Origin of the sequence: Pseudomonas sp. BF-RE-21 (assembly GCF_019947305.1) — a bacterium.
In the GTDB taxonomy this organism is placed as follows: Bacteria; Pseudomonadota; Gammaproteobacteria; order Pseudomonadales; family Pseudomonadaceae; genus Aquipseudomonas; species Aquipseudomonas migulae.
The window spans coordinates 1-56,181 of the sequence record NZ_JAGYGF010000026.1; the positions used below are offsets into that span (position 1 = coordinate 1).

Annotated in this window: 57 protein-coding genes (1 of these 57 only partly in view); 24 read left to right on the forward strand and 33 right to left on the reverse strand. The window is 58.7% G+C overall.

Features of this window, described 5'->3' with window-relative positions; genetic code table 11:
* The first annotated feature begins 1,042 nt into the window (after positions 1–1,042).
* The 5 genes from KGB25_RS30470 (at position 1,043) to KGB25_RS17585 (ending at position 4,821) form a co-directional block, all read left to right on the forward strand.
* Positions 1,043–2,137, forward strand: a complete 1,095-nt coding sequence (locus KGB25_RS30470) for a nucleoside 2-deoxyribosyltransferase (protein ID WP_223436030.1) — start codon at positions 1,043–1,045, stop codon at positions 2,135–2,137.
* Entirely contained in the window at positions 2,134–2,754 is a 621-nt protein-coding gene (locus tag KGB25_RS17570; protein ID WP_223436032.1) for a 7-cyano-7-deazaguanine synthase, read from the forward strand. The genes KGB25_RS30470 and KGB25_RS17570 overlap by 4 nt, the downstream gene beginning before the upstream one ends.
* A complete protein-coding gene (locus KGB25_RS17575) occupies positions 2,751–3,401 on the forward strand; it encodes a hypothetical protein (protein ID WP_223436034.1) in 651 nt (216 codons plus the stop codon). The genes KGB25_RS17570 and KGB25_RS17575 overlap by 4 nt, the downstream gene beginning before the upstream one ends.
* 559 nt (positions 3,402–3,960) lie before the next feature.
* Entirely contained in the window at positions 3,961–4,266 is a 306-nt protein-coding gene (locus tag KGB25_RS17580) for a DUF3077 domain-containing protein (RefSeq protein ID WP_223436035.1), read from the forward strand.
* A gap of 189 nt (positions 4,267–4,455) precedes the next feature.
* The gene (locus KGB25_RS17585) at positions 4,456–4,821 is read left to right on the forward strand and encodes a hypothetical protein (RefSeq protein WP_192227813.1); all 366 of its coding nucleotides are present in this window, start codon (positions 4,456–4,458) and stop codon (positions 4,819–4,821) included.
* Between the two features lie 106 nt (positions 4,822–4,927).
* Here the strand turns inward: KGB25_RS17585 and KGB25_RS17590 are convergent, their stop codons facing one another.
* Positions 4,928–5,296, reverse strand: a complete 369-nt coding sequence (locus tag KGB25_RS17590; protein WP_008025469.1) for a PH domain-containing protein — start codon at positions 5,294–5,296, stop codon at positions 4,928–4,930.
* 35 nt (positions 5,297–5,331) lie between these two features.
* Positions 5,332–6,081, reverse strand: a complete 750-nt coding sequence (locus KGB25_RS17595) for a hypothetical protein (RefSeq protein WP_207285699.1) — start codon at positions 6,079–6,081, stop codon at positions 5,332–5,334.
* Positions 6,082–6,505: 424 nt separating this feature from the next.
* Here KGB25_RS17595 and KGB25_RS17600 point away from each other — a divergent pair, with 424 nt between their 5' ends.
* Genes KGB25_RS17600 through KGB25_RS17615 form a run of 4 tightly spaced genes read left to right on the forward strand, consistent with a single transcriptional unit; the run spans position 6,506 to position 11,632 of the window.
* Entirely contained in the window at positions 6,506–6,982 is a 477-nt protein-coding gene (locus KGB25_RS17600; protein ID WP_008025466.1) for a formate dehydrogenase subunit gamma, read from the forward strand.
* Positions 6,982–8,541, forward strand: coding sequence for a formate dehydrogenase beta subunit (locus KGB25_RS17605; RefSeq protein WP_223436037.1), 1,560 nt, complete (start codon positions 6,982–6,984; stop codon positions 8,539–8,541). Before KGB25_RS17600 ends, KGB25_RS17605 begins: the two co-directional genes overlap by 1 nt.
* Entirely contained in the window at positions 8,538–11,414 is a 2,877-nt protein-coding gene (fdhF, locus tag KGB25_RS17610; RefSeq protein WP_207285702.1) for a formate dehydrogenase subunit alpha, read from the forward strand. The genes KGB25_RS17605 and fdhF overlap by 4 nt, the downstream gene beginning before the upstream one ends.
* A complete protein-coding gene (locus tag KGB25_RS17615; RefSeq protein ID WP_008025460.1) occupies positions 11,411–11,632 on the forward strand; it encodes a formate dehydrogenase subunit delta in 222 nt (73 codons plus the stop codon). Before fdhF ends, KGB25_RS17615 begins: the two co-directional genes overlap by 4 nt.
* Positions 11,633–11,760: 128 nt before the next feature.
* Here KGB25_RS17615 and KGB25_RS17620 read toward each other — a convergent pair whose 3' ends face one another.
* From KGB25_RS17620 to KGB25_RS17635, 4 genes are all read right to left on the reverse strand, one after another.
* On the reverse strand, positions 11,761–12,102 hold the full coding sequence (locus KGB25_RS17620; RefSeq protein ID WP_008025459.1) for a potassium channel family protein: 342 nt from the start codon (positions 12,100–12,102) through the stop codon (positions 11,761–11,763).
* 91 nt (positions 12,103–12,193) lie between these two features.
* Entirely contained in the window at positions 12,194–12,646 is a 453-nt protein-coding gene (locus KGB25_RS17625) for a hypothetical protein (RefSeq protein WP_223436039.1), read from the reverse strand.
* A gap of 55 nt (positions 12,647–12,701) precedes the next feature.
* Positions 12,702–14,060: an ATP-binding protein gene (locus KGB25_RS17630; RefSeq protein WP_223436041.1), complete on the reverse strand. Its 1,359-nt coding sequence runs from the start codon at positions 14,058–14,060 to the stop codon at positions 12,702–12,704.
* Positions 14,057–14,767 (reverse strand): response regulator, encoded by a 711-nt coding sequence (locus tag KGB25_RS17635; RefSeq protein WP_008025454.1) that lies wholly within the window; start codon positions 14,765–14,767, stop codon positions 14,057–14,059. Before KGB25_RS17635 ends, KGB25_RS17630 begins: the two co-directional genes overlap by 4 nt.
* A gap of 166 nt (positions 14,768–14,933) precedes the next feature.
* On the opposite strand from KGB25_RS17635, the gene KGB25_RS17640 reads away from it, so the two are divergent.
* Positions 14,934–15,725 (forward strand): VacJ family lipoprotein, encoded by a 792-nt coding sequence (locus KGB25_RS17640; RefSeq protein WP_223436043.1) that lies wholly within the window; start codon positions 14,934–14,936, stop codon positions 15,723–15,725.
* A 215-nt stretch (positions 15,726–15,940) separates the two neighbouring features.
* On the opposite strand, the gene KGB25_RS17650 is transcribed toward KGB25_RS17640, so the two are convergent.
* Positions 15,941–16,840, reverse strand: coding sequence for a LysR family transcriptional regulator (locus tag KGB25_RS17650; RefSeq protein ID WP_223436045.1), 900 nt, complete (start codon positions 16,838–16,840; stop codon positions 15,941–15,943).
* Positions 16,841–16,932: 92 nt separating this feature from the next.
* Here KGB25_RS17650 and KGB25_RS17655 point away from each other — a divergent pair, with 92 nt between their 5' ends.
* From KGB25_RS17655 to KGB25_RS17670, 4 genes are all read left to right on the forward strand, one after another.
* Complete coding sequence (locus KGB25_RS17655; RefSeq protein ID WP_223436047.1) at positions 16,933–17,478, forward strand: NAD(P)H-dependent oxidoreductase; 546 nt, start codon at positions 16,933–16,935, stop codon at positions 17,476–17,478.
* A gap of 59 nt (positions 17,479–17,537) precedes the next feature.
* Entirely contained in the window at positions 17,538–17,921 is a 384-nt protein-coding gene (locus KGB25_RS17660; RefSeq protein WP_223436049.1) for a hypothetical protein, read from the forward strand.
* 83 nt (positions 17,922–18,004) lie between these two features.
* On the forward strand, positions 18,005–19,927 hold the full coding sequence (locus tag KGB25_RS17665) for an alkaline phosphatase D family protein (protein ID WP_223436051.1): 1,923 nt from the start codon (positions 18,005–18,007) through the stop codon (positions 19,925–19,927).
* A gap of 135 nt (positions 19,928–20,062) precedes the next feature.
* Positions 20,063–20,578, forward strand: a complete 516-nt coding sequence (locus tag KGB25_RS17670; protein ID WP_223436052.1) for an adenylate kinase — start codon at positions 20,063–20,065, stop codon at positions 20,576–20,578.
* Between the two features lie 87 nt (positions 20,579–20,665).
* On the opposite strand, the gene KGB25_RS17675 is transcribed toward KGB25_RS17670, so the two are convergent.
* A complete protein-coding gene (locus tag KGB25_RS17675; protein WP_223436054.1) occupies positions 20,666–21,841 on the reverse strand; it encodes an aspartate aminotransferase family protein in 1,176 nt (391 codons plus the stop codon).
* A gap of 102 nt (positions 21,842–21,943) precedes the next feature.
* On the opposite strand from KGB25_RS17675, the gene KGB25_RS17680 reads away from it, so the two are divergent.
* The 4 genes from KGB25_RS17680 to KGB25_RS17695 all read left to right on the forward strand — a co-directional run bounded on the left by KGB25_RS17680 (position 21,944) and on the right by KGB25_RS17695 (position 25,415).
* On the forward strand, positions 21,944–22,849 hold the full coding sequence (locus KGB25_RS17680) for a LysR family transcriptional regulator (RefSeq protein ID WP_008025440.1): 906 nt from the start codon (positions 21,944–21,946) through the stop codon (positions 22,847–22,849).
* 65 nt (positions 22,850–22,914) lie between these two features.
* Complete coding sequence (locus tag KGB25_RS17685) at positions 22,915–23,928, forward strand: sensor domain-containing diguanylate cyclase (RefSeq protein WP_008036628.1); 1,014 nt, start codon at positions 22,915–22,917, stop codon at positions 23,926–23,928.
* A 78-nt stretch (positions 23,929–24,006) separates the two neighbouring features.
* Positions 24,007–24,717 carry a phospholipase D family protein gene (locus KGB25_RS17690; RefSeq protein ID WP_223436056.1) on the forward strand — a complete coding sequence of 237 codons (711 nt, stop codon included), beginning with the start codon at positions 24,007–24,009 and terminating at the stop codon, positions 24,715–24,717.
* A 305-nt stretch (positions 24,718–25,022) separates the two neighbouring features.
* Entirely contained in the window at positions 25,023–25,415 is a 393-nt protein-coding gene (locus KGB25_RS17695; RefSeq protein WP_008025435.1) for a GNAT family N-acetyltransferase, read from the forward strand.
* A gap of 12 nt (positions 25,416–25,427) precedes the next feature.
* Here the strand turns inward: KGB25_RS17695 and msrA are convergent, their stop codons facing one another.
* The 3 genes from msrA to msrB are packed head-to-tail and all read right to left on the reverse strand — an operon-like array spanning position 25,428 to position 28,495.
* Entirely contained in the window at positions 25,428–26,135 is a 708-nt protein-coding gene (gene msrA, locus KGB25_RS17700) for a peptide-methionine (S)-S-oxide reductase MsrA (protein WP_223436058.1), read from the reverse strand.
* Between the two features lie 31 nt (positions 26,136–26,166).
* Entirely contained in the window at positions 26,167–27,942 is a 1,776-nt protein-coding gene (locus tag KGB25_RS17705) for a cytochrome c biogenesis protein DipZ (protein WP_223436060.1), read from the reverse strand.
* A gap of 34 nt (positions 27,943–27,976) precedes the next feature.
* On the reverse strand, positions 27,977–28,495 hold the full coding sequence (msrB, locus tag KGB25_RS17710; RefSeq protein WP_207285713.1) for a peptide-methionine (R)-S-oxide reductase MsrB: 519 nt from the start codon (positions 28,493–28,495) through the stop codon (positions 27,977–27,979).
* Positions 28,496–28,645: 150 nt separating this feature from the next.
* Here msrB and KGB25_RS17715 point away from each other — a divergent pair, with 150 nt between their 5' ends.
* The 5 genes from KGB25_RS17715 to KGB25_RS17735 all read left to right on the forward strand — a co-directional run bounded on the left by KGB25_RS17715 (position 28,646) and on the right by KGB25_RS17735 (position 33,946).
* On the forward strand, positions 28,646–29,362 hold the full coding sequence (locus KGB25_RS17715) for a response regulator transcription factor (protein WP_008025429.1): 717 nt from the start codon (positions 28,646–28,648) through the stop codon (positions 29,360–29,362).
* Positions 29,359–30,876, forward strand: coding sequence for a sensor histidine kinase (locus tag KGB25_RS17720; RefSeq protein WP_223436062.1), 1,518 nt, complete (start codon positions 29,359–29,361; stop codon positions 30,874–30,876). Before KGB25_RS17715 ends, KGB25_RS17720 begins: the two co-directional genes overlap by 4 nt.
* A 52-nt stretch (positions 30,877–30,928) precedes the next feature.
* Positions 30,929–31,429 (forward strand): hypothetical protein, encoded by a 501-nt coding sequence (locus tag KGB25_RS17725; RefSeq protein ID WP_223436064.1) that lies wholly within the window; start codon positions 30,929–30,931, stop codon positions 31,427–31,429.
* A 160-nt stretch (positions 31,430–31,589) separates the two neighbouring features.
* Positions 31,590–32,294 (forward strand): hypothetical protein, encoded by a 705-nt coding sequence (locus KGB25_RS17730; protein ID WP_223436066.1) that lies wholly within the window; start codon positions 31,590–31,592, stop codon positions 32,292–32,294.
* 221 nt (positions 32,295–32,515) lie between these two features.
* Complete coding sequence (locus KGB25_RS17735; protein WP_223436068.1) at positions 32,516–33,946, forward strand: PLP-dependent aminotransferase family protein; 1,431 nt, start codon at positions 32,516–32,518, stop codon at positions 33,944–33,946.
* A 95-nt stretch (positions 33,947–34,041) separates the two neighbouring features.
* Here the strand turns inward: KGB25_RS17735 and KGB25_RS17740 are convergent, their stop codons facing one another.
* The 10 genes from KGB25_RS17740 to KGB25_RS17785 form a co-directional block, all read right to left on the reverse strand.
* Positions 34,042–34,842 carry an N-acyl homoserine lactonase family protein gene (locus KGB25_RS17740; RefSeq protein WP_223436070.1) on the reverse strand — a complete coding sequence of 267 codons (801 nt, stop codon included), beginning with the start codon at positions 34,840–34,842 and terminating at the stop codon, positions 34,042–34,044.
* A 13-nt stretch (positions 34,843–34,855) separates the two neighbouring features.
* Positions 34,856–35,815, reverse strand: coding sequence for a diiron oxygenase (locus KGB25_RS17745; protein ID WP_223436072.1), 960 nt, complete (start codon positions 35,813–35,815; stop codon positions 34,856–34,858).
* Between the two features lie 67 nt (positions 35,816–35,882).
* A complete protein-coding gene (locus tag KGB25_RS17750) occupies positions 35,883–36,641 on the reverse strand; it encodes a TauD/TfdA family dioxygenase (protein WP_223436074.1) in 759 nt (252 codons plus the stop codon).
* Between the two features lie 21 nt (positions 36,642–36,662).
* Positions 36,663–37,535, reverse strand: coding sequence for a branched-chain amino acid aminotransferase (locus tag KGB25_RS17755; protein ID WP_008045173.1), 873 nt, complete (start codon positions 37,533–37,535; stop codon positions 36,663–36,665).
* A gap of 24 nt (positions 37,536–37,559) precedes the next feature.
* Positions 37,560–38,900, reverse strand: coding sequence for a KamA family radical SAM protein (locus tag KGB25_RS17760; RefSeq protein WP_008025413.1), 1,341 nt, complete (start codon positions 38,898–38,900; stop codon positions 37,560–37,562).
* Between the two features lie 31 nt (positions 38,901–38,931).
* A complete protein-coding gene (gene yfcF, locus KGB25_RS17765; protein WP_008025411.1) occupies positions 38,932–39,576 on the reverse strand; it encodes a glutathione transferase in 645 nt (214 codons plus the stop codon).
* A gap of 206 nt (positions 39,577–39,782) precedes the next feature.
* Complete coding sequence (locus tag KGB25_RS17770; protein WP_008045169.1) at positions 39,783–40,250, reverse strand: cupin domain-containing protein; 468 nt, start codon at positions 40,248–40,250, stop codon at positions 39,783–39,785.
* 82 nt (positions 40,251–40,332) lie between these two features.
* Positions 40,333–40,830, reverse strand: a complete 498-nt coding sequence (locus KGB25_RS17775; RefSeq protein ID WP_008025407.1) for a RidA family protein — start codon at positions 40,828–40,830, stop codon at positions 40,333–40,335.
* Between the two features lie 49 nt (positions 40,831–40,879).
* Positions 40,880–42,160: a biotin carboxylase gene (locus tag KGB25_RS17780; protein WP_207285721.1), complete on the reverse strand. Its 1,281-nt coding sequence runs from the start codon at positions 42,158–42,160 to the stop codon at positions 40,880–40,882.
* A gap of 42 nt (positions 42,161–42,202) precedes the next feature.
* Positions 42,203–43,303, reverse strand: a complete 1,101-nt coding sequence (locus KGB25_RS17785; RefSeq protein ID WP_008043746.1) for a hypothetical protein — start codon at positions 43,301–43,303, stop codon at positions 42,203–42,205.
* 148 nt (positions 43,304–43,451) lie between these two features.
* Here KGB25_RS17785 and KGB25_RS17790 point away from each other — a divergent pair, with 148 nt between their 5' ends.
* The gene (locus KGB25_RS17790; RefSeq protein ID WP_192420430.1) at positions 43,452–44,870 is read left to right on the forward strand and encodes a PLP-dependent aminotransferase family protein; all 1,419 of its coding nucleotides are present in this window, start codon (positions 43,452–43,454) and stop codon (positions 44,868–44,870) included.
* 266 nt (positions 44,871–45,136) lie between these two features.
* On the opposite strand, the gene cyoE is transcribed toward KGB25_RS17790, so the two are convergent.
* The 12 genes from cyoE to KGB25_RS17850 form a co-directional block, all read right to left on the reverse strand.
* On the reverse strand, positions 45,137–46,024 hold the full coding sequence (cyoE, locus tag KGB25_RS17795; protein WP_008025400.1) for a heme o synthase: 888 nt from the start codon (positions 46,022–46,024) through the stop codon (positions 45,137–45,139).
* An 11-nt stretch (positions 46,025–46,035) separates the two neighbouring features.
* Positions 46,036–46,371, reverse strand: coding sequence for a cytochrome o ubiquinol oxidase subunit IV (gene cyoD, locus KGB25_RS17800; RefSeq protein WP_008025399.1), 336 nt, complete (start codon positions 46,369–46,371; stop codon positions 46,036–46,038).
* Positions 46,372–46,998 carry a cytochrome o ubiquinol oxidase subunit III gene (locus tag KGB25_RS17805; protein ID WP_008044529.1) on the reverse strand — a complete coding sequence of 209 codons (627 nt, stop codon included), beginning with the start codon at positions 46,996–46,998 and terminating at the stop codon, positions 46,372–46,374.
* Positions 46,999–47,001: 3 nt separating this feature from the next.
* Positions 47,002–49,032 (reverse strand): cytochrome o ubiquinol oxidase subunit I, encoded by a 2,031-nt coding sequence (gene cyoB, locus KGB25_RS17810; protein ID WP_008025397.1) that lies wholly within the window; start codon positions 49,030–49,032, stop codon positions 47,002–47,004.
* A 3-nt stretch (positions 49,033–49,035) separates the two neighbouring features.
* Entirely contained in the window at positions 49,036–49,980 is a 945-nt protein-coding gene (cyoA, locus tag KGB25_RS17815; protein WP_008025394.1) for a ubiquinol oxidase subunit II, read from the reverse strand.
* An 828-nt stretch (positions 49,981–50,808) separates the two neighbouring features.
* The gene (locus KGB25_RS17820) at positions 50,809–51,318 is read right to left on the reverse strand and encodes a disulfide bond formation protein B (RefSeq protein ID WP_223436076.1); all 510 of its coding nucleotides are present in this window, start codon (positions 51,316–51,318) and stop codon (positions 50,809–50,811) included.
* A 235-nt stretch (positions 51,319–51,553) separates the two neighbouring features.
* The gene (locus tag KGB25_RS17825; RefSeq protein ID WP_008044528.1) at positions 51,554–52,330 is read right to left on the reverse strand and encodes an ABC transporter substrate-binding protein; all 777 of its coding nucleotides are present in this window, start codon (positions 52,328–52,330) and stop codon (positions 51,554–51,556) included.
* Positions 52,331–52,638: 308 nt separating this feature from the next.
* Positions 52,639–53,091: a molybdopterin synthase catalytic subunit MoaE gene (gene moaE, locus KGB25_RS17830; RefSeq protein WP_008044526.1), complete on the reverse strand. Its 453-nt coding sequence runs from the start codon at positions 53,089–53,091 to the stop codon at positions 52,639–52,641.
* Positions 53,092–53,094: 3 nt separating this feature from the next.
* Positions 53,095–53,337: a molybdopterin converting factor subunit 1 gene (gene moaD / locus KGB25_RS17835; protein WP_008025385.1), complete on the reverse strand. Its 243-nt coding sequence runs from the start codon at positions 53,335–53,337 to the stop codon at positions 53,095–53,097.
* Positions 53,334–53,807, reverse strand: a complete 474-nt coding sequence (gene moaC, locus KGB25_RS17840; protein WP_008044525.1) for a cyclic pyranopterin monophosphate synthase MoaC — start codon at positions 53,805–53,807, stop codon at positions 53,334–53,336. The genes moaD and moaC overlap by 4 nt, the downstream gene beginning before the upstream one ends.
* Before the next feature lie 269 nt (positions 53,808–54,076).
* Positions 54,077–55,471, reverse strand: coding sequence for a PhoH family protein (locus KGB25_RS17845; protein WP_008025381.1), 1,395 nt, complete (start codon positions 55,469–55,471; stop codon positions 54,077–54,079).
* 336 nt (positions 55,472–55,807) lie between these two features.
* Positions 55,808–56,181 carry the 3' portion of a polysaccharide deacetylase family protein gene (locus tag KGB25_RS17850; protein WP_223436078.1) on the reverse strand. It continues 751 nt past the right edge of the window, so 374 of the gene's 1,125 nt are visible here — the last part of the coding sequence; the start codon falls outside the window, past its right edge; its stop codon occupies positions 55,808–55,810.

Below are 56,181 nucleotides of genomic sequence, written 5' to 3' on the forward strand. Positions count from 1 at the left end.
GAGTTGGGGAGGTTGGCAGGTGAGTTTGCGAGTATTCAGACGCTGGAGCAGCTCGATGTGCCGCTCGTTGCGCTTAAGGATTATCTGAAAGATATTCAATAAAGGAGGCCAACCGAAAAAGACTAGAGCATCCATTAGCCTTACCGACACTGGGCTGCCACCCTTGCCAACAATAAATGCGCCACCCTTTCCGTCGAAGGTCAAAGTTGGCAATAGGTAGAATTGATTGGAAAGAGTCTGGGTATCCCCCCTTTTTGGTCGACTTCTGCGTGTCGAAAAAATGAAACTGAACCAAAGCGAAAACGAAGAGCGGCCAATCCTCATCGCAAATTTCAAACGGTCGGATTGCATCGGCTAATGGATAGGGATACAAATGCTTCCCACAAGGCAAATCGCTATCACATGGAGGGTGTGTTATGGGGAGTTCTGGATCTGGGCGCTTTTCGGATTATCCTGGCACGAAGGCCAAGAAAGTCGAAGGTGATGGCACAGGAATATCGGGCGGCACAAGCGGCGTAGATAAGTGTAGCCAAGCTTTTCACGTGCTATTGGAAGATGTTGGGAACAGCCAGTTCTACTCACAACTTGGGACAGTTCCACCCGCAAGCACTCAATTAGGGATCAGCTTCGACGGGCGACGCGTTTTTGCCGTCGACACTAACGGTGTGAAGGTCGGAGCGCTTCCTACTACATACAATTATCTTGTTGCGTGCATGGAGGACGGTGTTACGTACGTTGGCTTAGTGAGTTCGTCCGCCACATCGCCAGTCCCGACTGTCGAAGCTGATTTTGTGCCGCAATAATGATAACTATCACAGATAGAGTATTGGTGGTCGGGGAGCTCGTCGTCGATTACACGCTGGGTCGGCAAGGCGCAATGTGTAAGCTCCGTTTGGGAGGCGTGGCGCATGCAGCGAGAGGGCTGTGGGCAGCAGGAGTCGAGTACGCTGTTGCCGTTTTCTGCCCGCAGTATCTAGTGGACGAAGCGACACAGTATCTAGCGGAGTTGGGGTGTCACGAGTTCATCTGGCTCGGAGACGTGGTGGGTGCCCCTAATGTCATCGTTATCGGTGACGTCACAGAGGTTGCGCACCAAGGCTACGAAGATCTTATGCGAGAGACGAAGAGCCTGAATCTTCGCGATCCACTACCGTCCTTAGACGCTTACCAAAAGGTTATCGTCTTCCCTGGCAAGTTCAACATAAATGCACTTGCTCAGTCATTCTCCAAAGATGCATGGTTCTCGTTCGATGTTGCCTATGATGTTGAGGATCTCTCATCGCTCGAAGCGTTTCGAGGTCGACTGCAAGCAGTCATTATCTCGACTTCATCATCTCTGTTTATGAAGCTAGGACATGAAGATGTAAACGGGCTACTTGCCGCAGTGCGAACACTTTCACCAGAAGTGCTCTTGCTCAAAGAGAATCGTGGTGGGAGCCGGCTTTTCGAACTGTCCAGAGATGAAGTACTGGAGATCCCGGCTACATTGGGGCGCACAGTTAACTCAGTAGGCGTTGGGGATGTTTACTCCAGTGTGATGGTGGCTCATTCACAGATGGGGTGGGTCGAGGCGGCTTGGCGTGGTTGTCAGGCTGCCACAATCTACTCACAGTCTACATTTCCAGACGATATCAAGAGGGATCTGCAGCGTGAGCTTCGACTTTCTTTAGATACCCTGCAAGCACTTGGCGGTACATCTCTTTCATGGCACGACCGGCAGAAATTCTCTATCTATCTTGCAGGTCCGGATTTTTCGTATGTCGAAAAGCGAGAGCTTGATGAGGCGGTGGATAGCCTTACGTATCACAACTTCAGAGTGCGACGACCCATTCTGGAGAATGGCGAACTAGAACGACCGGCCACAGAAAGCGCCTTGCGTCGAACCTATCATCTGGATTGTCAGCTAATTAGAGACTGCGACATTGTGTTCGCGATCCCCCTCGGTCGTGATCCCGGAACACTCGTAGAAATTGGGATGGCTATTGAGATGGGCAAAAAGGTCGTTACTTATGACCCTCGCCGCGAGAACGAGAACACGATGGTTATGGTCGGTAGCTCTGTATTCTCCTGCGATCTCGACACGTGCCTCAATGGCACCTTCAACGTTATTGCGGAATTAGGGCGCGAAAATTCATGAAACAAGCACTGTTATTGGCATCGGGGGGCTTGGACTCTACCACCGTCGGATACCAGCTCGTCGCCCAAAACGTCGAAGTGATACCAATTTTTTTCGACTACGGGCAACATTGCGTCGACGTAGAGTGGGGGCGGGTAAATGAGGTCCTTCCTTCGGAGATGCGGCCGCCTGAGCGCTTCGATATATCGGATATCTTCCGGGGGTCGCAATCCCGATTGATCCGAGAGGCCGACCTCTGGACGGAGGAGGTGAGGGACGATGACCTATACATCCCTTACCGGACAATGCTCTTCTTCGCTGCTGCTGCAGCGCGCGCCCAGACCATGGGTATTCTTGATGTTTTTACTGGATTCATTAACAGCAACCACGCAAAAGAAATCGATTGCACTGCGGCATTTATGAACAGCCTCGACGGACTCACCTCGACAATCGGCCCTGTTCGCTTCCATTCACCGTTCAGATACTCCTCTAAAAGCTATGTAGCTAAGACTGCAGCTAAATTAGGTGTGCCAATTGGACGGACGTACTCCTGTCAGGCGTCGGCCCATTTTCCATGCGGCGCTTGCCCAAACTGTGTTGAGCGCTTGAACGCGCTGATAGAGGCTAACTTGGTATGAGTAATCCACTCGTTGAGGTGCTGCTAGTCGCACGTCTTATTGCCAACCGGGCTAAGGACGAAGGCGCCCTCTTCGACGAAAAATATCCCCGTGCCACTTGCGAGCATCTAGGAGCAGTACTTGCAGATTCGATACTCCAGGCGGGCCTCAACTACTCGACGGTCGTGCGACCTCGTGTCCTTGCAATCCTGCAGGCGCATCCGAATCGAGACACGATCTCTTCATTGGTCTCCCTGATTCAAGCTTGTGAAGTCGGGGCTTTTTTGAATTGGCGTCATTTCGAAAAAATAAGCAGGTTTGAGGCGCTCGTGTTTTTCTTGCAGGCTAGAGACATCGAAGATGTGCAAGATCTGCGTTTAGCTTTGGCTTCTGCTGAATTTTGCAAAGCAATTCAAACAGTTAGTGGAATCGGACCTAAAACTGTTGACTACATGGCATGTTTGATTGGCATCGACTCAATCGCAGTTGACCGCCACGTTCGAGCCTTCGCACGAGCAGTTGGTGTTAAAAATGACGATTACCATTTTCTTCGTAAGTCGTTTTGCTGCGCTGCCGATCTTCTATCACTTCCGCGTCGAGAATTCGACGCTTGGCTTTGGCGCCGCGCGGCGGTACCGCCCCAAATACAGTTGACCTTGGCTGTCTGAATGCACTCTTCCTGACCGGGCTCACCTCCTTCAAACTCAGAGTTCGCTTTCACCGTACGATAGGGAATCGGGTAATCGTCTAGCCCTGATTAACCCCCTACTTGGCCACCAGCATTTGCCTGCCCATTCCATTCCTTCAAGTATTGACCTACACCTGCAGGCCTAGACGCATCCTTCTACGGTTGCAGGAACTGGGTCTGCACGATACCCTCCCACCGTCGCTGCCAATTCAGCGACCGGGTGTGGAAACCCGTGTAATTCAAGGCGCAACAGCGCCCCCATCACGTCTGCCGGCGCTTTTTTTGTGTCTGCGGCGTGAGTTATGGCGGCTGTGCGTGGGACGTCTTCGGGCGTGCCGGTTTCCTTGATTCCCGGTTTTCCACCCTGCGCACAGCTGTCACCCATTCGTGTGGAAACGAACGTGGCAGCTCCTCATATCAAGGAGTTGGATAATGCGCAGTATCAATCCGTACAAATTTTGGCTTTCCCCTCTACGCAATTCCCAATCGCGTAACGCTTCACCCCTCCCCCATCGCCTCTCCGCTACTGGAGGTGCCCAATGACCAACCAACCCGAACTAAAAACCATCGGCCTAACCCCCGCTATCTACTGCGGCGATCAACCACTCTTCCACGTCACTCGCGACGTCCCCCTCGGCGATGCGTTATCTATGGCTTCCGATTTCCTGTTCCTCGCCAAAACGCTCGCCGAAGATGCTGCCTACGCCACAGACACCGACCGCCACGCCTGGGCTGCGCATTATTTGACGTCGATGAGTAAGGCGTTGGTGGATGATGCGGTGAAGGTGTTGACGCGGGATCGGGATTCTTTGTCGGGGTCCAAGCGGGCGGGGGCGAAGGCTTAAGGGTTGTAGCCGTCAGTCGATAAGGTAGGAAGTCTGTGGGGGCGGGTTGCTTGTGATGGTGGCAGTCGTTCGGTGGTGATGTTGGCTGGTTTGATGCTATCGCCAGCAAGCTGGCTCCTACAGGGGGTTGGGGTTGTTTGTAGGGTGATGTTGGCCCTGAATTTTTTTAACCAAGGAGTGGAGTGAGTAATGTTGTTTGATTCGCTGGTTATTTACGGTGCTTGGATTGGGGTGTGGGTTTGGATCGTGCGCTGTCGTGGCACGCTGAATCTGTGGCTGGCTAATCTGGCGGGGTTTGTGTGTGGCTGTATTGTCGGGATGGTGGTGGAGCAATTGACTCGTGCCGCCAGCGGGATTCTGTCGCCGGATGCGCCGTTTATGTTGTATTCGATCATGGCTGGGTTTGGCACGTTGGTTGGGACTTGGATGTGGCTTATTGCGAGGCTTGAGCAGCCGGAGGATCTGTTTCTGCGCCATTTGTTTGCCGGGGCGGTGAGTGTTTTTGTTGGCGCGGTTGTGCTTGGGCAGGCTTGGTCGTATTTGGTTTCTGGGTGAGTGCTTTTGCGGTTGGTGGTGGCTGGTTTGGCGCTATCGCCGGCAAGCCGGCTCCTACAGGGGTTGTGGGTTAGCCCCGGGTTATCGGGGCTTTTTAGCATTCAGGTTAGAGGAGGTGTTGGGAGATCAGTTTGGAGATTTCTACCATCGATGTTCTGCCGGTGAATTCGAATTTCACTTTTCCCAGCGACGAGAAGTAGATCTCCAGTTCCGAATCCAGGTCGAACGTGCCGGAGGTTTCTACCGAGTAGGCGACGATGTTTTTGTAGGGCAGTGAGGTGAAGTCTTTTTTGCTGCCGGTGATGCCCTGTACGTTGACGGCGATGATGCGTTTGTTGGTGAAGACGACGCCGTCGCGCATGGATTTGTACGAGTCGATGACGTGCTCGCCTTCCAGCAGCAGTGCACTGACCCGTTCTGCGTATTCTTCGTTTTGCTTGAGTTTGAAGAAGCCTTTGTTGTTGAAGTCGATCATCTGCCCATCCTCCGTTCGAAGAAAAATCCTGCGGATTACTTCACCACTTTCACGACTCGAATGTTGACGGGGAATCCATCCTGTCCGGGCAGTTTCTTCCATCCCACATACTGAAAAATCGCTTCTTCATCAATGTACTCGCCCCACTCCGCGACTTTGCCGCCCAACACTGCGACGTTCCGGTTAATGGCGCAGGTGCCATCGTCAGGACCGACGGTGTAGATCACATAAGGTTTGACGTATTTCGCGGCGCGGAAATGTTCGCCGCAACCAGAATCGACTCTGATCATCAAGGTCTTCAGATTTGCTTCACCATCCAGCTCGGCGTGCTGGTCGAGTTCCCCGATTTCGCCGACGTCGGTGAAGCCCAGAGAGCGAGCGCGCTTGTATGCCGGGGAGGCCAGGTGTTTGATCTGGGCTTGCGCGAGATACTCGTCCACGTCTTTGCTGAGTTCAATTTCGCCCTTGTGCGCGATCTCTTCCGCTATGGGAACGCCGCTCTCACAACGAGCGTATTCGGGGGAGCCAAGGCTTGACGGGGATAGGTAGTAGCGATGGAACTCAAGGGTACTCAGATGCATCTTGATAGCGGGATTAGCTTCTTTGGGCGTCTGGCGCCCGGCCTGCACCTCGGCCACCACCTGCAGAAATTTCTGGCAATCGGAGAGGTAGCCGTCCCAGGCGTATGTCGGGGTTTCACTCGACAGGCCGGCGAGCGCCGGGGTCATCACGACGGCGAAAGTGATTGCGCAGAACAGGCGCGAGACTCGAGTGACAGTGGCCATGTGTAGTCCGTTACAAAGTTGATGAAAGTGGCGCAACGCTACTGTTTTGCCGCCTTGCCGTCCACTGGCAGCAAAGGGGACAGACTCTATTTACTGCTAGCCCCTGTTTATTGAATTGAATCCCGAGTGCCAGGTGCATCTGACGCCTTCGGCTGCCTCTCGTCTAGACTTAATGGGTGGTCGTAGACAGAACCGAGCACGTCGCTTTGGTGCGGATTAATAAAGGGCCGCGTGGCAATCTGACTTTTATGCCCTTATTGAGGTGCGGCGAAGACCGTGCCGGGCACAACAAGATGCCCATTCAGGGTGCCCTGGCCACCGGCCTGAAATTGCCACGATACCGTGACGTGGTGTGAGTGCCGCAGCCGACACTTTCGGACGACCGACAACCTTCTGGTTTGTCCGTGACCGTGAGGATTGCTGAATGCCTGATGAGAGTTTGCACCTGCCTTTGGTCAACAGCCTGCTGGAGCGCCACAAAGGCTCCCCCGGCGCTCTGTTGCCCATTCTTCATGATATTCAGGAACGCATCGGTTACATCCCCGATGTGGCCGTCCCCGAGATTGCTCATGCCCTCAACCTGAGTCAGGCCGAGGTTCGCGGGGTGATCAGTTTTTACCATGACTTCCGTACCTCGCCGCCGGCCCGCCATATTCTGCGTCTGTGCCGCGCCGAGTCCTGCAAGAGCCGTGGCGCCGAGGAGCTGGCCGCGCAGTTGCGCGACCGCCTGCAACTGGACGATCACGGCAGCAGCGCCGACGGCAACATCAGTTTGCGCCCCGTTTATTGCCTCGGCGCCTGCGCCTGTTCGCCGGCCCTGGAGCTGGATGGCCGGGTGCATGCGCGGCTCAGTGCTGAGCGTCTCGATGCCTTGCTCGACGCTTGCCGGGAGGACGCGTGATGCCGACTCTTTATTTGCCCTGTGATTCCCTTGCCCGTGCTGTGGGTGCCGATGAGGTCTCCACAGCGCTGATCACTCAGGCCAAGGAACGCAATCTGCCGCTGGAGTTGCAACGCACCAGTTCGCGCGGTTTGTATTGGCTGGAGCCGCTGCTGGAAGTGGACAGCCCGCAAGGCCGGATCGGCTTCGGTCCGCTGACCGCAGACGATGTGCCGTCCGTGCTCGATGCCTTGAAAGGCGATCCATCCGCTCACCCACTGGCCCTGGGCCTGGTGGAAGAGCTGCCTTATCTCAAATCTCAACAACGCCTGCTGTTCGCCCGCGCCGGTATTACCCGGCCACTGTCGCTTGACGATTACCGGGCCCACGGTGGTTTTGAGGGCTTAACAAGGGCCGTCGCCATTGGCGGCGAAGAGACCGCAACCGCAGTGTTCGATTCAGGCCTGCGTGGCCGTGGCGGCGCGGCCTTCCCCGCCGGGATCAAATGGCGCACGGTGCGCGCCACTCAGGCGGCGCAGAAGTACATTGTGTGCAACGCCGACGAAGGTGACTCCGGCACCTTCGCCGACCGCATGCTGATGGAAGGCGACCCCTTCCTGCTGATCGAAGGCATGGCCATTGCCGGCATTACCGTCGGCGCCACCTTCGGCTACATCTATGTCCGTTCGGAATATCCGGATGCCGTGGCCACTCTGCGTGCAGCGTTGAACATTGCTCGTGAAGCGGGTTACCTCGGCGCCAATGTCGGCGGCAGCGGTCTGGCCTTCGATATGGAAGTGCGCGTCGGTGCCGGCGCTTACATCTGCGGTGAAGAAACCGCGCTGCTGGACTCGCTTGAAGGCAAGCGCGGGATCGTCCGCGCCAAGCCGCCGATCCCTGCGTTGCAGGGCCTGTTCGGCCAACCGACGCTGGTGCACAACGTGCTGACCCTGGCCTCGGTGCCGCTGATTCTGGCGAAAGGTGCGCAGTTTTATCGCGACTACGGGGTTGGCCGTTCAATGGGCACGATGCCTTTCCAACTGGCGGGCAATATTCGTCACGGCGGCCTGGTGGAACGGGCGTTTGGCCTGACCCTGCGGGAACTGGTGGAAGACTACGGCGGCGGAACCGCCAGTGGTCGACCGCTGAAAGCCGCGCAGGTGGGCGGCCCGCTCGGCACCTGGGTACCGCCGTCGCAATTCGATACACCGCTGGATTACGAGGCCTTCGCCGGCATCGGCGCGATGGTCGGTCACGGCGGTGTGGTCGTGGCTGACGACACCTTGGACATGGCGCAAATGGCCCGTTTCGCCATGCAGTTCTGCGCCGAGGAATCCTGTGGCAAATGCACGCCTTGCCGCATCGGCTCGACCCGGGGCGTTGAGGTTATCGACCGGATGCTGGCCGCGCCGGACCAGAGCGAACGCGATGCGCAGGTGATCATCCTCAAGGACCTGTGCGACACGATGCAATACGGTTCGCTGTGCGCCTTGGGCGGCATGGCCCCCTTCCCGGTCACCAGCGCCCTCAAGTATTTCCCCGCTGACTTCGGTCTGCAGCCTTCGGAGGCCGAGCAATGATTACTCTCTTCGACCCGAAAACCGATATCGACCTTGGCACTCCCGCTCGCGAAAGCCAGGTGCAAGTCACCCTGAACATCGACGGTCGCAGCATCAGCGTGCCTGAAGGCACTTCCGTGATGCGCGCCGCTGCGCTGATGGGCACCACCATTCCGAAACTGTGTGCCACCGACAGCCTGGAAGCCTTCGGCTCCTGCCGCATGTGCCTGGTGGAGATCGACGGTATGCGCGGTTATCCCGCGTCCTGCACTACGCCAGTCACGGAAGGCATGACCGTGCACACGCAGACACCAAAGCTCGCAACGCTGCGCCGCAATGTCATGGAGTTGTACATCTCCGATCACCCGCTGGATTGCCTGACCTGCTCGGCCAACGGCAACTGCGAGCTGCAAACCGTCGCCGGTCAGGTCGGCCTGCGGGAAGTGCGCTACGGCTATGAAGGCGAAAACCATCTGGAGGACGTGAAAGACACCTCCAACCCTTATTTCGACTACGACCCCAGCAAGTGCATCGTCTGCAACCGCTGCGTGCGCGCCTGTGAAGAAACCCAGGGCACCTTTGCCCTGACCATTACCGGTCGCGGTTTCGAATCCCGCGTGGCCGCTGCTGGCGGTGATAACTTCCTCGATTCGGAATGCGTGTCCTGCGGCGCCTGTGTGCAGGCCTGTCCTACCGCGACGCTGATGGAAAAAAGCGTGGTCGAACTCGGCCAGCCGGAACGCAGCGTGATCACCACCTGCGCTTATTGCGGCGTAGGCTGCTCGTTCCGCGCCGAGATGAAAGGCGACCAACTGGTGCGCATGGTTCCGGACAAGAACGGTCAGGCCAACCACGGCCACTCTTGCGTCAAAGGGCGCTTTGCCTGGGGCTACGCGACCCACCCGGATCGCATCACCAAACCGATGATTCGCAAGAACATCAGCGACCCATGGCAGGAAGTCAGCTGGGATGAAGCGGTGACCTACGCCGCCAGCGAATTCCGTCGCTTGCAGCAAAAATATGGCCGCGATTCCATTGGTGGCATCACCTCCAGCCGTTGCACCAACGAAGAAACCTATCTCGTACAAAAACTGGTGCGCGCCGCGTTCGGCAACAACAACGTCGACACTTGTGCGCGGGTTTGCCACTCGCCGACCGGTTATGGCTTGAAACAAACCTTGGGCGAGTCCGCCGGCACCCAGAGTTTCGACTCGGTAATGCAGGCCGACGTGATCCTGGTGATGGGCGCCAACCCGAGCGACGCTCACCCGGTGTTCGCTTCGCAACTCAAACGCCGTCTGCGTGAAGGTGCACGGCTGATCGTTATCGATCCGCGTCGCATCGATCTGGTGGACTCGGTGCACGCCCGCGCCGAATATCACTTGGCCCTGCGTCCCGGCACCAACGTCGCCATGCTTAACGCGTTGGCCCACACGATCATCACCGAAGGCTTGCAAGACCAACCCTTTATCGACGCTCGTTGCGAGGGCAATGACTTCGCCCGCTGGAGCGAATTCGTCAGCCGTGCGGAAAACTCGCCGGAAGCCCTTGCCCCTGTCTGCGGGGTCGACGCTGCCGACATCCGCGCCGCCGCTCGCCTGTATGCCACTGGCGGCAATGCCGCGATCTATTACGGCCTGGGCGTCACCGAGCACAGTCAGGGCAGCACCGCCGTCATGGGCATCGCCAACCTGGCCATGGCCACCGGCAACATCGGCCGCGAAGGCGTGGGTGTGAACCCGCTGCGTGGGCAGAACAACGTTCAAGGTTCCTGCGACATGGGTTCCTTCCCCCACGAGTTGCCCGGCTACCGGCACATCTCCAACGAGACAGTACGGACACAGTTCGAACAGGCGTGGAACGTCACCCTGCAACCCGATCCGGGCCTGCGGATTCCGAACATGTTCGAGTCTGCGCTGGCCGGCAGTTTCAAGGGCCTGTATTGCCAGGGCGAAGACATCGCTCAAAGCGATCCGAATACCCAGCACGTCACCGCAGCCCTGTCGGCCATGGAATGCGTGGTGGTGCAGGACATCTTCCTCAACGAAACCGCCAAGTTCGCCCATGTGTTCTTGCCGGGCGCTTCGTTCCTGGAAAAAGACGGCACCTTCACCAACGCCGAGCGCCGTATCTCGCGGGTGCGCAAGGTCATGGACCCGTTGGGCGGCAAGGCCGACTGGGAAGGCACCGTGGCGCTGGCCAACGCCTTGGGCTACCCGATGAACTACAAACACCCATCGGAAATCATGGATGAAATCGCCAGCCTGACGCCGACGTTCACCAACGTCAGCTACGCCGAACTGGACCGCCACGGCAGCCTGCAATGGCCGTGCAACGCCGCCGCACCGGACGGCACGCCGACCATGCACATCGATCAATTCGTGCGTGGCAAAGGGCGGTTCATGCTCACCGGTTATGTGCCTACCGAGGAGAAGGTCAACAACCGCTATCCGCTGCTGCTGACCACCGGGCGCATCCTCAGCCAGTACAACGTCGGCGCTCAAACCCGGCGTACCGAGAACGTCGCCTGGCACGACGAAGACCGTCTGGAAATCCACCCGACCGATGCTGAAAGCCGTGGTATCAACGAAGGCGACTGGGTGGGCATTGGCAGCCGCGCCGGGCAAACCGTGCTGCGTGCGCGAGTCACCGAACGGGTTGCGCCGGGCGTGGTGTACACCACGTTCCACTTCCCTGAATCGGGGGCCAACGTGATCACCACCGATAACTCCGACTGGGCCACCAACTGTCCGGAGTACAAGGTCACCGCCGTGGAAGTCAGCCGCGTCTACCACCCGTCCGAGTGGCAAAAACGCTTCCAGGAATTCACTGACGAACAGCACCGTTTGCTCAAGGAACGCCGTCAAGGCGCTAAAGCGGAGGTGCGCCGATGAGCACTGCCAACCTGATCAAGATGGTCAACCAGATCGCCCAGTACTTCGCCACCGAACCGGACCGGAAACAGGCCGTGCTCGGTGTGCGTAATCATCTGCAGATGTACTGGACGCCGGGCATGCGCAAGGAGTTGCTGGCCTGGCAGACAGAACATCAGGGAGCGGATTTGCATCCGTTGGCGCAAGAGGCGGTCAGCGGGGCGGGTTGGGAGGCCTGAAAACCTGTGGGAGCGAGCCTGCTCGCGATGGTCGTCAACGATAACGCGCATATCCTGGATAAGCGCGGCGTCCATGAGTCCATCGCGAGCAGGCTCGCTCCTACAGGGGTTGTGTGTAGTGTTCCGCCTTATTTATCGCCATCGGTCACCCGCACCGCGATCTCGATCGCCCGCACGCTGATCGCCGCAAAGATCGCCGTGAGCAGTACGCCGTTGAACCCGAGCAATATTGCCAATATCCGCGAAACCGGCAACTTCGGCACGAGCTCGCCATAGCCGATGGTCAAGCCGGTCACGAAGCCGAAATAGATGCCGTCGAAAGGATCCCAACCTTCCAGGTAGCTGATGATCAGGCCGCACGTGACGATGACGATCAGCATGGTGGAAAGGATAGGCCAGACAACTCGAAGGTAATAGCCGACAGCTTTGTAGAACTCTCGACGGATGTTCGACGTATTTGCAGGCTTCATGTCGTGGGTTTCCTGAGGGCGGCAGGCGGATTGACACTCATCAGCTTGGCACAAGTATTGGAAATCGATGCCGCGTCCCAGGATGTAATAACTACTCGATCTGAATCGGCCCCTTGGTCCCGGCATCGCTGTCGGTCCAGTAATCCTCATTCTGCAACCGCCGATCGCCCTGAATCGTGAAGGTGAGTTTGCCCTGGCGAAACTGCAGCGTGCCATCGGTGCGCTTGGCGTTTACCCGCTTGCCGTTGACCCAGACCTGCTCCTTGGCATCGATACGAATCGTCGCAACGGTCGCGCCGGCATCGCTCTTGGCGACCCATTGCCCGGCGTAAGGCGTCTGGGTATTTGTGCTGTCCGCCGCGGGGTTGGTGAAACCGGCCTTGGCGTTTTCCGCTTTGCTCTTGTGGATATCGCAGCCCTGAGTCTCGCTGACCTGGGTGCAACCGGATTGCTCAAGTTGTTTGCGGTACTTGTCGTTGATGGCATAGGCCGGGAGTTGCACCAACATCATGGTGGCCAATGCCGGCAGGATGATCCGTTTCATAGGTCCTCTCTTCTGAACAGCGCCTTCCCCAGCGCCCGCGAACTGCATGGATCTTTCACTGTAGTCCGAATCCTGTCCCCGGATGCACCGGTAAAACCACCAACGCCGCCAACCCGCCCTTCGACCGATTGCGCAGCTTCAGCTCGCCGCCGTGCTCCAACACAATCGCCCGTGCAGCCGATAACCCCAACCCTACCCCGCCCGTGCTTTTATTCCGCGAGCCTTCCAGGCGAAAGAACGGCACAAACACCTGTTCAAGACTGGCCTGCGGAATTCCCGGGCCACGATCCAGCACGTTGATCCGCACTTCCCCCGCATCAGGCATCAGCTCAATCGCGGGCTCGCTACCGTACTTGATCGCGTTATCCAGCAGATTGGTCATCACCCGCTTAAGCCCCAACGGCCGCCCGAAATACACCAGCCGTTGCGGCCCGCTGAAGGCAATCTCGACACCCTGATCCCGGTAGTCATCCCGCAAGGTTTGCAGCAGTTCCGCCAGATCAAACTGGGTCGCCGGTTCAAGCCGCGCGTCATCCCGAAAGAACTCCAGCGCCGAATTGATCATCGCCTGCATTTCATCCACGTCACGAAACAACCGCTGCTGCTGCTCGGCATCCTCGATGAATTCGCCGCGCAAACGCATGCGCGTCAACGGTGCGCGCAGGTCGTGGGAGATGGCCGCGAGCATTTGCGTGCGGTCGCGGATGAAGTGTTGCAGCTGGGCCTGCATGGCGTTGAAGGCGAGGATCGCCTGGCGGATTTCCTGGGGGCCGAGGGGTTCGATGGGTGGGGCGCGGAAATCGATGCCGAAGCGTCGGGCGCCTTCGGCGAAGCGCTGCAAGGGCGTGGCGAGGCGGCGGGTGGCGATCAGGGCGACCAGCGCGGTGGAGATCAGCACCAGCAGGATGACGATCAGGTAACGCGGCGTTTCGTCGAGGCCCCAGCTGCGTGAGGGCGCGGAGAACATCAGCCAGGACGAGTCGGGCAGCTCGATCAGCAACGCGTAATGCGCGTCCGCCGAGGGTTCCGTCCAGTCAGCCGGCTCGTAGGTCTGGATTCGACCTGCGAATTTAAGCAACGGCTGCAAGAGGGTCGAGCCGATTTCGGAATCCAGATCCTCCACCGGCGGCAGGTTGAGCTCACGTCGATCAAGGTGCCAACTGACGGTAAAGCCTTCATCACTGACAGCTTGTGCCAACTGGCTGCGCAGAGGCACCGGGGCAGCCTTGATGACGCGGGTGATGGCGGCCATTTTTTCCAGCAGCCCGGTTTCAGTCAGCGGCGGCCGCGCCCAGACGCCGGCGAGCTGGATGAACAGCCCATTGAGCGCCAGGGAAATGAGCATGGCGAGGATGATGGTCAGGGCGATCCAGCGCGCCACCGTGTCCCGGCGAATCCGCTTCAGCCAGCTCATCGCCGCGTCACACTTGGAGTGAACAGGTAACCGCCATTGCGCACGGTGCGAATCATCGCCGGGCGCTTGGTGTCGGATTCGAGTTTGCGTCGCAGGCGGCTGACTTGCACGTCGATGCTGCGATCGAACGCGTCGTGACAATGCCCGCGCGCCAGGTCCAGCAATTGCTCGCGGGTGAGGATGCGTTGCGGGTGTTCGACGAAGACCAGCAGCAAATCAAACTCACCGGCCGACAGCGGAATCATCACGTTGTCCGGCGAGCGCAGTTCCCGGCGGGTGACGTCGAGGTGCCAATCGGCAAAGTCGATCAGCGGCCGTGGACGTTCCTGCGCCAGCGGTCGACGGTCCTCCACACGGCGCAGCACGGCACGCACTCGGGCCAACAGTTCGCGGGCGTCGAAGGGTTTGGTCAGGTAATCGTCGGCGCCGAGTTCGAGGCCGACCACCCGATCACTGAGTTCGCCCATGGCGGTGAGCATGATCACCGGTATCGCGTGGCGGATGCGCAGTTGCTGGCACAGGATCAGCCCGCTGTCGCCGGGCAACATCACGTCGAGAATGATCAGGTCTGGCGCCTGGCGTTCGATGGCCGCCCACAGCGACGCGCCGTCGGTGGCGACCTCGACGCTGTAGCCGTGCTGGACGAAGAATTTTTTCAGCAGGTCGAGGACTTCAAGGTCGTCGTCGACAATTAAAAGGCTGTTCACCGAAGGTCACTTACGGGGCGAATGGAACCGTCATCTAAAACCATTCACGGCAGCGCGTCATATATTTCAATCCTGCAATAAAACGACAGCGGCGCAATAAACCGGACATCTTTGCGCAAGGCTCGGGGCCCAGCATCGCCGCCAATTCCTCCCGAGACTCGCGTCCATGTTGCCTTTCAAATGTGCTCCCTGGCTGGCCCGCAACACCTCGATTGCCGTGCTGGCCGCCGGGTTGGCGGGCTGCAGCAGCCAGCCGTCGTCCAGCGCCGAAGTGAGCTGCGCCGACTTCGCCTATTCGGTGTACGACCCGGCGGAACCGCTCAATCGCGGGGTCTTCGCGTTTAACCGGGTGGTGGATGACTACGCCCTGGCGCCGGTGGCTCGCGGCTATCGCCACACGCCGGACTTTTTCCAGACGGGTGTGCATAACTTCGTGGCGAACTTCGGCGAGCCCAAGGTGTTTATCAATGACCTGCTGCAAGGCAACCCGATGCGTTCGGTCAATACGCTGGGGCGGTTTGCGCTGAATACCACGGTGGGCGTGGTGGGGTTGATCGACGTCTCCGGCATGGCCGGCATTCCACGTCATAAAGCCGACTTCGGCCAGACCTTCGGCGTGTGGGGCATCGGCGACGGGCCAATCGTCGAACTGCCGTTGCTCGGCACGTCCAACAGCCGCGATGCGGCCGGGCGTGTGCTGAGTTTCGTGGTCGATCCGTTCGGCGACAACAGCGATACCGTGGACACGCTCTCAACGATCAACACCGTCGGCGACATCGTCGATGGCCGAGCCGAAGTCTTGCCGCTGACCGACAGCCTGCAAAAACTGCCGGACTATTACAGCGCGTTGCGCAACGTGGTGGCCGAGCATCGCGCCGCTTTCGTGGTCGAGGGCAAACAAGGCTCGCCGAAGAACACTCAACCACAATGCACAGGAGCACCGGCCGATGGTTTCTGAAGGCCTGATTCTTCAACACCGCGTGACCCGCGACGATGAGGCGAATCTGCATTGCCGGGAAATCACCCTGCGCCTGTCCGCAGACTGTCGCCAACTGGTGCTCACCCGCTACACCGAACACTACGGCCCGGCGCTGGTGCGCTGGATCGAGCGCAGTCACACGGTGTCGGTGAGCGAGCTATTTCGCTGGCTGGTCGCCAACGGTGAGGCGGATGTCAGCGAGCAGCGATCACTTCCTCCAACACCCGCGCTACGCACTGCACCGCCGCGTCCTCATCGCGGCGTTTATGCCAGGCCAGATGCACCGCAAATCCCTCAACCTCAATCGGCGGTTGCACGGTGTGCAGCGTCTTGGCCATCGGCATCGACAGGCACTGGCTGGGCAACATCGCAATCAGGTCCGAGCCCAGCAGCAGATCCGGAACCATGACAAAGCTCGGCACGACGATCCCGACCCGTCGCGCCAGCCCCCTCCCTTTCAACAACTCGTCGAGCGGGCCCCAGGTTGCGCCTCGGCCAGACACCAGCACGTGTGGATAACTCAGCCAGCGCTCGAGATCGAAGTCTGCAATTGCAGGATGCCCGGCGCGCATCGCCACCACGAAATGCTCGTGCAACAGCAGGCGTCGGGTGTAGTCCGGTCCGAGGGGCGGGAAGACCGACATGGCCAGATCGCTTTGGCCGCGACTCAAACTTTCCTGAGCCGCTTCGCCGCCCTGCCAGGGTTGAATCACCAGGTCGATGCCCGGTGCCAACTCGGCCAGTCGCTGGTGCAACTGTTGCGCGACGATGATCGCCGGGAAGTCGGCCATGACGATGCGCACGGTTTGGCACAGGGTGCTCAGGTCGGCACTGGCAGCGCCGACCAGCGTGCTGACCGAGCCCAGAATCTGCTTCAACGGACCGCGCAAGGCCTGCGCCTTGGGGGTCAGTTGCATGCCGCCCGGCACGCGTTCGAGCAGGCGATCCTGGAACAGATGCCGACAACGCTCCAGCGCATTGGAGGCCGCCGGTTGCGACAGGCCGACACGCTCGGCCGCGCGGGAGACGTGGGCTTCGTCGAGCAACGCATCGAGCACGGTCAACAGATTGAGGTCCACCGAACGTAGATTCATTGAATCAATACCTAATTAGATAAACCATCCATTGGAGCAATTTATAGCACGCTGGCACGCTGTGGCTCCCTTCACTTGAACCGGGTAATCCCATGAACGACACCACGCTGATTATGAGTTTTCACCCGGATCTGGGACGTTCACACGCCAATCGCGCCTTGCTTGATGCCGTGAAGGATCTGCCGGGCGTCTCCATCGTCGATCTGTATGGGCTTTACCCGACCGATGAAGTCGACACCGCCGTGGAGGTTCAGCGCCTGTTGTCGGCAAAACGGCTGGTGCTGCAATTTCCGGTGCAGTGGTACTCGACGCCAGCGCTGCTGAAAAACTGGCAGGACCGCGTGCTGACGCAGATGTACTACATCGCTTATGAAGCGCAGGGCTCCAGGCTTGAAGGGTTGCCGATCATGATTGTGGCGACGGCGGGCAATACGCCCGAGGCCTACAGTGAAACCGGCGTTAACCTGTTTCCCCTTGAGCAATTGCTGCAACCGTTGCGCGCAACTGCGCATCGCTGCCAATGGGCGTGGAGCGAGCCGTTTCTGGTGTATCGGGCCAACAAGCTGCCGGGGTCGGAATTGAATGTCATCGCCACTGAATACCGGGGCAGGATTGAGCAGTTTCAACGCAACCCATGACACTCTTCAGCTCAAAGCCACTGATTTGATATCGTGCACGCCATCGTCTCTCCCGACCCATGAACAAGGAAGAATCAATGGTACCCCTCGGCATTTTGGTGTTCCTCGCTGCATCAGCGGGGATATGGCATTGGATCGTGAGGAATCGTGGCAGCGTCAAACTGTGGCTGGCCAACCTGGCAGGTGTCCTGGCCAGTTTCCTTGTGGGTGTGGTCGTGCTGATCTTTATGGCCCCCGAACAGGCTGGAACACGGGGCCCGACGTATTTTCTTTATTCGTTGATGGCGTTCATCGGGGTGTTCATCGGGACGTGGCTCTTCGTCATCGCCCGATTCAAGGAAGGCGAACATCCGGTCGGCCGTCATTTTATCGCCGGGGCCTGCAGTGTGGTGGCGGCATTTTTCACGCTGTTGCTGTGGGTAACGACCTTCCCCCCCAAGTAAACGTTACCCCAGGCAATTGATGAAGTTCAGGCAGAGGTCTGCGTTATCATCGCCGGCCTGTGCGCCAAGAGTCTTGAACCCGGATGTCCGAATCACTGCCACTGCCTGACAACTGCACCCCACTGCCACCGGTTCTGGTCGGGCCGCTGTTGCGGCGCCTGGAGCCTTCACGGCTGGTGCTGTGGCTCGTGGGCACCCGGCCGTTATCGCTGACGTTGCGCCTGCAAGATGTTGGCGACATCCGCCTCGACGCCGGGCAATGCACGATCATTCCCGTCGGAACGCACGCCTTTATTCATTTGATCGATGTGCCGCTCGACAACGCCCTGCCCTGCGACACGTTGATCGAGTACGACCTGTTGATTGATGGCGCAATGACGGGCATCGCCGAATGGGCGCCGCATCTGTTGTATGGCGAAGCACGCTGCCCGAATTTTGTTTTGCGCTCGCGGATCGACCAACTGCTGCATGGCTCTTGCCGCAAACCTCATCATCCCGCCGCCGACGGCTTGCTCTGTGTCGATCATTTGCTGGCCTCGGAACACGAGGCCACTGAGCGCCCGGCGTTGCTGATGATGAGTGGCGACCAGGTGTACGCCGACGATGTCGCCGGGCCGATGCTGCGGGCCATTCATGCCTTGATCGCACGGTTGGGATTGTTCGGCGAACACCTCGAAGGCGCCGTGGTCAGTGACAGCGCCAAGCTCTATGAGCATGCGGCCAGCTACTACCACCGTGCGGATTTGTTACCGGCGCTGCAAAGCAATGAAACCCTGCGCGAGCGATTTTTCGGCGGGGCGCGCAAGCCGATTTTCACCAGCAGCAGTGCCGACAATCACCTGGTGACCTTCGCTGAGGTCATGGCCATGTACCTGCTGGTGTGGTCGCCGACACCCTGGACGCTGATCACGCCCAAACCGCCGAAGTTGATTCCCGAACGGCGCGCGCGTTATGCGCTGGAGCAGACGCGCATCGATACCTTCAAGGCAGGCCTGGGCGGTGTCGCACGGGCCTTCGCGCATCTGCCGTGCCTGATGATCTTCGACGACCACGATATTACCGATGACTGGAATCTTTCCGCGCAATGGGAGGAAACGGCCTACGGCCACCCGTTCTCCAAGCGCATCATCGGCAACGCGCTGATTGCTTACATGCTGTGCCAAGGCTGGGGCAACAACCCGGATGCGTTCGGCGCCGTGCTGGCGAAGACCGATGGTTTCAGCGCGACCGGGGAAGACGGCTATCTCGACAGCCCGGTGCAGGACGCCTTGATCGATGAGCTGCTGAAGTTTCAGCACTGGCATTACGTGCTGCCCACCAGCCCCGCGATGGTGGTGCTCGACACCCGCACCCGGCGCTGGCGCAGCGAGATGACACTCAAGCAACCCTCGGGTCTATTGGACTGGGAAGCCCTCTGCGAACTGCAACAGGAACTGCTGGATCACCCGTCGGCGATCATCGTTTCGCCCGCGCCGGTGTTCGGTGTGAAGCTGATCGAAACCGTGCAACGGGTGTTCAGCTGGTTCGGTTATCCCCTGCTGGTGGACGCCGAAAACTGGATGGCCCATCGCGGCGCAGCGCAGGTGATCCTGAACATTTTCCGACACTCGCGTACACCGGGTAACTACGTGGTGCTGTCAGGCGATGTGCATTATTCCTTCGTCTACGAAGTGCTGATCCGACACCGCAAGGCGGGCCCAAGGATCTGGCAGATCACCAGCAGCGGCATCAAGAACGAATTTCCGCCGACGCTGCTGGAATGGTTCGACCGCCTCAACCGCTGGCTCTATTCGCCGCGCTCACCACTGAACTGGCTGACCAAGCGCCGACGGATGCGCATCGTGCCGCATGTTCCGGAGCATGCCGAGGCGGGTGAACGGTTGTGGAATTCGGCGGGGATCGGGCAGGTGTTCTTTAATGAAAAAGGACAGCCGCAGGCGATTTACCAGCACAATTCGGATGGCTCGCCGAAGACGCGGATGGTGGCGCCTGAGGCTGAGGATTGACGGTAAACGCTCAACCCTGTGGGAGCGAGCCTGCTCGCGATGGCGGTGTGTCAGTCGGCATAACTTTGACTGACACACCGCTTTCGCCGGCAAGCCGGTCTCGCTCCCACAATGGTTTAACGCAGACCATTTACTATGGACCTCACTCGAACGCTGATCATCGGCAACTCCGGTTCCGGCAAAAGCTGGCTGGCCGAGCAATTGGCCAGCCAACTGCAAATACCCTGGGTTGATCTGGACGCCCTTCACTGGCTGTCCGACGAACACAGCATCGCCCGCCCCCGCGCCGAAGCCCTGGGCATGGCACGGATCGCAGCAGATGAAGAGCGCTGGGTGATCGAAGGTGTCTACGGCTGGATCGTCAGCGAACTTATCCACAGGGCCACGGCGTTGATCTGGCTGTGTGTTGGCGATGAGGAATGCGTCGCCAATGTTCGTCTGCGTGAGGCTAATCGGGATGAGCAGGACGAGAGGCTGATCGCCTTGCTCGACTGGGCCGGCAGTTATCGTGCTCGCGAGGGTTCCAGTGGGTATGCCGAGCATCGGCAGTTGTTCGAAGGGTTCGCCGGTTCAAAACTGCGACTCATGAACCGCTTGGACATCACCGACTTCGCTGATTCCCGGCCTTATAAGAGCGAACCGCACCTGTAGGAGCCAGGCTTGCCGGCGAAAGCGTCCTCAAGAGCGCCTTCGCCGGCAAGCCTGGCTCCTACAAAAAGCGGTCAGCATTAAAGTAGCTCAGACCGTTTTCACCGCCCGACCAACCCCTCTGACAATCATCTCCACCTCGCGCTCATCAATCGTCAGCGGTGGCAGCAGGCGGATGGTCTTGCCCCGTGTCACGTTGATCAGCAAGGCGTGATCCCGGGCGGCGATCAGGGTCAGGTCGCGGATCGGTTGCTTGAGTTCGATGCCGATCATCAAACCCTGGCCGCGAATCGCCAGCACGTTCGGGTCATCGGCCAACTCGGTGCGCAATCTGGCGAGCAAGCGTTCGCCCTGTATTTTGGCGTTTGCCAGCAGGCCCTGTTCTTCGATGATGTCCAGCACGGTGCAACCCACGCGGCAGGCCAAAGGATTACCGCCGAACGTGCTGCCGTGGCTGCCGGGGGTGAAGAGGTCGGCGGCTTTGCCCCGGGCCAGGCAGGCGCCGATGGGGACGCCGTTACCGAGGCCTTTGGCCAACGTCATGACGTCCGGAACGATGCCTTCGTGCTGGAACGCAAACCACTGGCCGGTGCGACCGATGCCGGTCTGGATTTCATCGAGCATCATCAGCCAGCCACGCCGATTGCACAGGTCGCGCACGGCCTTGAGGTAACCGGGCGGGGCCAGTTGCACACCGCTTTCACCCTGGATCGGCTCCATCAGGATTGCCACGATTCTTGCGCCGTGGGCCTGCTGGACCTTGTCCAGCGCCTTGAGGTCGCCGAACGGCACTTTGACGAAATCACCCGGCAGTTCATTGAACCCCAGGCGCACGGCCGGGCCATCGCTGGCGGACAGGGTGCCGAGCGTCCGGCCATGGAACGCGTTTTCCATGACGACCACCAAGGGCTGTTCGATGCCTTTGTGCCAGCCATGCAGCCGCGCCAGTTTCAGCGCAGTCTCGTTGGCTTCGGCACCGGAGTTATTGAAGAACGCCCGCTCCATGTCCCCCAGCCGCGTCAGTTTCTGCGCCAGCCGCTGTTGCCAGTCGATGCTGTAGAGGTTGGAGGTGTGCAGCAGCAGGCCGGCCTGTTCGCTGATCGCCGAGACGATTCTGGGATGCGAATGCCCAACATTGGTCACCGCCACGCCCGCCACCGCGTCCAGGTATTCACGACCGGCCTGATCCCACAGGCGCGTGCCCAGGCCTTTACTGAAACTCAGTGCCAGCGGTTGGTAAGTACTCATCAGGCAGGCGGCGGTCATGACATCAAACTCCATCAATGGTCGGTGTTTTTGCAGTATGGTTAGCCACCTGAGCTGGATAAACGCTGCAATACTTCAATCATTTTAAAGTCGGGCTTGATAATGGATTTGTTCCAGGCAATGACCGTGTACGTAAGGGTGGTGGAATCCGGCAGCATGACCGCCGCCGCTTTTCAGTGCGAAATGTCCACCACCATGGTGGGCAATCACCTGCGGGCACTGGAGCAGCGTCTGGGTGTGCGTTTGCTCAACCGTACGACCCGGCGCCAGCGGTTGACGGAATTTGGCACCGCGTACTATCAACGCTGCCTGGAAGTGCTGGGACTGGTGGCCGAATCCGAACGCCTCGCCGAGCAGGCCCTCGACGAGCCGAGCGGCACCCTGCGCATTACCGCACCGTTAACCTTCGGCACGGAAAAACTGGCACCGGCGCTCAGCGAATTCGCCCTGCTGTGCCCGCGCGTCAAACTGGACGTTGTCCTCACCAACCGCCGCCCGGACCTGCTTGAAAACGGCATCGACGTAGCGTTTCGCCTGGGCAACATGGAACAGACCAACCTGATTGCCCGTCCACTGGTGGACTACACCCTGACCATGTGCGCATCGCCGATCTACCTGGCGCGTCGCGGCAACCCGGAAAAACCTGATGACCTGCGACACCACGACTGCCTGTCCTTCGCCTACCCGGCCGGTGATGACTGGCAATCGGTGGAAAAGGAATGGCGTCTGAGCGGGGCCGAAGGCGAGGTAGCGGTGGCGGTCAGTGGACCGATGCTGATCAACAGCTCCGCCGGTTTGCATCAGGCGGCACGCACCGGCATGGGCATCGTGCTGTTACCCGACGCCTTGGTAGAACAAGACCTCAAAGACGGAACACTGGTGGCCTTGATGCCGAATTACCCGCCGCCGAGCCGGCCAATGAGCCTGATGTACGCTCAGGATCGCTACCGCTTGCCGAAATTACGCCGTTTCGTCGACTTCGCCATGGCGATGTGGGGCAAGCACTAGGCGGTTGAATGCACCATCGACTAATCTCCTCGACTGGCGGGTCGCTTTGGTCAGGGAGAGCAGTGATGGATGGGGCCTCGGATATTGAAGCGTTGAAGTTCAATCTGTCGGATTTGAACGAAGACATGCTGCACACCATCCTGGAACTGGTCAGTGATGGCATCTGGGACTGGAACGCCAATACCGGGTTCGTTTACCGCAACCGCGGCTGGTACGAAATGCTCGGCTATGCGCCTCATTCCCTCAACAACACGGTATTCACCTGGGAATCGGTGATGCATCCCGAGGATTACCCACGGGTCATGGCCCTGTTTGACGCCTACCTGAGCCAACAGGCTCCCGGCTATCAGGCCGAGTATCGCTGCCGCATGCAGGATGGTAGCTATACTTGGGTCGAAGACCGCGGCTACGTGCTCGCCCGCAACGCCGACGGTTCGGTGGCGCGCATGGTCGGTGCGCACCGCAGCATCGAAGACAAGAAGCGCTTGTTCGAAGAACTTGAACGAAAGAACAAATCCCTCGAAGCCATCGTCGAAGAACGCACCCGCGAGTTATCCCGGGTCAACCAGCAACTGCAGATTCAGCTCGAAGAAAACCGCAAACTGGCGGAAACCGACGCACTGACCACAATCGCCAATCGCCATCGCCTGAGCAAGGACCTTCCTCAGGCATGTGATCGCGCCCAGCGCTTCCGACAGCCGCTGTCGCTGATTGCCATGGACATCGACGACTTCAAGAACATCAACGATCACTACGGTCATGCCTTGGGGGATGCCGCGCTGGTGCAGGTTGTCCAGAGCGTGAAACATTGCGTACGCGACGGCGACTTGCTGGCGCGCTGGGGCGGTGACGAGTTCATCATCATTCTTCCCGATACCCCGTTGGCCGACGCCAGAAACCTCGCGGAGACAATCCGCCATAGCGTCGCCAGTTTGCTGCCAGTGGGAGACTTTCAAGTCACCATGAGTTTTGGCGTCGTACAACGCTTTGAAGAAGAACAACAGACCGGGCTGCTGGCCAGGGCTGATCAAGCGTTGTATCGGTCGAAAGTGGCGGGCAAGAATGTGATTTCAGGGTGAAGGTATTGGTTAATCCATGATCACCTCAAGATGTAGTGACAACCTCAGCAAGTCAAAAAATGGAGCAATAGCATTGTTATGGAAATTCTGAACAACGAAAACAATCTAAATGCTTATTTAGAAAAAATTCACAACAAACAAATAACAATAGTTAGTGCCTTTGCAAGCAAAACAGAAAACCTGATTGACACAATGCTAAAAAATGAAAACTCCATTGAGCTTATTATCGGAACAATCAACTCATTCTCCTCCCCCGATTTCATTGAACACTGCAGAGACATCAAAAATAACAAGCTTAACTTTTCTGTAGACTTTGGTTATCAGGCAAGCACCCATTGGAAGGTGTACTTGATAGCCCCGAAGACCGTCATTATTGGAAGTGCCAATTTTACAAGCACCGGAATCAGTCTATTTCGCGACACTTGTGTAGTTATTACCAGCAAGGAGCTTCACAACAACTACAAAAAAGAAATTGCAACAATCAAAAAATCACCCGCCGTTATTTATTCTCGTACGGACACCTTCAACAGGCATTTAAACCTTTACAGAGCGAATCACGACAAGATGCAAAAGGCCTTAGCCAGAGGCATGCAATACGCCGACGGTCCTGATTGGCTAAAGGATGAGTCTAACCAGTCACTGCCAATTTTTATATGGGACACCTATCACACCGAGAAGACAAAAGAGCGCGCACAGAAAGTACTAAAGGAAAACACTTCAACCATTGAGCATAAGGGCATTCGTGACTTTTTCTGTTATGACGCTTCAAGCGGATGCCCCTACAATTAGGGCGACATCGTTATCTGCACCAGCAACAAAGGTCACTACCTTGACTTTTACAGTTTTGACCGAATCATAAAAAGCGGCAAGACATATTACATCTACTCATTAAAACAAGGAAAACGCTTTCGCCCCTTCCCGATAAAACATAGAAAAAGCCAAATTAAAATCCACCTTTCAGACTGGTACGAGCAAGGTATTACTAAGCTGAACAGAGACAACATATCCAGCTTTATGTGTGACGACTAGACTTTAGTTATTTCCATCGTCATGTGCGCCAGACAAGGCATCACCCAACGACCATGAGAGACACCATGTACATCTGTGACTTGAAACCCGCAGCGGTTGAATCTGTTCGCCTTTTTCTCGCAAAGAACGGATGGGCCCATCGCACAGGTTCGTCTGATCATTTTGCTCTGCTGATCGCTAACTCCCAACGCACAGCCATTGCGGTGAAGGATTCCAGGATCATTGGGTTCGCCCGAGGCATTACCGATGGACTGTCCAACGGTTATCTGTCGATGGTTGTCGTATGTGAGCACCATCGACTCAAAGGTGTCGGGCGTGCTCTGGTTGAGCATGTCATGGGTGACAACAACGAGATCACCTGGGTTTTACGAGCGGGTCGCGAAGGTGCTTCGGATTTCTTTTCGGGCCTGGGGTTTGAAACGTCGACCATCGCGATGGAGCGTCCGCGTCGTAAGTAACCAAGCCGCCAGTTACATCCCCGCCTTCACCAACACTGGTTTCTCTTGATACCGCTCCGGAAACAACTTCTTCAACTGCGCCACTTTCGGTAGATCGTTGATAACGATGTACGGATAGGTGGGGTGTTCTGTCAGAAAGTCCTGATGTTCCTCTTCTGCCGGGTAGAAACCGTTATAGGTTTCGAGCTTGGTGACGATCGGTTTGTTGAACGATTTCGCAGCGTCGAGCTGGGCAATGTAGGCCTGGGCAACACGTTGCTGCTCGCTGTTTTCCGGAAAAATCGCCGAGCGATACTGCGTGCCGTGGTCAGGTCCCTGACGATTGAGTTCGGTCGGGTTGTGAGCCACCGAGAAGTAGATCTGCAACAAGGTGCCGTAGCTGACCTGAGTGGGGTCGAAGGTCACCTCGACCGATTCCGCGTGACCGGTATTTCCGCCGCTGACCCGCTCGTATTGAGCGGTGTCGGCCGCCCCGCCCGCGTAACCGGAGACGGCTTTCTTCACGCCTTTGACATGCTGAAACACACCTTGGACACCCCAGAAACAACCGCCGGCGAACACGGCGGTTTCGCTGTGGGCCTGGGTGATTTCGTCGAGGGTGGGTGCGGGGATGATGACCGCGTCTTCGGCGGAACCGAAAGCGAACGCAGAGCATTGGCCGATGACGCCAGCGGCGGCCAGTCCCAACAGGGTGCGACGCAAGTTGAACAGGGTTTTCATGAGGCGGACTCCTGAATCAGTGAGGTGGCGATCAACCGAACGTAAAGGCATATGCCGAGACACCCGGATCGAGAAATTCGATGCTGAACGTCCGATCCGTTACTGCGCCGGACTGGCGCACCAGTTGATACAAACGTTGTTCGGTGACGCTACCGCTGCCATCGGGCGCCACGTCCGTACCGTGGGCATCGCCGGGGGCTTTTCCGTCAATCAGCACTTTGAAACGCACCGGCCTGCCGTCTGCACCGGGGCCCAGTACCAGATGCAAATCACGTGCGTGGAAGCGGTAGACAATGCGACTGTCGGGCGCGCTTGAAGTGGCCCGCTCCGGACCGACAGTCCACTGACCACCCAGGCTCCAGTCATTCAGGGCCAGTTGCGGCGGAGGGTTGTAGGTCGTCAACTTGTCGGGAACCAGACTGGTTTCGGGGACGAAATGCTCCGAGCGCTGGTAGCCGACATAGGTTTCCGGCGACTGCACTTCGTTCATGTCCGGCGCGAGTTGAACACCCTCGGCATTGGCATTGATCAACCCGTCATCCACCTTGGCGGCACCCGCTTCACGCAGCAATTGCTGGATCACCCGCTCCGACTCGGCGTACTCGCCTTCGCCAAAGTGGTGATAACGAATGCGCCCCTGGGCGTCGGCAAAATAGTGGGCCGGCCAATACTCATTGTTGAAAGCTCGCCAGATCTTGAATTCGTTGTCGATGGCCACCGGGTAGTTGATACCCAGGTCCTTCATGGCTTTGGTGACGTTGCCTACGTTGCGCTCGAAGGCGAATTCGGGTGCATGGACGCCGATCACCACCAACCCCTGATCGCGGTATTTTTCAGCCCAGGCTTTTACATAGGGCAAGCTGCGCAGGCAGTTGATGCAGGAATAAGTCCAGAAATCCACCAGCACTACCTTGCCCTTCAACGCCTGGGCATCGAGTGGTGGCGAGTTGAGCCATTGCACGGCGCCATCCAGCGATGGAAGCTTGCCTTCGATGGGCAGTGTGCCCGGCGCTTTGTCAGCCACGCTCATCGCACCATCAGCAGCCGGGGTTCTCGCCATCATCGCCCCGCTGCCGTTCGGTGTCTTACCGGCCAAACGGCCCACCAGCGCCTGCTCGATACCACCGGTAGATGCCGTGGAAAACCGCGCCAGAATCCCGGTATCAAGCCCCAACGCAATCGCCGCCACACCGGCCAGCATGGCCGCGCCCAAACCTCGACGGACCCACTCGCCAGCACCGATGGAACGCTTCATTGCGGCGAAAACCTTACCGCCCAGCAGCAGCGCAACCGCGAGGGAAGTGGCGGCACCAGCGGCGTAGGCCAGCAGCAACAGGGTGGTGGCGATGCTTGCCCCTTGCAGCGCGGCGCCGGTTAACAACAGGCCCAGAATTGGCCCGGCACACGGCGCCCAGAGCAGCCCCGTGGCAACACCGATCAAAAACGAAGCACCGGGACGCGGCCGGGCATCGGCGCCCGCCGCCTCCGACAACCGACTGCCAGCCGCCACCAACGGGCGCGTCAGACGTTCGGCCAACTGCGGCAGCAACAGCGTCAGCCCGAACAGGGCGACAAACACCAGCGCGAGCCAGCGTCCATACTGATTGAGTTGCACCACCCAACCGCCGCCCACTGCCGCCAATGAAGCGACCAGCGCGAAGGTCAGCGCCATGCCCGCCAGCAGCGGCAGGCTGCTCTTCATGAACGGCTGCCCGGTGCGAGCGAAGACAAACGGCAACACCGGCAGAATGCACGGGCTGACGATCGTCAGCACACCACCGAGATAAGCGAGGATCAGAAGCCACATAGCGTCGACCTGCAGGAAATGAGAGAAAAAGGAATCAAGCCGCCTGTGGCTTGAAGGTCATCGCCAGACCGTTCATGCAGTAGCGCAGACCGGTAGGTTTGGGCCCATCGTCGAAGACATGGCCCAGATGACCGCCGCAACGCCGGCAGTGAACCTCTTCGCGCACCACACCAAAGGACCGGTCCTGACGGGTCGCCACTGCCTTGTCCAGCGGTGCCCAGAAACTCGGCCAGCCGGTGTGGCTGTCGAACTTGGTGGCAGAGGAAAACAGCGGCAGATCGCAACCGGCACAGGCAAAGGTTCCATCACGATGCTCATTGTTCAGCGCACTGCTGTAAGCCCGTTCAGTGCCCTCTTCCCGCAGGATTTCGTACTGCTCGTCACTGAGCAGGGCACGCCATTCGCTGTCAGTGTGCGTCACCTCGAAAACCTCCGCCGCGCTGGCCTCGCTGACCAGCGCAGAGCTGGCAGCAAATTTTGGCAATACACCGATCGCCAGGGCTGCAACCCCCAGCCCGCCGCTCGCTACAAGAAATTGTCGCCGTGAAAACATGGCCGTCTCCAAAATCCAAAGTGCCTTTCATGGAACACAGCCTAGGCTTGGGTTGATCGCCAAATCCTCACGGGAAGTTAAACAATTCGTGATAACTCTGGCCCCGGAAAACCCGCACAATGCGCTCATTGCGCCGAAGGATTGAGCTTGATGGAACCGACCAAACGCGTCCTCGTGGTCGAGGACGACCTGCATATCGCCGACCTTATCTGCCTGCATCTTCGTGATGAGCAGTTCGAGGTGGTGCACTGCGCCGATGGCGATGAAGGCATGCGAATGCTGCAGCAAGGAAGCTGGGATGCACTGATCCTCGACCTGATGCTGCCGGGCGTCGATGGCCTGGAAATCTGCCGGCGCGCCCGCGCCATGGCACGCTACACACCGATCATCATCACCAGCGCGCGCTCAAGTGAAGTGCACCGGATTCTGGGGCTGGAACTCGGTGCCGACGATTACCTGGCCAAACCCTTTTCCATGCTTGAGCTGGTCGCTCGGGTCAAAGCGCTGTTGCGGCGGGTCGACGCCATGGCCCGCAACCTGAAAATGGACGCCGGCAGCCTGATCACGGACGGGCTCGCCATCGATCCGATCACCCGCGACGTGTCCCTTGACGGTCGCCGCCTCGATCTCACGCCACGGGAGTTCGACCTGTTGTATTTCTTCGCCCGCCAGCCCGGCAAGGTGTTCTCGCGCATGGACCTGCTCAATGCGGTGTGGGGTTACAGCCATGAAGGCTACGAGCACACGGTCAATACCCACATCAACCGCCTGCGCGCGAAAATCGAGGCCGACCCGGCACAACCGGTGCGCATCCTCACGGTGTGGGGCCGTGGCTACAAATTCGCGGCCAGGGAGGAACAGCCATGAGGCTGACCCTCACCCAGCGGCTGTCGCTGGTGTTCGCCGTGCTGTTGTTGGTGTGCTGCGGCACCTCGGCATGGATGCAGGTGCGTTCCAACCAGATGCATGAACAGGAAGTGGTGCAAGGGCTGTCGCGGGATCTGGCCCAGCACATCGCTCGTGACACCGTGCTGATGGACACCCAGGGCCTGATGCCCAATGCCGTGCGTGACCTGTTCAGCAAACTGATGCTGGTCAATCCCAGTGTCGAGGTCTATCTGCTCGACACCGAAGGCAAGATTGTCGGCAGCGCCGCGCCCGAGGGCCGGATTCATCGGGAGCGGATCGACCTCGCGCCGATCCAGCGCATGCTCAAAGGCGAAGCCCTGCCGATTCTCGGTGACGACCCGCGCAGTGCCGATGCGCGCAAGGTGTTCAGCGCCGCGCCGCTGAAAGTTGACGGCAAGCCGGCCGGTTATCTCTACGTGGTGCTGCTCGGTGAGGACCACGATCGCCTGGCTGAACGCGGCGCCACCAGTGCGGCACTCAATACCGCCTTGTTATCGATAGGGTTAGTCGCGCTGCTGTGCCTGATTGCCGGTCTCACCGCGTTTGCACTGATTACCCGACCTTTGCGCCGACTGACCGAAACCGTCAGCCAGTTCGACATCGATGGCGTCCCGGCCACGCCTCCTGAATCAGCACCGGTGGAAAAAACCGCCAGCCACGATGAAATTGCCATTCTCGACGCCACCTTCCGACAAATGCAGGCGCGCCTCAGTGAACAATGGCGTTCGTTGACCCGCCAGGATCAGGAACGCCGCGAACTGGTGGCGAACATTTCCCACGACTTGCGCACGCCGCTGGCCTCCCTGCACGGTTATCTGGAAACCCTGTCGCTCAAGGACGCCACGTTGTCCCCCGCGGACCGCCGCCGCTACCTCGGCATCGCCCTGGATCAAAGCCGCAAAGTCGGCGGTCTGGCGCAATCGCTGCTGGAGCTGGTGCGCCTGGAACATGGTTTTGTGCAACCGGTGCTGGAGCGCTTCTCCCTGACCGACCTGGTGCAGGACATCTTCCAGAAATTCGAACTGACCGCCGAGGCGCGTCAGGTCGAACTGAAAGCCAACTTTGCCCCCAACGTTGCAGCCGCCTGCGCCGATCTGGGGCTGATTGAACGGGTGCTCACCAATCTGTTCGACAACGCTCTGCGCCACACCGCCCAAGGTGGGGAAGTCGAACTGAGCCTGCGCCCTCAAGGGTCTTTCGTCGAAGTCACCGTCAGCGACACTGGGCCCGGCATCGCGCCAGAACTGCGCGAAGGGTTGTTCCTGCGCCCGTTCAACATTGGCGGGGCACGGCGCGATGGCGGACTCGGGCTGCGAATCGTGCATCGGATCCTGCAACTGCACGGTCGCGATATCCAGCTGATCGATGTGCCCGGCCGCGGTGCAACGTTCCGCTTCACATTGCCGGTTGATCAGCAAACCGCAGAGCAATGGGCGGTGCGGTCGATGAATCTGAATTCACCGGGGAAATAGTCGCCGCAACCGCTATGATCCCGACTTCACTTTTCGGCAAGGACGCTGCTCGATGCTCAACACCCTGGAAAATACCCCGCTGTGGGTTTATGCAGTATTTCTGCTGCTCTGTTACTACGGCATCAAAGCCCTGTCCCCGACCCGTGAAAGCAAATTTTCGCTGCTGATCACACCGCCGATTTTGTTGGGCTGGTCGCTGTATTCGTTGAATCTGACACCCGACTTCTCACTCTCAATCAGTTGCTGGCTGGCTGCGGTGATCGTGGGCAGCGTCGTCGCACTGGTGATTTTTTCGCGCAAGGGTGTCGAGCTGGATCAAGCGCAAACCGGATTGATCGTGCCGGGCACAGCAAAAACCCTGGTGCTTTACCTGCTGTTTTTCGCTGTTAACTATTACTTTGGCTACCAGGCCGAGGTTGATCCGCAGCACTCGGCCACGCTGCCGATGGTGTTGCTCAAGGCCTGTGCATCGGGCTTTTCGAGCGGTTTGTTCTGCGGACGCTCATTCCGGTTTTATCAAACGTTCCGCTCCCTGAAGCCCGTCATCCTGTAGGAGCCGGCTTGCTGGCTCCTACAAGGTGGTGTTATCCAGTTCTTTTGCCCGCTCGCCTGTTCACCCGTGACAACGCCGCGCAGGTCCAATAGATTAGGCGGCCTGAAAAAGCCCTGTGCTTTTTCGCCCCAATTCAAGTTAAAGAAGTAGTGAAATTTCAATGTCCGATTCCAATACCGCTGAATCCGTAGTCACCTTGTCGTCCAAAGCGGAATACGAAAACTCCATCAATCTTTCACAGCACGTGCCCCAGGCCAAGACCATCGCCGAGATGGTGCTGGACGCTTTCCAGTCCACCCGGGAAAGCGACCAGATCCGCGAGCTGCGCGCCGCGATTCGCCAGGCCCACGACCGCTTCGACGACGATAAAGCCTATGAATTGATGGGCGAACTCAAGCAACTCAAGGACGCCGAGGCAGCCGATATCGCGGCCCTTGAAGACCTGAGCAGCAAGTTCTCGATCAGCCGGATCCTTTCCAGCTTCAAGGACGATCCTGCGTTTCAGGAGATCGTCTACGGTCTGGCCCTGAAAGTACTGAACCAGACGCATCAGGCCATCAGCAACCCAACCAGTAGCAAGAGCAAAACGGCCCGCGCCAAGAAAGATGTCGAAGTGTTCACCATCAGCAAGGACGGCATCAGCGTCACGCTGCCGCTGCGCACTCCGCGTTCGCGACTCAACGTTGACCGTGAGGCCCTGGAGTTCCTCGGCTTTACCTTTGTCGGCGAAGGCGATGAAGCAGAGCTGGAAAGCGAATCGTTCCTGGACAGTAGCGGAACCGAACACGCCGTTAACCGCAAAAACATCATCACCGCGCTTCAGCAGCAAACCGCGTTCGATGGCTACAGCATCGCCGCGCAGTAACACTTCCCGCTCAGCAGCGCCTCACGCGCCACTGACCTAAAAGCCCCGCCCTAGAGCGGGGCTTTTTATTGCCCGCGATTCCGGCAAAAGCGCGATTACTCTCTGTGTATCGACGCCAGAAAAAAACTTCCCTTAACCCTTGAGCACCACGGGTCCGCCTGCGGGGAACGTCAACTTTCTTTCCAGCCCAAGACCTCAGTGGTGCGATTGCTGAGGTCATCATGCACCCGACCCCCTTGTACCGTCAGTTAGCCAACCACTACCTCGACGCGATCCGCAGCGGCACCTTGAAAACCGGGGAACGCTTCCCCTCCATTCGGCTGATGATGGAAAAACACGCCGTCAGCCTGTCGACCGCGGTGCAGGTGTGCCGGGAGCTTGAGGACTATGGCGTCCTGGAAGCCCGTCCGCGTTCCGGCAACTACATTCGCCAGCCGGACACCTTGCCCAAACCGGCCGTGACCACAACGCCTGCGCCCCTTGATACCGAGGTCTATCTCGGCATTCACGAGCAAGTGTCATCGGTGCTAAAGGCCAGCCAACGCGCGACGGTCAAGGTCAATTTCGCCAGCGCCTACTGCGCGCCGGAACTCTATCCGTTGAAGATTCTGCAAGACCATATGAGCAAGGCATTGCGTCAGGATCAGAAACTGCTGGGTGCGACAGGCCCGACCTGCGGCAACATCGAGTTGCGCAACATCCTTGCCCGACGAGCGTTGACGGCAAAGGCCAACCTGAGCGCCGAGAAAATGGTGATCACCAACGGCGCGACCGAAGCGATCAACCTGGCCTTGCGTGCGGTGACCCACCCCGGCGACACCGTGGCCGTGGAATCCCCGACCTTTTACGGCCTGCTGCAAATTCTCGAAAGTTTGAACTTGCGAGTGCTCGAAGTCCCGGCAACGGCCCATTCGGGCATCAATCTGTTTGCGCTCGAACAGCTGTTGCAAGGCCCCGACCGGATTCGGGCGCTGATCGTCATTCCCAATCTGCAGAATCCGCTCGGCAGTATCATGCCCGACACCCACAAGGCGCGGCTGGTGCAATTGTGTGCCGAGCACGGCACCGTGCTGATCGAAGACGATACCTACGGCGACCTGGTGGACACCGAGCAGCCGTTATCCACGCTCAAACACTGGGACCGCACCGACAACGTCATCTACTGCGCGTCGCTGAACAAAACGCTGGCGCCGGGCATACGCCTGGGCTGGATCAGCGCCGGGCAGTGGCACGACCGCGTGGAAATGCTCAAGCACACGCAGTCCCGAGGTTGTGAGGCGTTGTCGCAACTGGCGGTCAGTGCGTTCATGAAGACGCCGTCCTACGAACGTTACCTGCGCCGCTTGAGGAAAACGCTGACACAGCAGCGCCAGCAGATGAGTGCGGCGATCACTCGCTATTTTCCACCGGGCACCCGCATCACCCATCCACGGGGCGGTACGTTGTTGTGGGTGGAACTGCCGGCTGAACAGGCGTCCATGGCGTTTTTTCATGCGGCGTTGAAGGTGGGCATCCAGATTTTGCCTGGGGATATCTTTTCCAATGCCCAGCGCTTCAGTCACTTCGTGCGGATCGGTTGTGGGGCGCCGTATTCGCCGAAGATTGATGAGGCGCTGGCGACCCTCGGCCAGCTCCTCAAAAACCAAAGCTGACACATAACTTGTAGGAGCGAGGCTTGCCCGCGAAGAACGATAATGCGGTCATTCAGGAGAACCGCGTTATCGTTCTTCGCGGGCAAGCCTCGCTCCTACAAGGGATTGGCGTGCAGGCAGATGATGTGCGGGTCATCGTTCCAATGCGGGAAGCGCTCGGCGATCAGCGGGTCATGGCCGGGAATGACGTGGTCTTCGCCGTCGGCCAAACGGTCGATTTCGATAAACGCTTCCAGCGTCTGCGCCAGATCATCAATGATCGGAAACGGACTGCGCTGGCGAATGTTCGCCCACAAATGCGCCGCATCCGACGCCAGAACAATCCACCCGCGTGCGGTGTTCACCCGCACCACCTGGCTACCCGGCGTATGGCCGCCCACCGGGTGCAGCGTCACGCCGGGAACCACCTCGACCGTGCCGGTATGCAAGCGCAACCGGCCTTCGAACAGCGGTGGCAGAGCCGACATCACATCCTCGACCTCGTAGGTTTTGTTCACCGTGCGATGGGCCATTTTCGGACCGGTGCAGAAGCGCAGCTCCGCTTCCTGCAAATGCACCGTGGCTTTCGGAAACAACCCCAGGTTGCCGGCGTGGTCCCAGTGCAAATGGGTGAGGATCAGGTTCTCGACCTGCGCCGGATCGATGTCCAGTTGACGTAGGGATTCTTCCGGCAGGCGGTACATCTGACGGTTGCGCCGATCCGCTGTCGCGGGTTGAAAGCACGTGTCGACCACAATCACCTGCTGCTCATTACGAATGACCCAGAAGTAGTAATCCAGCGGCATCGAGGCATTCGGATCACCGCAGCAGGCGTCGTAAAGAAAGTTCTCCCGGGCAGTGCGCTGGGCATTGGCGCCGACTCGGATGGCGAACACTTCGTACACAGGAACGGACATATTCACCTCCCGATCAGGCCACTGCAGCGGTTTTTAGGGTCGGACGGAAGTCGAAATCGATCTCGTCGCTAATCCCCAGATCCTGCGCCAGACGATGCAGGCCGCTGTAGTCGCGCATGATCGTGGCGTTCTTGTTGCTCTCCCGGGTGTCGGCAATGATCAGTGCCGCGTCCTCGACGCCGAGTTGCGTCAGAATCGCCTCCCACATCGAGTAGTCCTGAGCGACAAAGGCACTCAGCGCCACCGACAACGTCTGTGCGAAAAATGCCCGTTGAGGCGGCTGCATGTTGGCGTACATGACCTTCGCCACTTCCGCGAGAATCTTGCTGTGGGCATATTCGTCGCGGTTGTGCAGTTCTGCCACGCGGCGGTTTTGCGGCTGAATGGTTTGATCGTCGGCCAGCAGATCCAGGTAAGCGTTGACGCTGATCTCGGCCACTACCGCGAAGGTGATCGCTGCCAGATCGCGCTGCCACTGCTCGGGCAATTCCTCACGCAGCGCGGCAAGACGCAGATAGGTCACCGACGGCGGCAGGTCCAGATCCTGATCGAGCGCTCGATCCTCTTTGGTCCGTTCGATGGCCCGCAGGTGCATGAGCGTGTGGTAGTGCTCGTCGATCAACGTCTGCTGCATCGCTTCGCGAAAATGCCAGTCGTTTTTGCCCAGGTACTGATTGGCGATGACGCTCAGCGCAGGGTTCACCACGTGTTCTTCGGCCGTGACCGTGCGCAGGTTGTAGCCGATCCAGCCCCAGGTCACCACGGTGCTTTTGAGCTCGTCGCTCAAGACCTGGAATTTCGGGTGATGGAAAAACGGCACCATGCACTCCGGGTAATCCGGACGCGCCGGGTCGAACGTTTCGCTGCCCGAGGTCTTGTCCGGTGCGCACACCGTGGCCCTTTTGGTCCAGGCCTGATTGAGCCGCACGACCAGTTGATGATCGACCTTGGCGATCTCGATTGCTGTTTGCATGACGCGATACCTGTAAGACGCGTACCCGCCGAGGGGTACGCCGATGGAATTGTGGGCGACGGATGAATCAGGCCAGCCAGTAGCGGGTCAGGTTTCGCGCGGGGTCAGTGTATCGACTGCGGGCGTGGATCATTCGCCAATTGTCCCAAATCAGCATGCAGCCGTCGGGAATCAGCACCGGTGTGTTGTGCTGGATGAAATAGTCCTCGCCGAGCATCGCGAACCTGGCCAGTGGCGATGAGCTGTTCGTCACCTTCGATTGCTGCAGATCCTCCTCGGAAGGGTTCACATCGCCGTAGTGAAACTGGTTGTAGCTGAAGCGGAAAATGTCCCCGTCCTCTGTAGGCGTCAGGATGTATTCCTTGACCCGCGTTTGCGCCACTTCACCCGGTTTGGCGGTGGCCACGAACTCCACGGGTGTGTCGTCGATCCATTCGCGCAACTCGGGCTCCGTGCGTTCGAGGAATGCCAGAAACGCGATCCCGTCGACCAACCCGGTGTGTCCGCCACCGCACGTGGCCTGATGATGACAATGCAGCGCCAGATAACGCGGCGGTGGGCCGTAGACCGGCGCTTCGGTGTGCGGTCCGATGCCGTTCATGCTCTGGGAGTACGGCAACGCTTCGTACCCCGGTTTGCGGGTAATGGCGAAGGCCGTCTGCCCGTTGAATTGCGGAATGATCTGACCGAACGCCTGCAATGTGCCGACGACATCGTAGGCAAATTCGGCCGGGGTCAGTACCGTCCAGCCGCGGGACGACAATTCGTCATGGCGGTGGCCGAGTGAAACGTAAGGTGTAGACGCAACAATCCCTTGATCTGACATGGTGGTGTTCCTGGCGGTTTATCAGGCGTTAACGGTTGAGGTGTAAGCGGCAATGAATTCGCGGCAGGCGTTGCCCGGTCGGTAGCGCTGCTCGTCGATGCTCTGCACGGGGGTGATTTCGGCGGCGGTGCCCGTCAGAAAACACTCATCGAAATCGCCAAGCTCCGTAGGAAGAATGGTGCGCTCGACCACCTGGTAATCCAGCGCCCCGGCCAATTCGATAACGGTCTGGCGGGTGATGCCATTGAGGAAGCAATCGGGTAGCGGCGTATGCAGCGTCCGGTCCTTGACGAAGAACACGTTGGCGCTGGTGGCTTCGGCGACGTGACCGCGCCAGTCGAGCATCAACGCGTCGTGAAAACCGTTGTTTTCCGCATCGTGCTTGCTGAGCGTGGCGATCTGGTAATGCCCGGACGCCTTGGCTTCGAACGGGCTGCTGCTGGGTGGCGGACGCCGCCACTGCGCGGTCTTCAAGCGAATGCCGCCCATGTGCCCCGCCGGGTCGAAGTAACTCGGCCATTGCCAGCAGGCGATCGCCACGTGCACGCGGTTGAAACGAGCCGAGGTCGAGATCATTTCACTGCCGCGCCACGCCACTGGCCGCAGATAACCGTCCACGACGTTGTTGCGTTGCAGCAGTTCATGACTGGCCGCTTCCAGTTCGGCCAGCTCATAGGGAATCGCGAAATCCATCAACTGTGCCGAGCGATACAGCCGCTCGCTGTGTTCGCGCAGTTTGAAGATCTTGCCGTTGTAGACGCGCTCCCCTTCGTACACCGTACTCGCGTAATGCAGGCCGTGACTCAGCACATGCAGTCGCGCCTGGGACCACTCGACGAACTCGCCGTCGAGCCAGATAAAACCTTCTCGCTGATCAAACGGAATACTGCTCATATCCTTATCTCCTGATGAATCGTCCTACGCCGTTTCGAGCAGGACCGGTATCAATTCGGGCGCTGCCACAGGCTCCGGCTGAAAGAAGAACGCACGTTCGCCAAACGCTGGCCGCAACTCATCGAACCAGGTCGCGTTCGGATCAAAGCGCGCATAGAACGTGCGCAATACCCATTGCGGGTCCCGAGCCTGGAGAAACTGCAGCACGAAGACTTTTTCCCCGGCCACGGTCTCGATGCCGTTGATCAACACCTTGCCGTAGAAGGTGCTCATGGACGGCCCGCGCACGGTGCGCGCCAGCCCGGACACCGTGCGGTAGGCCGCCTGGAAGATCTCGAACGCGCGCGCCAGCGGCATCGCGAAGTAGTGGCTGGGCCCGGTATCGCGCTCGACGAACATGTAATAAGGCACCGCTCCCAGCCGCACGCCTTCAGTCCATAGTTCGGCCCAATCGCCGGGGTTCTCGTTGATGTGGCGGATCACCGGCGCCTGCATGCGCAACGTCGCGCCGGTGGAACGAATGCGTTCGACAGCCTGCCGGGCAATGTCCTGGCGAATCTCGACCGGGTGGTTGTAGTGCCCCATGACCGACAGGTTTTTCCCGGCCGCAACGATGCGCTTGAACAGATCCAGCAGCTGCGGCGCATCTTTGTCGCTGACAAACCTCTGTGGCCAATACGCCACGGACTTGGTGCCGATGCGGATGCTTTTGAGGTGCGGCAGCGCCAGCAGCGGCTCGATGTAACCGGCCAGCGAACGGGTGTTCATGATCATCGGATCGCCACCGGTGATCAGCACATCCGTCACCTCAGTGTGCACCCGCAGGTAATTCACCAGCTCCTGGGACTCACGTGCGTTGAACTTGAGCTCTTCTTCGCCGATGAACTGCGCCCAGCGAAAACAGAACGTGCAGTAGGCGTGACACGTCTGACCGGCACCGGGGAAAAACAGCACGGTCTCGCGGTACTTGTGCTGAATGCCCGGCAGGACTTTTCCGTCGAGGGTCGCGCCGTTGTGCGTCAGCTGCCCGGCCGGATGCGGATTCATGCGCAACCAGATCGCCTCGATCCGTCGCTTGATGGCGACGGCGTCATCCCGTTCGATCAGTTGCTTGAGCGACGCGTATTCGTCCGGTAGCAGCATGTCCTTGTGGGGAAAGGTCATACGAAAAATCGGATCGTCCGGGATGTTGTTCCAGTCGATCAACGTGCCCAGCACATATTCATTGGTGCGAAACGGCATGACCCTGGCCACCACGGTCATGGCTTCCTGCAACGCTGGCGTCAGCTTCTGCCAGTACGGCGTGTCGCGAATGGTGCGTGAGTTGTAGGGTTTGTATCTTTCCAGCTCCGACGGTCCCTGCATGGCAGCGCTCCTGGTGATTGCCTGGCGTTAGTTACTGGATGGCCGGCGCTGCGCGCTCTATGTCCATCCATGCCCGAACGCTGTCGCGATCCCACTGCCGACGCACATAGGCCGCGAGCCGCTGAGGAACGCGGTCGCCATTGGCGAGCAGTCGATTGAGCATGATTGCCAGGTCGGTGTCGGCAATGCTCCAGTCACCGAACAGGTGATCGGCCCCCTCCTCCAGCAACCGATCCGCGACGAAGAACAGCCTAGCGACAGCGGCCTGGGCTTCGTCCGACAACGGGGTTTCTTTCTTGCCGAAGTAGATGAGGTCCGCCGGGCGCTCTTTGCGAATCACCAACAAATCACTGCGCAGCCAGGCCTGGAGTTGACGAGCGCGAGCGCGCTGTTTGATGTCGAGCGGGAACAGTTTTTTATGCCCCGGCGCTATCTCTTCCAGGTATTCAGCAATGGCCGAAGATTCCGACAGTGCAAAACCATCATGAACCAGCGTGGGAATCTTGCACGTCAGCGATACATCACGATAACTCGCCAGGTAGTTATCACGCGCCTTTAAATCAACCTTAACAAGTTCAAATGAAAGTTGCTTTTCTTTCAGCGCGACAAATGCCGACATTGCAAAAGCACTGACAAAATCTGCGCCAACATACAGTTTCAGCTTCGTACTATCCATAGAACGCTCCCTTGCACTAACCACAATAATCCGTTGCATTGGAATCGATCGTAGTTAGTTGGCCAGGTGCTGAACAGATACAGAAATTATCTGTTTCTACGGATACAGAAAGTCAAAACAGCCATGGCCTGCCTAGGTAGCAGAAATGAAAAAGGGAGCCTGCGCATGCGGACTCCCTGATGGGCAAAACGGGAAGATTGAGCGTGTCAGACCGTGGCGTCTGCAGCATTGGAGAGCAACGCCATCTGGGGCATGTTGCTCATGTTCAGCATGGCCAGCGGCTCAGTGGCGCTGGTGTTGACGAAGCCGTGCCGGGTCCAGGCCGGTACCAGCAACACGTCGCCGGGGCTGATGTTCACTGCATCGGCATCGCCAAGGGTCAAGGTGCCGCTGCCGGACTGAATGATGAACAGGTGCCACCACGAATGGGCATGACCGTTCAGTTCGGTGCCGGGGTTCAACCATTGCATCGACACCGCCATCCCTGGCGTCAGCTTGCAACCTTCGCTGCTGTCATGGTGAGCCAGCGCGACAATATCGACCTCGCTGGCCGCAAGGCTCTGACGCATATCGGTAAGTTCATCGCCCTTCCACACCCGTGCACTCACCGGTGGACGGGTTAAACTCTGGCGAAAGTCCTTATATGAAAAAAAACCACCTTGAATGTTATTCATCCGTAAACACCGAGTTATGAGCGACTTAAGTGACCAGACACTAGGCGAACAATTGATCACTGTAAAGTCGGCACACTAACACTCACAAAACCGAAGGCCGAAGCGCCACAATCATGTCAACTTCTACGGCGGCATTTTTCGGTAACTGATAAACGCCGACAGTGGTTCTAGTATGTTTGCCCGCATCGCCCAGCACATGGCTGAAGACATCCGATGCACCGTTGGCAACTTCGCTGAGGTCAACAAAGTCCGCCGTGGACTTCACGTAAACCGTGATACGTATCAGCGACTTTATTTTGTCCAGCGAGCCGATGGCATCAACGATCAAGGCCAGCCCGCGCATGGCGCTGATACTGGCGGCCGCTTGTGCATCGGCCAGGCTGAGCTCCAGCCCTACCCTGCCGGGGTAGCGGATTTCGCCGGTCATGCGCGGCACCAGGCCGCTGAGATAGAGCTCATCGTGATGCCGAATCAGCGGCGCGTAATGACCACCCGCGGTGTTTTCGCCGTAGATGTCATAGTCCAGCTCTTTCGCCAGGGCTATAAAGCGCTCATCACAGGTCATTTTTTGCTCGATCATTGAAACAATCCTCTCAACTCAAAAATACCAAAACGCAGGTCCAGGAGACTCAACCCGCGGCTCTCGCCGGGGCCGCCAGGCTAGTGACCTCGACACGTGATTCGATCGCGTCAGCCAGGCGCAGCAGGTTGTCGCTGAGCTGTGCGTAGTCTTCGCTGAACAACACGATGTGGCCGATAAACGAAGTGTTGTCCTTCACCAGTGCGGTGACCGAATCACTGAGGCGTTTGGTGTAAACGGCTTCTACCAGCTCGATGTTCAGGTCCCGGGCCAGGGACTCGATGTCCGGCACGTAGCGCAGCAGGCCGCCGGCCGGCGCCCGGACTAGACGGATGCCGCAATAGCCCCGAGCGACGGGATCGCGCGGGTCGGTCTTGCCTTCCACCGCCCACCTGACCCAGCGCTCCCATGGATCGAAATCGACGAATGCCAGGCGGGCCAGGTCCCAGATGTGCATGCCGCCGGGGCGCATGTTGGTTTCCACCGCCGACGTCAGGCCGTCGCTGCGCAGGAACACCTCGTTGTGGTACGCGCCGTTAGCCTGCGAGACCAACCCGGACATGTGCCGACCGGCAGCCGCCAGTCTGGCTTGCACGTCTGCCGCCAGCGGTGCCGGCACCACTTGCTGGATTTCTGCGCGATAGGCGCCTTCGGTGGTGGTTTTCTCCGTGACCCACGTGCTGCCCGCAACATAATCCCAGCTGTATTCCCGGGCGTTCTGAATCAGTTCTTCAAGGACGATGCCGCCCTCGCGATACGGCTTGAGTGCCTGCCACGCCTCGTCGCATTCGGACGGATGATGGATGACCCGGCAGCCCCTGCTCGCGCCTTCGCAGGCCGGTTTGATGAAAGCTTTGCCGCCCAGCTCGACGACCCGCTGACGCAGCTCGGCGAGGCTTTCGATGCGCACGGAAAACACCGGACGATAATCTTCCGGCGACTGCTCGGCCGCCGCTTCCAGCTTGCGAAAGATTTGTTTATCCAACCCCGCACGCGCCTCGGCCGGGGTGATGCCGGGCAAGCCGTAATGACTCGCCAGCGCCGCGCCGAGCAGCACGCCACGGTCGGAAAACGGCAGCACGCCGATCAGTTTCCAGTGATCGGCACTCAAGCAACCCGCCACCAGTTCCAGGGATTCGGTGACGTCTTCCGGCGCCAGGGACGTGCTGCAGACGTGATCGGCCACCTGGTCGTCATCGGGCTGAATCTTCTCGACCAGCAGGATCAACCGGGCGTTGTAGAGCGTTTTGCAGAGTTCGCGCAGTTTCTGGATGTCGTGAACCCGATTGCCGTTGTACCCGACCACCACTACGCATGACGTCGTATTCATGAAGCCTCCGACCTGTGGAGTAAAAAACGCAAACGCGGTGACTCAGTCGTGCAGCGACGCGTTGGATCTACGGTTGAGCCAGTACCAGGCGAGGATGCCTCCCGCGCCGATGGCAGCCAGTACCAGGGCGCTATAGGGCGGCGGCATGACCCGCATGATCAGCACCGTCAGGCCGGCACCGACACCCAGGGACACTTCCTTGACGAACATGTTGTTTTGTTTGACGGAGAAGTAATCGAGGTAGCTGAACGCACACTCGGCGATGGACAGCAGCGCGACCCAGATCAACGCGCCCACGAGGGTTTCGACGTGGAATGCACCCGGCGACGAGAGCACCGCGAAGCCGCCGATGATGATCCCGATGACAGCGACCACTTTGAAGCGGCCGGTGCGCTCGATCAGCTTCATCACCGGCACCTGGGCAAAGACCACCACGGCGCTGTTGAGGATCAGCATCAGGCCATACCAGGCCGGCAGTTCGCCGGTTTCGAGCAGGATTGCCTGGGGCAGGATCGAAAACACGCCAAACAGCTTGATGCCCATGATGATGCCGGCGATCACCCATGGCAGTTTGTTGCGCCAGCCGCTGCCGTCATGAGTGACCGGACTGGCAACCACCGGTTGGGAGGTGAAGGTCGCGCCCATGGCGATGGGCAGGCACAGCAGGACGAAACCTGCCGCGCCGAGGAAAAACAGGGTCGGGGTCAGCAGCGGCGAGAGCAGGATCAGCCCCGCTACCAGACTGCCCATGTTCATGGCGACGCGGTTGTAGGCCGCGCCCTCCTTGGTCTGGGCGGCTTCGCTCTTGATCAGGTAACCGGCAATCGCAATGCCGTAGGCGAACAACGCGGCGGCGAACATCACCATGCCCTGGTTGCTGGTGACCGCCAGCAACACCAGCCCGAGGGCGGCGCACAACAACGTGACGCTCAGGGAGCGACGGCCCAGCACCAATAACGTCAGCGGCAGCAGCAACAGCAACGCCCGATAACCGAGGGCGAGGATGCTGTTGGTGGCGGTGTCGAGCCAGACGTTGGCCTTGCCCAGCACGGCAAACAGCGACACGGCGGTGATGATCCGGATCGTGAACAGGCGAATATTGATCACCGGTTTAGCGACGGCGACCGTTGTTTGAACACTCATGCAACACCTCTGGAACCAGCGATTGTTCAGGCGTTCAGCGCGAACAATCAGGAAAGTCTGTAAGGTGATGGTAGAGAGAGTCGCTTGTTTTCATCAGAGCAAGTTCGTATAGAATCAAACGAACTTTACTGCCGGAGAGACCAGTAAAATGCAGGTTCAGCGTGCAGTGATCGCCGCCATCGAGTTCCAGCCGGGTGTGCCGCTGGTCCAGCAGATTGTCGATCAATTGTCGGTAGCGATCAGCCAGGGCGGGCTGCCTCACGGCTCGCGGCTGCCGCCGATTCGCGAACTTTCCGAGTTGATGAACGTGGGCAAGTCCACCGTGGTGGATGCGCTGGACCGCTTGCGCGCCAAGGGTCTGGTGGTTTCACGCCAGGGGTCGGGGCATTACGTGCACCGCTCCAGCGCCACGCTCAAGACCGATGCCGGCCCGGACCTGCAACCTCAAGACACCCTCAGCGTGGTCCGCCGCGCGGTGCTGCAGGACAACGGCTCGCTGCGCCCCGGTGCGGGTTTTCTGCCTTCCTCGTGGCTACCGGCGGACGAACTGCTCAAAGCCGTGCGCGGCACGCTGCGCGCAACTTCCTTGCGCATGGGCGAATACGGCGTCGCCGCCGGTTACCTGCCGCTGCGCGAAGCGTTGCGGGTCAAACTGGCGACCCTGGGTATCGAAGTACCGGTGGACCAGATCATCACCACGGCCAACACCGTGCAGGCCATCGACATGCTGATGCGCCTGCTGGTCAAACCCGGCGATACGGTGCTGCTCGACGATCCGTGTTACTTCACCATGCACACCAACCTGGCCCTGCATGGCGCCCGGGTCATCACCATCCCCCGTGGCGCTGACGGCATGGACCTGGACGCCTTCGAGCAATTGCTGATTGTCCATCGGCCCGTGCTCTACATGACCAATAACACCCTGCACAATCCGACCGGACACTCGTTCTCCCCGGCGCAGGTCTATCGCTTGCTGGAGCTGAGCCACCGTTACGGTTTCCACATCCTCGAAGACGATTTGTATTGCGACATGCAGCAACGAACGACCCCGCGCCTGGCAGCGGGCGGGCTGGACAATGTCAGTTACGTGTCCGGTTTCTCCAAGACCCTGACGGCGAACAGTCGGGTCAGCTATGCCGTACTTTCGCCGCAACTGGCGGCACGGATGGTCACCCTGAAAATGGCCTGCGGTGGCATGACCTCGGAACTGGCGGAGCAGATTATCTGCACGATGCTCAGTGACGGCAGCTACGCCAAACACACCCGGCGCACGGTGGATCGGCTTTACGAGGCGAGCAGTCGGGTAAGCAGTTGGCTGATGGAAGCCGGTTGCTCGGTGTCATCGCTGCCCCATGAAGGGTTGTTTATCTGGACGCGATTGCCCGAAGGGCATCATGCCGAAACGCTGGCGAGGAAAGGCCTGGACATCGACCTGGTGCTCGCGCCCGGCACGCTGCTCAGCAAAGCACCGGATGCCAGTCACTTCCTGCGTTTCAACGTGGCGCACAGCGACAACGTTCAGGTGCGGGAGCGGTTCTTTCGGTTGCTCGAGACCCCAAGTAAATAACTGACCACCACCGTCCTGTAGGAGCGAGCGGTGCGGCGACCCGACTTGCCCGCGAAGAACGATAACGCGGTGTATCAGCCAGACCGCGTTATCGTTCTTCGCGGGCAAGCCTCGCTCCTACAAGGGTCTGTATTTGGAGCAACGCCGATCCATTGTAGGAGCAAGCTTGCTCGCGATAGGGGCAACACGGTCTACGGGAATACCGGCAACAAAAAACCCCGCACCTTCTCTCAAAGGGCGGGGTTTTTCTTTACAGCATCCGACGCTTAAGGCGCGTACGTCAGCAACAGCTCGGTCGGCACTTTGAAGTCCAGGGACATCATCACGCTCAACGCGGTAATGGTGAAGATCGAGAACACGAACAGCTTGCGTGCCCAGACCGTGTCATCCACTGCCTTGTAGCCGGTCCAGGCCATGTACAACCAGTACATGCCCATGGCCGCGGCGACGGCGAGGTAGCTCATGCCGGCGTAACCGCTGAAGGTCAGCATCAAGGTCGCCACGAGGAAGGCCAGGATGTAGATCAGGATGTGCTTCTTGGCCACTTGAATCCCGCGCTTCACTGGCAGCACCGGAATCGATGCGGCCAGGTAATCGTTGAAGCGGAAGATCGCGATGGCATAGGAATGCGGCATCTGCCACAGGCTGAACATCACCAGCAGCGTCAGTGCAGCCATGTCGAAGGTGTTGCTCACCGCGACATAGCCGATCACCGGCGGCATCGCGCCCGACAGACTGCCCACCAGCGTGCCGTGAACCGACTTGCGCTTGAGGTACAGGCTGTAGAAGCCGACGTAGATGACGAAACCGATCACGGCGAACAGCGCAGCCAACGGATTGGCCACCTTGTACAGCAACGCAACGCCGGCAACACCCAGGACGGTCGCGAAGGCCAGGGCCAGTTTCAGGGAAACAAAACCCTGCACCAGCGCCCGGTTCTTGGTGCGTTCCATCTTGATGTCGATGTCGCGGTCGATGCAGTTGTTGAACACGCAACCGGATGCCACCACCAGGGACGTGCCGATCATGGCGGCCAGGAAGATGGCCAGATCGACATGCCCTTTCGAGGCCAGGAAAAATCCGCCTGCCACTGAAAGCACGTTACCGAAAATGATCCCCGGTTTGGTGATTTGGATAAAGTGCTTCAAGGACATCCGGATTTACCTCAGTGCGCCATCATGTTGGTGTGGATGCTGAACATGATCCACAGCGACAGGCCAACCAGCAGGACGATCACGATCGCGGCGAACACAAACGCAATCACGTTGTTACGCTGCGCGGCCGAACGGTCCAGGTGGAGGAAGTACACCAGGTGCACCAGCACCTGGATCACTGCGAAGGCCAGTACGATCCACAGGGTCAAGGCTTTCGGCAGCGATGGGTACATCACCAGGCCGAAAGGAATGACGGTCAGGATGACCGACAGGATGAAACCGATAGCGTAGGACTTGACGCTGCCGTGGCCGGCGTCGTGGCTATCGTGGGAATGAGCGTTAGCCATTTACATAGTCCCCATCAGATAAACAACGGTGAATACGCAGATCCACACCACGTCCAGGAAGTGCCAGAACAGGCTCAGGCAGCTCAGACGGGTCTTGTTGGTCGCCGTCAAGCCGTTTTTCTGCACCTGGTACATCATGATCGCCATCCAGATCAGACCGCTGGTCACGTGCAGACCGTGGGTGCCGACCAGGGTGAAGAACCCGGACAGGAAGCCGCTGCGGCTAGGACCGAAGCCCTCGGAGATCAACACGTGGAACTCGTTGATTTCCATGCCGATGAAGCCGGCGCCGAACAGGAAGGTCATGGCCAGCCAGCCCAGGACCTGGTTCTTCTTGCCCTTGAACAACGCCAGCATGGCGAAGCCGTAGGTGATCGAACTGAACAGCAGCAGAGCAGTTTCGCCCAGCACGTATGGCAGTTCGAAGATGTCGTGGCCCGACGGGCCACCCGCTACGTTGTTAACCAGTACCGCGTACGCCGCGAAGATCGATGCAAACAGGATGCAGTCGGTCATCAGGTAGAGCCAGAAACCGAATACGGTCATCTCGCCCGAGTCGTGGTGATGGTCATCGTGCCCATGTCCATCGACATGGGTGTGTCCAGCATTGGTCACTAAGTTCGACATGGTTTAAGCCTGTTCCAACGAGGTTTCAACACGGGTGGCGGTGGCTGGAACTTTCCCGGCCGCTACCAGACGCTTGTGCTGCTCGGCTTCGATGCGCTCGATCACGTCGACCGGCACCATATAGCCTTGATCATCACGTGCAGCGTGGATCACGAAGTACACCACGGTGCCGATCAGGCCGAATGCAGCCAACCACCAGATGTGCCAGATCATCGCGAAACCGAACACGGTCAACAGAGCACCCATGACCACACCGGTCGCGGTGTTGTTTGGCATGTGGATCGGTTCGTACTTGGCCGGAGCCTTGTACGCAGTACCGTTTTCCTTGGCTTCGGTGAACGGATCGATGGTTTCTGCTTTTGGCAGGACCGCGAAGTTGTAGAACGGTGGTGGCGACGAGGTCGACCACTCCAGGGTGTGTGCATTCCACGGGTCGCCGTGTTCGCACATGTTTTCTGGCTTGTTGCGGTCACGCACGCTGACGTACAGCTGAATCAGCTGGCAAGCGATGCCGACGGCGATCATCACCGCACCGAACATGGCGACGTACAGGTACGGCACCCACTCAGGGTTGGTGGTGGCGTTCAGACGACGGGTCATGCCCATGAAGCCCAGTACATAGAGCGGCATGAACGCGACGAAGAAGCCGGTGATCCAGAACCAGAACGCTGCCTTGCCCCAACCTTCGTGCAGCTTGAAGCCGAACGCTTTAGGGAAGTAGAAGCCGAAGCCTGCGATGTAACCGAATACCGCGCCGCCGATGATCACGTTGTGGAAGTGAGCGATCACGAACAGGCTGTTGTGCAGAACGAAGTCGGCACCCGGGATGGCCAGCAGTACGCCGGTCATGCCGCCGATGGCGAAGGTCACCATGAAGCCCAGGGTCCACAGAACCTGGCTGGTGAAACGCAGACGGCCCTGGTAGATGGTGAACAGCCAGTTGAATAGCTTCACCCCCGTCGGGATCGAAATCAGCATCGTCGCCAGACCGAAGAAGGCGTTGACGCTGGCACCCGAACCCATGGTGAAGAAGTGGTGCAGCCAGACCATGAAGCCCAGGATCGAGATCGCGCCCGAGGCGTAGATCATCGAGTGGTGGCCGAACAGACGCTTGCCGGAGAAGGTCGAAATGACTTCGGAGAAGATCCCGAACGCCGGCAGAATCAGGATGTAAACCTCGGGGTGACCCCAAGCCCAGAACAGGTTGACGTACATCATTGGATTGCCACCAAGTTCATTGGTGAAAATGTGGAAATCCATGTAACGGTCAAGCGTCAGCAGTGCCAGGGTAGCGGTCAGGATCGGGAACGAAGCCACGATCAGGACGTTGGCCCAGGTGCAGGTCCAGGTGAAGATCGGCATGTCCATCAGTTTCATGCCAGGGGTACGCATTTTCAGCACGGTCGCCAGGAAGTTAACCCCGGTCAGCGTCGTACCCAGACCCGATAGCTGTAGCGCCCAGATGTAGTAATCCATCCCCACGCCAGGGCTGTATTGCAGGCCCGACAGCGGTGGATAGGCAACCCAGCCGGTCTTGGCGAATTCGCCGACGCCCAGGGACAGGTTGATCAGCACTACGCCGGATACCAGCAACCAGAAGCTCAGGGAGTTCAGGAACGGGTAGGCAACGTCACGGGCGCCGATCTGCAGCGGCACTGCAAGGTTCATCAGGCCGGTGAAGAATGGCATCGCCATGAAGATGATCATGATCACACCGTGAGCGGTGAAGATCTGGTCATAGTGTTCAGGTGGCAGGTAGCCAGGCGAACCCTCGGTGGCCATGGCCAGCTGGGTACGCATCATGATGGCGTCGGCAAAACCGCGCAGCAGCATGACCATGGCGACGATGATGTACATCACGCCGATTTTCTTGTGGTCGACCGACGTCAGCCACTCGGTCCACAAGTAAGTCCACTTCTTGAAGTAGGTGATTGCAGCGAACAGCGCCAGACCACCGAGCGCGATCATGGCGATGGTCACCATCACGATCGGCTCGTGGAACGGGACCGCTTCCCAACTTAATTTACCAAACATCGTTTACTCCTCTGCCCCGGCAGCTGAATGCGAACTCATGTCCATCCCTTCCATGGCGGCCACTTCGTGCTCTTTCTTCTCGTGGTGCATCGGCTTGCCTGGTTTCATGCCTTCGTACTTGTCGACGATGATCTGGAACAGGTTCGGCGTGACCGAGGAGTAGAGCTCGACTGGGTTGTTCTGGCTTGGCTTGGAAAGGGCTTCGTATTCAGCTTTTTCAAGCTGTTTAGGTGCCTTTTTGACTTCGCTGACCCAGGCGTCGAAATCTTCCTGGGAAGTGGCGATAGCTTTGAACTTCATGCCGGTGAAACCCGCGCCGCTGTAGTTGGCGGAGATACCGTCCATTTCAGCGTTCTGGTTGGCGATCAGGTGCAGTTTGGTCTGCATGCCGGCCATCGCGTAGATCTGGCCGCCCAACGCCGGGATGAAGAACGAGTTCATCACGGAGTCCGAAGTCACCTTGAAGTTGATCGGCGTGTGCGCCGGGAACACGATCTTGTTGACGGTGGCGATGCCTTGCTCCGGATAGATGAACATCCACTTCCAGTCCAGCGCGACCACTTCAATGGTGATTGGCTTGACGTCGGAGACCAGCGGCTTGTAAGGGTCCAGTGCGTGGGTCGACTTGTAAGTGACATAACCCAGGGCAATGATGATCAGCACTGGAACAGCCCACACCGCGATTTCGATCTTGGTGGAGTGCGACCACTTCGGCGTGTACACGGCGTCGGTGTTGGACGCGCGGTATTTCCAGGCGAACAGGAAGGTCATGACGATGACCGGAACCACGACCAACAGCATCAGCAGCGTTGCGGTGATGATCAGGTTTCGCTCGTCCAGGCCAACCTGGCCCTTGGGATCGAGCAAGGTCATGTTGCAGCCTGACAGCAACAACGTGCCGATCAGCGGCAATAAGCCTAGTAGTCTGGGGTACCTGTTTTTACTCATCTCACGACCTCTAAAGCAGCTTGCGCAATGCAGTTGGGTTTTGATCGCCAACACTTCACCCTGCCAAGGGTTGGCATTTTCTTGGATTGAATAAGGGCCGCCCGTCGCGCGTCAGACGCTGCTCGACAATTCCTGGGCAAGCGGTGAGTTCTTATTCGAATTCGTGGTCAAAGGCCTTGTTACAGACCAATTCCATTTGGTGCGGATAGTTGGAAGGCACCGACACCAGAGGAGTCGCATGAAGCCATCCGGCCCCTCGACGTCCTATTGCTGCTCAAGCACCTGAAGCAGGGTGAGCAGTGCCGGGAATTCAGTGCGGGCGATTGTAGATATGTAACGATTCATAAACCATGTCTCATCCCGAAATAATTTTTATCCATTCCAGCAACAATCATTAACGGTTTTCGCAAAAGTGCGGCATCTTATCGAAATTCATTCTCAACAAAAACACCAAAATAAGTAGGGCTACCACGCGCAGTTCAGACAGTATCGAAAGCTCTGCCTCTGCCCTCTACCCTGCCTTAGCCCCCATGTGACAAGGGCTCTGGCAATTTGCCAAGGCCTGTTAAAACTGCCTGTTCCAGGTTGAGAGCGCTAAAGCCTGCTGCGAAATCAGAAGACCATTTTCATTGCGTCTACGCATACCAATCCGACACGCTGAAACGCCTTGCGACACTCGCGCTGTGACAACATGTCGCACATGCGCCGCACCCGTTCTTGTCGCGCATCAAGGTCTTTTTACCCGAGCCCTGAATGGCAAAACGCCCCGGCTCTCTCAACGAGGGCCGGGGCGTTTTCATGTGTTGCACAGCGATACCGCGAATGACCTCAGCGCAGTGCCTTGCGGTTGCGCGAAGTGAGCAATGGCACCAGCACCACCACCAGGAAAAAGGCGATCAACGCCCACTGTGCGAGCGACAGACCGAGGATCGGCGGGTACGGCGTGGAGCAGAAACCGTCGACCTGGAACCCCAGCGGGAAGATCTTCGCCAGCGGCAGACCATCGACTATCGGTTGCAACACATCGATGCCGCAGCTGACCGCCGGATAGAACTGGGTATAGACGTGATGCCCCGCTACACCGACGCCTGCCAGGGCGCAGATCACCACCAGGGTTTCAAACACCGTGATGCTGCGGCGGGTGCGCATTGCCGCGCCGATGAACGCGAAGATCGCGATCAGCAACAAGGCATAACGTTGCAGGATGCACAGCGGGCACGGCGCCTCGCCCAGCACAATCTGCATGTACAGCGCGCCGCCAATCAGCGCCAGACAGATGATGCCCAGCAACACCAGGTAGCGCCGCTCACGGCCCAACCGCATCGTTTCCTCGCTCATTGCGTTTCCCTTCTAGATATCGATTGACCGGAAGTCTACACGCTGGCCCGGACCTTGGAGAGCCCGGGGCGTGTGGAACAGATGTCGGGGAATAAACGATAAGGTGGTTAAGAAGGGATTAAATTCGATCAGTTTCCAGAGATTTGCATGATCCCACGACCGCATCGCCAGCAGGCTGGCTCCCACAGTTGAATGCATTCCAAAGTGGGAGCCAGCCTGCTGGCGATGCGGCTGCTCAGTCGCCGTAGATATCAGACTTGAAGTACTTCTCGGAAATCTTCTGGTACTCGCCGCTGGCGCGAATACCGTCGATGGCCGTGTTCAGTTGGCTGACCAATTCGGTGTTGCCCTTGCGCACGGCAATCCCGGCGCCCTCGCCTACGTATTTCGGATCCTTGAGCTCTGGCCCGACGAAGGCGTATCCCTTGCCGCGTGGCATCGACAGGAAGTCATTCAGCGGGATGGTGTCGGCGAAAATGGCGTCGAGGCGACCAGCCGCCAGGTCCATGTAGATCTCTTCGTTGTTGCCGTAACGCTTGACAGTGATGCCCTTGGGTTCAAACACCTCGGTGGCATAACGGTCCGTGGTGGTCGCACGTTGCACGCCGACGGTCTTGCCTTTGAGGCTGGCGTACTGATCATCCACCACCGCGCCTTCCTTCATTACCAGGCGCGATGAGGTGAAGTAGTACTTGTGGGTGAAGTCCACCGACTTCTTGCGGTCTTCGTTGATGGTCATGGACGACAGCGCCATGTCGATTTTCTTCACTTTCAGGGAAGGAATCAGACCATCGAACTCACCTTCGACCCAGACGCACTTGACCTGCATCTGCGCGCAGAGGGCATTGCCGATGTCGTAGTCGAAACCGACGATTTCACCTTTGTCGGTTTTCGACGCGAACGGTGGGTAAGCCGCCTCGATGCCGATGCGCAGGGTTTTCTCGGCGGCAAACAGAGTGCTGCACGCCAACAGGCTCAGGGCCAGACCGGTGATGAGGGGGAATTTCTTCATGTTCGTTCTCTCGCGGGTTGTTGTTGGTTTGGCAAGACAGAAGAAAGAGCAGAAACAGGGGCACGCCTTTTTTGTACTTATAATTCCATACTGGACTTTTATGTATGAACCGTCAATTGGGGGGAACGCGGATGTGCCGGCCGGTGGTCGGGCGGTGAGTCAGGAAGGTATTGGGTGATGCAGATGGCCTCTTCGCGGGCAAGCCTCGCTCCTACAGGGTTTGTGTCGTTCACATAATATGCGTATGACACAAATCCCTGTAGGAGCGAGGCTTGCCCGCGAAGGCGTACTTGAATGCGCCGCAGGGGTTACTGCTTCCAGCGATCCGCCGCTGCATGATCACTGTCACGCCCTTCCACCCAACGCGCGCCTTCACGGGTGTTCTCTTTCTTCCAGAACGGTGCGCGGGTTTTCAGGTAGTCCATGACAAAAGCGCAGGCATCGAACGCGGCCTGGCGGTGGGCGCTGGCGGCGCCGACGAAGACGATCGGCTCACCCGGCTCAAGGGCGCCGATGCGGTGCAGCACTTCCAGCTTGAGCAACGGCCAGCGTTGTTCGGCCTCGATGGCGATCTTGCCGAGGGCCTTTTCGGTCATGCCCGGATAGTGCTCCAGGAACATCCCGGCCACGTCGAGCCCGTCATTGAAGTCGCGCACGTAACCGACAAAACTCACCACCGCACCGACGCCGACATTGGCGGCGTGCATGGCGTTGACTTCCGCCCCCGGATCGAACGCCGTGGACTGCACGCGAATCGCCATGGTTCAGCCCCCGGTCACGGTCGGAAAGAACGCCACTTCATCGCCATCACTTACCGGCTCGTCGAGTTGGCAGAGGTCTTCGTTGCGGGCGCACATCAGGTTCTGCTCGCTCAACACATCGGCACCGTCACGCTTGGCCAGCAGCGCGCGAACGTCATCGACGGTGGCGAAATCACCTTCAACTTTCACTGAGTCAACGCCCAGTGCTTCTCTATAACGAGCGAAAAACTTCACGGTGAGGTTCATGACTGATCCGCCTGGTAATGACCGCTCTTGCCCCCGAGCTTCTCCAGCAACCGCACGCTCTCGATGGTCATGCCACGATCCACGGCCTTGCACATGTCATAAATCGTCAGCGCCGCGACACTGGCTGCGGTCAGCGCTTCCATTTCGACACCGGTCTGCCCGGACAACTTGCAGCTCGCGACGATGCGCACGGTGTCGTCGCCTTCGGCACTCAGTTCGACCTTGACGCCGGTGAGCAGCAACGGATGGCACAGAGGAATCAGATCGCTGGTTTTTTTCGCAGCCTGAATGCCGGCGATGCGCGCCACGGCGAACACATCACCCTTGGGGTGACCGCCGCTGACGATCATTTGCAGGGTTTCGGGCAGCATGCGCACCCGCGCTTGAGCGGTGGCTTCACGGAACGTTACGTCTTTTTCAGTGACGTCGACCATGTTGGCGCGACCTTGGGAATCGAGATGAGTCAGCACAGGGTTACTCCTGATCAAGAGCCCCGATTGTAAACCCGTGGGTCAATCTTCCGCACGTTTGATTATGGAATCACGACAATCCCTTGTAGGAGCGAGCGGTGCGACGATTCGACTTGCCCGCGAAAAACGATAACGCGGTGTGCCTGACAGACTTCGTCGTACCCTTCGCGGGCAAGTCGAATCGTCGCACCGCTCGCTCCTACAGGGGGTTTTGTGTGGGGCATAAAAAACCGGGCGACCCGCGAGGGCCGCCCGGTTTGGGTGAAGGGTTACAGATGCGATTCCGCGTATTCGGCCAGAATCGAACGAGGCACCCCTTGCAGGGTGATGTGCACGCCGTTGGGGAAATCCTTGAAACGTTCAGTCAGGTAGGTCAGCCCGGAGCTGGTCGCGGACAGGTAAGGAGTGTCGATCTGCGCCAGGTTGCCCAGGCACACCACTTTGGAACCGGCACCGGCACGGGTGATGATGGTTTTCATCTGGTGCGGCGTGAGGTTCTGGCATTCGTCGATCAAAATCAGGCTCTGCTGGAAGCTGCGACCCCGGATGTAGTTGAGGGATTTGAACTGCAACGGCACTTTGCTGAGGATGTAATCGACGCTGCCATGGGTGTTTTCGTCATCCATGTGCAAGGCTTCGAGGTTGTCGGTGATGGCGCCCAGCCACGGCTCCATTTTTTCCGCTTCGGTGCCGGGCAGGAAACCGATCTCCTGGTCCAGGCCCTGCACGCTGCGCGTCGCGATGATCCGGCGGTAGCGCTTGCTGACCATGGTCTGCTCGATCGCCGCCGCCAGTGCCAGGATGGTTTTGCCGGAACCGGCCGCACCCGACAGGTTGACCAGGTGAATATCCGGATCAAGCAAGGCGTACAGCGCCAGGCTCTGATAGATGTCACGCGGTTTCAGGCCCCAGGCTTCCTGGTGCAACAGGGGTTCCTGATGCAGATCGAGAATCAGCAGTTTGTCTTCGTCGATCTCCTTGATCCAGCCGACAAAGCCCTGCTCATCGATGATGAACTCGTTGATGTGCACCGCCGGCAGGTTGTCGGTCAGCTTCACCTGATGCCAGGTGCGGCCGTGGTCCTGACGGGTTTCGACATTACTCACGCGATCCCAGAAGGAGCCGTCCATGTTGTGATAACCATTGGGCAGCAACGAAACGTCGTCAACCAGTTGGTCGGTGCTGTAATCCTCGGCCGCGATCCCGCAGGCACGGGCCTTGAGGCGCATGTTGATGTCTTTGGTGACCAACACCACGGGCAGCTTTGGCGCGCGCGCGTGCAGGTCGATCAACTGGTTGATGATGATGTTGTCATTCAGGTGTTCGGGAAGAATGATGTTCGGTTCGGCACGTTTGCTCATCAGAATTGACAGCAAACCCTTGGGCCCACTTTTGCCACGCTGGATCGGCACCCCCAGCTCAACGTCTTCAGGGCTGGCTTCGCCCAGGGTCTTGTCGATCAGGCGAATCGCCTGACGGCATTCCGCAGCCACGCTGTGATGCCCGCTCTTGAGCTTGTCCAGCTCCTCAAGCACGGTCATCGGAATCGCGACGTGGTGTTCTTCGAAGTTCAGCAGGGCGTTTGGATCGTGAATCAATACGTTGGTATCGAGTACATAAAGGATTGGCTGGTTGGAGGAAGAACTACGTCCGTGATCATCCATACTCGGTCACCTTTGTGGGAGCCATTCGACGCAATACCTTGGCGGTGCTGCGCCTCGAAGTGACTGCCGAATTCACCTGCGGGGACTCAAGTGAACTGCATCCATAGCTGGGTCTTGGGAGACGCCACCTGTGTTGCAGGTTTCGGCGGTCTGTCTTCGTAATACTCCAAAACATGTGACAGAAAAAAGCACTTTGACGCTTTTTTGAAGTTTATTTTTCAGAGTGACGAATAGCCCTTGGCCTGCAGGCAATGTGCCGTTAAAGTCGGAAGTCCGCCTGCACTGAATTTCCCTCCAAAATCGCCTTAGCCCCAATATTTACGGGCTTTCCCGCTTTCAGCGAAACGCATCCTGACAATCTTCCCAACCGATCCCGCTGAGCGCCGTTTGCGTCACAAGCCAGGGCATCGCCGTTTTCACGCCATCCTGTTTAATGTTGAAATTGATCACCCCATGCCGCCACAACAGCATCAGGGTCAACACGCGCTGCGCGCTCTGACTGGCCTTGAGTTTGCCGGCGCCGTCCTGGGCATCGATGTCCCACAGCGCCACTTGCAGGCCCTGGGATCTGAAGAAGCCTTGCGCGTCTGAACGGCGCTGACCATCGGGCGGACGAAACAACGGCACGTAGTTCTCCGGCAATTTGCTTTTGACCAGTTCGGCGCTGCGCCGCACCGAGTCCTGCCAGTCCTGCCAATAGCTGTGGGAGC

Excerpts from the sequence above, each read along its gene's own strand:
- KGB25_RS17570 (WP_223436032.1), top strand. The coding sequence starts at position 2,134 with ATGAAACAAGCACTGTTATTGGCATCGGGGGGCTTGGACTCTACCACC.
- KGB25_RS17575 (WP_223436034.1), top strand. The coding sequence starts at position 2,751 with ATGAGTAATCCACTCGTTGAGGTGCTGCTAGTCGCACGTCTTATTGCC.
- KGB25_RS17580 (WP_223436035.1), top strand. The coding sequence starts at position 3,961 with ATGACCAACCAACCCGAACTAAAAACCATCGGCCTAACCCCCGCTATC.
- KGB25_RS17585 (WP_192227813.1), top strand. The coding sequence starts at position 4,456 with ATGTTGTTTGATTCGCTGGTTATTTACGGTGCTTGGATTGGGGTGTGG.
- KGB25_RS17590 (WP_008025469.1), bottom strand. The coding sequence starts at position 5,296 with ATGATCGACTTCAACAACAAAGGCTTCTTCAAACTCAAGCAAAACGAA.
- KGB25_RS17595 (WP_207285699.1), bottom strand. The coding sequence starts at position 6,081 with ATGGCCACTGTCACTCGAGTCTCGCGCCTGTTCTGCGCAATCACTTTC.
- KGB25_RS17600 (WP_008025466.1), top strand. The coding sequence starts at position 6,506 with ATGCCTGATGAGAGTTTGCACCTGCCTTTGGTCAACAGCCTGCTGGAG.
- KGB25_RS17605 (WP_223436037.1), top strand. The coding sequence starts at position 6,982 with ATGCCGACTCTTTATTTGCCCTGTGATTCCCTTGCCCGTGCTGTGGGT.
- fdhF (WP_207285702.1), top strand. The coding sequence starts at position 8,538 with ATGATTACTCTCTTCGACCCGAAAACCGATATCGACCTTGGCACTCCC.
- KGB25_RS17615 (WP_008025460.1), top strand. The coding sequence starts at position 11,411 with ATGAGCACTGCCAACCTGATCAAGATGGTCAACCAGATCGCCCAGTAC.
- KGB25_RS17620 (WP_008025459.1), bottom strand. The coding sequence starts at position 12,102 with ATGAAGCCTGCAAATACGTCGAACATCCGTCGAGAGTTCTACAAAGCT.
- KGB25_RS17625 (WP_223436039.1), bottom strand. The coding sequence starts at position 12,646 with ATGAAACGGATCATCCTGCCGGCATTGGCCACCATGATGTTGGTGCAA.
- KGB25_RS17630 (WP_223436041.1), bottom strand. The coding sequence starts at position 14,060 with ATGAGCTGGCTGAAGCGGATTCGCCGGGACACGGTGGCGCGCTGGATC.
- KGB25_RS17640 (WP_223436043.1), top strand. The coding sequence starts at position 14,934 with ATGTTGCCTTTCAAATGTGCTCCCTGGCTGGCCCGCAACACCTCGATT.
- KGB25_RS17650 (WP_223436045.1), bottom strand. The coding sequence starts at position 16,840 with ATGAATCTACGTTCGGTGGACCTCAATCTGTTGACCGTGCTCGATGCG.
- KGB25_RS17655 (WP_223436047.1), top strand. The coding sequence starts at position 16,933 with ATGAACGACACCACGCTGATTATGAGTTTTCACCCGGATCTGGGACGT.
- KGB25_RS17660 (WP_223436049.1), top strand. The coding sequence starts at position 17,538 with ATGAACAAGGAAGAATCAATGGTACCCCTCGGCATTTTGGTGTTCCTC.
- KGB25_RS17665 (WP_223436051.1), top strand. The coding sequence starts at position 18,005 with ATGTCCGAATCACTGCCACTGCCTGACAACTGCACCCCACTGCCACCG.
- KGB25_RS17670 (WP_223436052.1), top strand. The coding sequence starts at position 20,063 with ATGGACCTCACTCGAACGCTGATCATCGGCAACTCCGGTTCCGGCAAA.
- KGB25_RS17675 (WP_223436054.1), bottom strand. The coding sequence starts at position 21,841 with ATGACCGCCGCCTGCCTGATGAGTACTTACCAACCGCTGGCACTGAGT.
- KGB25_RS17680 (WP_008025440.1), top strand. The coding sequence starts at position 21,944 with ATGGATTTGTTCCAGGCAATGACCGTGTACGTAAGGGTGGTGGAATCC.
- KGB25_RS17685 (WP_008036628.1), top strand. The coding sequence starts at position 22,915 with ATGGATGGGGCCTCGGATATTGAAGCGTTGAAGTTCAATCTGTCGGAT.
- KGB25_RS17690 (WP_223436056.1), top strand. The coding sequence starts at position 24,007 with ATGGAAATTCTGAACAACGAAAACAATCTAAATGCTTATTTAGAAAAA.
- KGB25_RS17695 (WP_008025435.1), top strand. The coding sequence starts at position 25,023 with ATGTACATCTGTGACTTGAAACCCGCAGCGGTTGAATCTGTTCGCCTT.
- msrA (WP_223436058.1), bottom strand. The coding sequence starts at position 26,135 with ATGAAAACCCTGTTCAACTTGCGTCGCACCCTGTTGGGACTGGCCGCC.
- KGB25_RS17705 (WP_223436060.1), bottom strand. The coding sequence starts at position 27,942 with ATGTGGCTTCTGATCCTCGCTTATCTCGGTGGTGTGCTGACGATCGTC.
- msrB (WP_207285713.1), bottom strand. The coding sequence starts at position 28,495 with ATGTTTTCACGGCGACAATTTCTTGTAGCGAGCGGCGGGCTGGGGGTT.
- KGB25_RS17715 (WP_008025429.1), top strand. The coding sequence starts at position 28,646 with ATGGAACCGACCAAACGCGTCCTCGTGGTCGAGGACGACCTGCATATC.
- KGB25_RS17720 (WP_223436062.1), top strand. The coding sequence starts at position 29,359 with ATGAGGCTGACCCTCACCCAGCGGCTGTCGCTGGTGTTCGCCGTGCTG.
- KGB25_RS17725 (WP_223436064.1), top strand. The coding sequence starts at position 30,929 with ATGCTCAACACCCTGGAAAATACCCCGCTGTGGGTTTATGCAGTATTT.
- KGB25_RS17730 (WP_223436066.1), top strand. The coding sequence starts at position 31,590 with ATGTCCGATTCCAATACCGCTGAATCCGTAGTCACCTTGTCGTCCAAA.
- KGB25_RS17735 (WP_223436068.1), top strand. The coding sequence starts at position 32,516 with ATGCACCCGACCCCCTTGTACCGTCAGTTAGCCAACCACTACCTCGAC.
- KGB25_RS17740 (WP_223436070.1), bottom strand. The coding sequence starts at position 34,842 with ATGTCCGTTCCTGTGTACGAAGTGTTCGCCATCCGAGTCGGCGCCAAT.
- KGB25_RS17745 (WP_223436072.1), bottom strand. The coding sequence starts at position 35,815 with ATGCAAACAGCAATCGAGATCGCCAAGGTCGATCATCAACTGGTCGTG.
- KGB25_RS17750 (WP_223436074.1), bottom strand. The coding sequence starts at position 36,641 with ATGTCAGATCAAGGGATTGTTGCGTCTACACCTTACGTTTCACTCGGC.
- KGB25_RS17755 (WP_008045173.1), bottom strand. The coding sequence starts at position 37,535 with ATGAGCAGTATTCCGTTTGATCAGCGAGAAGGTTTTATCTGGCTCGAC.
- KGB25_RS17760 (WP_008025413.1), bottom strand. The coding sequence starts at position 38,900 with ATGCAGGGACCGTCGGAGCTGGAAAGATACAAACCCTACAACTCACGC.
- yfcF (WP_008025411.1), bottom strand. The coding sequence starts at position 39,576 with ATGGATAGTACGAAGCTGAAACTGTATGTTGGCGCAGATTTTGTCAGT.
- KGB25_RS17770 (WP_008045169.1), bottom strand. The coding sequence starts at position 40,250 with ATGAATAACATTCAAGGTGGTTTTTTTTCATATAAGGACTTTCGCCAG.
- KGB25_RS17775 (WP_008025407.1), bottom strand. The coding sequence starts at position 40,830 with ATGATCGAGCAAAAAATGACCTGTGATGAGCGCTTTATAGCCCTGGCG.
- KGB25_RS17780 (WP_207285721.1), bottom strand. The coding sequence starts at position 42,160 with ATGAATACGACGTCATGCGTAGTGGTGGTCGGGTACAACGGCAATCGG.
- KGB25_RS17785 (WP_008043746.1), bottom strand. The coding sequence starts at position 43,303 with ATGAGTGTTCAAACAACGGTCGCCGTCGCTAAACCGGTGATCAATATT.
- KGB25_RS17790 (WP_192420430.1), top strand. The coding sequence starts at position 43,452 with ATGCAGGTTCAGCGTGCAGTGATCGCCGCCATCGAGTTCCAGCCGGGT.
- cyoE (WP_008025400.1), bottom strand. The coding sequence starts at position 46,024 with ATGTCCTTGAAGCACTTTATCCAAATCACCAAACCGGGGATCATTTTC.
- cyoD (WP_008025399.1), bottom strand. The coding sequence starts at position 46,371 with ATGGCTAACGCTCATTCCCACGATAGCCACGACGCCGGCCACGGCAGC.
- KGB25_RS17805 (WP_008044529.1), bottom strand. The coding sequence starts at position 46,998 with ATGTCGAACTTAGTGACCAATGCTGGACACACCCATGTCGATGGACAT.
- cyoB (WP_008025397.1), bottom strand. The coding sequence starts at position 49,032 with ATGTTTGGTAAATTAAGTTGGGAAGCGGTCCCGTTCCACGAGCCGATC.
- cyoA (WP_008025394.1), bottom strand. The coding sequence starts at position 49,980 with ATGAGTAAAAACAGGTACCCCAGACTACTAGGCTTATTGCCGCTGATC.
- KGB25_RS17820 (WP_223436076.1), bottom strand. The coding sequence starts at position 51,318 with ATGAGCGAGGAAACGATGCGGTTGGGCCGTGAGCGGCGCTACCTGGTG.
- KGB25_RS17825 (WP_008044528.1), bottom strand. The coding sequence starts at position 52,330 with ATGAAGAAATTCCCCCTCATCACCGGTCTGGCCCTGAGCCTGTTGGCG.
- moaE (WP_008044526.1), bottom strand. The coding sequence starts at position 53,091 with ATGGCGATTCGCGTGCAGTCCACGGCGTTCGATCCGGGGGCGGAAGTC.
- moaD (WP_008025385.1), bottom strand. The coding sequence starts at position 53,337 with ATGAACCTCACCGTGAAGTTTTTCGCTCGTTATAGAGAAGCACTGGGC.
- KGB25_RS17845 (WP_008025381.1), bottom strand. The coding sequence starts at position 55,471 with ATGGATGATCACGGACGTAGTTCTTCCTCCAACCAGCCAATCCTTTAT.